At 36.9% G+C, this 51,933-nt stretch carries 49 protein-coding genes, 3 tRNA genes, 2 pseudogenes and 1 riboswitch; of the genes and pseudogenes, 40 read left to right on the top strand and 14 right to left on the bottom strand.

The features are described from left to right. From dnaN to htrA, 4 genes are all read right to left on the bottom strand, one after another. Nucleotides 1–922, bottom strand: a 922-nt coding sequence (gene dnaN, locus SK608_RS10270) for a DNA polymerase III subunit beta (protein WP_033678808.1), incomplete at its 3' end; no start/stop codon positions are given. Between the two features lie 158 nt (nucleotides 923–1,080). Next, nucleotides 1,081–2,442, bottom strand: coding sequence for a chromosomal replication initiator protein DnaA (gene dnaA, locus SK608_RS10265; protein ID WP_033678806.1), 1,362 nt, complete (start codon nucleotides 2,440–2,442; stop codon nucleotides 1,081–1,083). Nucleotides 2,443–2,654: 212 nt separating this feature from the next. Beyond that, the gene (locus SK608_RS10260) at nucleotides 2,655–3,413 is read right to left on the bottom strand and encodes a ParB/RepB/Spo0J family partition protein (RefSeq protein WP_033678804.1); all 759 of its coding nucleotides are present in this window, start codon (nucleotides 3,411–3,413) and stop codon (nucleotides 2,655–2,657) included. A gap of 57 nt (nucleotides 3,414–3,470) precedes the next feature. After that, on the bottom strand, nucleotides 3,471–4,652 hold the full coding sequence (htrA, locus tag SK608_RS10255; protein WP_033678802.1) for a serine protease HtrA: 1,182 nt from the start codon (nucleotides 4,650–4,652) through the stop codon (nucleotides 3,471–3,473). Nucleotides 4,653–4,835: 183 nt separating this feature from the next. On the opposite strand from htrA, the gene rlmH reads away from it, so the two are divergent. The 7 genes from rlmH to SK608_RS10220 all read left to right on the top strand — a co-directional run bounded on the left by rlmH (nucleotide 4,836) and on the right by SK608_RS10220 (nucleotide 8,006). Continuing rightward, nucleotides 4,836–5,315 (top strand): 23S rRNA (pseudouridine(1915)-N(3))-methyltransferase RlmH, encoded by a 480-nt coding sequence (gene rlmH, locus SK608_RS10250; RefSeq protein ID WP_033678800.1) that lies wholly within the window; start codon nucleotides 4,836–4,838, stop codon nucleotides 5,313–5,315. Between the two features lie 43 nt (nucleotides 5,316–5,358). Continuing rightward, a tRNA-Arg gene (locus tag SK608_RS10245) sits at nucleotides 5,359–5,432 on the top strand. Between the two features lie 162 nt (nucleotides 5,433–5,594). Next, complete coding sequence (comC, locus tag SK608_RS10240) at nucleotides 5,595–5,717, top strand: competence-stimulating peptide ComC (RefSeq protein ID WP_033678798.1); 123 nt, start codon at nucleotides 5,595–5,597, stop codon at nucleotides 5,715–5,717. 12 nt (nucleotides 5,718–5,729) lie between these two features. Continuing rightward, the gene (gene comD / locus SK608_RS10235; protein ID WP_033678797.1) at nucleotides 5,730–7,055 is read left to right on the top strand and encodes a competence system sensor histidine kinase ComD; all 1,326 of its coding nucleotides are present in this window, start codon (nucleotides 5,730–5,732) and stop codon (nucleotides 7,053–7,055) included. Further along, on the top strand, nucleotides 7,052–7,804 hold the full coding sequence (gene comE / locus SK608_RS10230) for a competence system response regulator transcription factor ComE (protein ID WP_000866057.1): 753 nt from the start codon (nucleotides 7,052–7,054) through the stop codon (nucleotides 7,802–7,804). Before comD ends, comE begins: the two co-directional genes overlap by 4 nt. Before the next feature lie 51 nt (nucleotides 7,805–7,855). Continuing rightward, a tRNA-Glu gene (locus SK608_RS10225) sits at nucleotides 7,856–7,927 on the top strand. A 5-nt stretch (nucleotides 7,928–7,932) separates the two neighbouring features. Then, a tRNA-Asn gene (locus SK608_RS10220) sits at nucleotides 7,933–8,006 on the top strand. A 40-nt stretch (nucleotides 8,007–8,046) separates the two neighbouring features. Here the strand turns inward: SK608_RS10220 and SK608_RS10215 are convergent. Next, nucleotides 8,047–8,589, bottom strand: coding sequence for a TetR/AcrR family transcriptional regulator (locus SK608_RS10215; RefSeq protein ID WP_000665087.1), 543 nt, complete (start codon nucleotides 8,587–8,589; stop codon nucleotides 8,047–8,049). A gap of 127 nt (nucleotides 8,590–8,716) precedes the next feature. Between SK608_RS10215 and SK608_RS10210 the strand changes: the two genes are divergently transcribed. Then, a complete protein-coding gene (locus SK608_RS10210) occupies nucleotides 8,717–11,359 on the top strand; it encodes a YhgE/Pip domain-containing protein (protein ID WP_033678795.1) in 2,643 nt (880 codons plus the stop codon). A gap of 29 nt (nucleotides 11,360–11,388) precedes the next feature. Here the strand turns inward: SK608_RS10210 and SK608_RS10205 are convergent, their stop codons facing one another. Then, nucleotides 11,389–13,932: a YfhO family protein gene (locus tag SK608_RS10205; RefSeq protein ID WP_033678794.1), complete on the bottom strand. Its 2,544-nt coding sequence runs from the start codon at nucleotides 13,930–13,932 to the stop codon at nucleotides 11,389–11,391. A gap of 61 nt (nucleotides 13,933–13,993) precedes the next feature. After that, on the bottom strand, nucleotides 13,994–15,616 hold the full coding sequence (locus SK608_RS10200; protein WP_000958772.1) for an ATP-binding cassette domain-containing protein: 1,623 nt from the start codon (nucleotides 15,614–15,616) through the stop codon (nucleotides 13,994–13,996). A 205-nt stretch (nucleotides 15,617–15,821) separates the two neighbouring features. Here SK608_RS10200 and trpS point away from each other — a divergent pair, with 205 nt between their 5' ends. Both trpS and guaB read left to right on the top strand, forming a co-directional pair. Continuing rightward, the gene (gene trpS, locus SK608_RS10195) at nucleotides 15,822–16,847 is read left to right on the top strand and encodes a tryptophan--tRNA ligase (RefSeq protein ID WP_033678793.1); all 1,026 of its coding nucleotides are present in this window, start codon (nucleotides 15,822–15,824) and stop codon (nucleotides 16,845–16,847) included. Nucleotides 16,848–16,998: 151 nt separating this feature from the next. Further along, entirely contained in the window at nucleotides 16,999–18,477 is a 1,479-nt protein-coding gene (gene guaB / locus SK608_RS10190; RefSeq protein WP_000073418.1) for an IMP dehydrogenase, read from the top strand. Nucleotides 18,478–18,528: 51 nt separating this feature from the next. Here guaB and recF read toward each other — a convergent pair whose 3' ends face one another. Beyond that, nucleotides 18,529–19,626, bottom strand: a complete 1,098-nt coding sequence (gene recF, locus SK608_RS10185) for a DNA replication/repair protein RecF (protein ID WP_033678791.1) — start codon at nucleotides 19,624–19,626, stop codon at nucleotides 18,529–18,531. 2 nt (nucleotides 19,627–19,628) lie between these two features. Next, on the bottom strand, nucleotides 19,629–19,997 hold the full coding sequence (yaaA, locus tag SK608_RS10180) for a S4 domain-containing protein YaaA (protein WP_033678789.1): 369 nt from the start codon (nucleotides 19,995–19,997) through the stop codon (nucleotides 19,629–19,631). 158 nt (nucleotides 19,998–20,155) lie between these two features. On the opposite strand from yaaA, the gene yfmF reads away from it, so the two are divergent. The 12 genes and pseudogenes from yfmF (at nucleotide 20,156) to tsf (ending at nucleotide 31,334) form a co-directional block, all read left to right on the top strand. Further along, a complete protein-coding gene (gene yfmF, locus SK608_RS10175; RefSeq protein WP_033678787.1) occupies nucleotides 20,156–21,406 on the top strand; it encodes an EF-P 5-aminopentanol modification-associated protein YfmF in 1,251 nt (416 codons plus the stop codon). Then, nucleotides 21,403–22,686, top strand: coding sequence for an EF-P 5-aminopentanol modification-associated protein YfmH (gene yfmH, locus SK608_RS10170; RefSeq protein ID WP_033678785.1), 1,284 nt, complete (start codon nucleotides 21,403–21,405; stop codon nucleotides 22,684–22,686). The genes yfmF and yfmH overlap by 4 nt, the downstream gene beginning before the upstream one ends. A gap of 41 nt (nucleotides 22,687–22,727) precedes the next feature. Beyond that, nucleotides 22,728–23,570: a cytoskeleton protein RodZ gene (gene rodZ / locus SK608_RS10165; protein ID WP_033678783.1), complete on the top strand. Its 843-nt coding sequence runs from the start codon at nucleotides 22,728–22,730 to the stop codon at nucleotides 23,568–23,570. A gap of 10 nt (nucleotides 23,571–23,580) precedes the next feature. Next, nucleotides 23,581–24,126 carry a CDP-diacylglycerol--glycerol-3-phosphate 3-phosphatidyltransferase gene (gene pgsA / locus SK608_RS10160; RefSeq protein WP_033678781.1) on the top strand — a complete coding sequence of 182 codons (546 nt, stop codon included), beginning with the start codon at nucleotides 23,581–23,583 and terminating at the stop codon, nucleotides 24,124–24,126. Continuing rightward, nucleotides 24,123–24,949: pseudogene (locus tag SK608_RS10155) on the top strand (energy-coupling factor ABC transporter ATP-binding protein). Before pgsA ends, SK608_RS10155 begins: the two are co-directional and overlap by 4 nt. Continuing rightward, nucleotides 24,934–25,773: an energy-coupling factor transporter ATPase gene (locus SK608_RS10150; protein ID WP_033678779.1), complete on the top strand. Its 840-nt coding sequence runs from the start codon at nucleotides 24,934–24,936 to the stop codon at nucleotides 25,771–25,773. Before SK608_RS10155 ends, SK608_RS10150 begins: the two are co-directional and overlap by 16 nt. Beyond that, nucleotides 25,766–26,560 carry an energy-coupling factor transporter transmembrane component T family protein gene (locus SK608_RS10145; protein ID WP_033678777.1) on the top strand — a complete coding sequence of 265 codons (795 nt, stop codon included), beginning with the start codon at nucleotides 25,766–25,768 and terminating at the stop codon, nucleotides 26,558–26,560. Before SK608_RS10150 ends, SK608_RS10145 begins: the two co-directional genes overlap by 8 nt. A gap of 58 nt (nucleotides 26,561–26,618) precedes the next feature. Beyond that, nucleotides 26,619–27,437 carry a rod shape-determining protein MreC gene (gene mreC / locus SK608_RS10140; RefSeq protein ID WP_033678775.1) on the top strand — a complete coding sequence of 273 codons (819 nt, stop codon included), beginning with the start codon at nucleotides 26,619–26,621 and terminating at the stop codon, nucleotides 27,435–27,437. Then, nucleotides 27,437–27,931, top strand: a complete 495-nt coding sequence (mreD, locus tag SK608_RS10135; protein ID WP_033678815.1) for a rod shape-determining protein MreD — start codon at nucleotides 27,437–27,439, stop codon at nucleotides 27,929–27,931. The genes mreC and mreD overlap by 1 nt, the downstream gene beginning before the upstream one ends. Before the next feature lie 93 nt (nucleotides 27,932–28,024). Beyond that, complete coding sequence (gene pcsB, locus SK608_RS10130) at nucleotides 28,025–29,212, top strand: peptidoglycan hydrolase PcsB (protein WP_033678773.1); 1,188 nt, start codon at nucleotides 28,025–28,027, stop codon at nucleotides 29,210–29,212. A 223-nt stretch (nucleotides 29,213–29,435) separates the two neighbouring features. Further along, nucleotides 29,436–30,215 carry a 30S ribosomal protein S2 gene (gene rpsB / locus SK608_RS10125; RefSeq protein ID WP_000268459.1) on the top strand — a complete coding sequence of 260 codons (780 nt, stop codon included), beginning with the start codon at nucleotides 29,436–29,438 and terminating at the stop codon, nucleotides 30,213–30,215. A 78-nt stretch (nucleotides 30,216–30,293) separates the two neighbouring features. After that, nucleotides 30,294–31,334 (top strand): translation elongation factor Ts, encoded by a 1,041-nt coding sequence (gene tsf / locus SK608_RS10120; protein ID WP_000808071.1) that lies wholly within the window; start codon nucleotides 30,294–30,296, stop codon nucleotides 31,332–31,334. A 120-nt stretch (nucleotides 31,335–31,454) separates the two neighbouring features. On the opposite strand, the gene cysK is transcribed toward tsf, so the two are convergent. The 3 genes from cysK to SK608_RS10105 form a co-directional block, all read right to left on the bottom strand. Next, nucleotides 31,455–32,381: a cysteine synthase A gene (gene cysK, locus SK608_RS10115; protein ID WP_033678771.1), complete on the bottom strand. Its 927-nt coding sequence runs from the start codon at nucleotides 32,379–32,381 to the stop codon at nucleotides 31,455–31,457. A gap of 96 nt (nucleotides 32,382–32,477) precedes the next feature. Beyond that, the gene (locus tag SK608_RS10110; RefSeq protein ID WP_033678769.1) at nucleotides 32,478–32,921 is read right to left on the bottom strand and encodes a PH domain-containing protein; all 444 of its coding nucleotides are present in this window, start codon (nucleotides 32,919–32,921) and stop codon (nucleotides 32,478–32,480) included. A gap of 15 nt (nucleotides 32,922–32,936) precedes the next feature. Beyond that, nucleotides 32,937–33,572 carry a YigZ family protein gene (locus SK608_RS10105; RefSeq protein WP_033678767.1) on the bottom strand — a complete coding sequence of 212 codons (636 nt, stop codon included), beginning with the start codon at nucleotides 33,570–33,572 and terminating at the stop codon, nucleotides 32,937–32,939. A gap of 56 nt (nucleotides 33,573–33,628) precedes the next feature. Here SK608_RS10105 and SK608_RS10100 point away from each other — a divergent pair, with 56 nt between their 5' ends. The 14 genes from SK608_RS10100 to SK608_RS10035 all read left to right on the top strand — a co-directional run bounded on the left by SK608_RS10100 (nucleotide 33,629) and on the right by SK608_RS10035 (nucleotide 47,686). After that, nucleotides 33,629–34,927 carry an ATP-dependent helicase ComFA gene (locus SK608_RS10100; RefSeq protein WP_033678765.1) on the top strand — a complete coding sequence of 433 codons (1,299 nt, stop codon included), beginning with the start codon at nucleotides 33,629–33,631 and terminating at the stop codon, nucleotides 34,925–34,927. Then, nucleotides 34,924–35,586 (top strand): ComF family protein, encoded by a 663-nt coding sequence (locus SK608_RS10095; RefSeq protein WP_033678763.1) that lies wholly within the window; start codon nucleotides 34,924–34,926, stop codon nucleotides 35,584–35,586. Before SK608_RS10100 ends, SK608_RS10095 begins: the two co-directional genes overlap by 4 nt. Nucleotides 35,587–35,665: 79 nt before the next feature. Next, nucleotides 35,666–36,214, top strand: a complete 549-nt coding sequence (gene hpf, locus SK608_RS10090; RefSeq protein ID WP_000599100.1) for a ribosome hibernation-promoting factor, HPF/YfiA family — start codon at nucleotides 35,666–35,668, stop codon at nucleotides 36,212–36,214. 135 nt (nucleotides 36,215–36,349) lie between these two features. Continuing rightward, nucleotides 36,350–38,323, top strand: coding sequence for a DHH family phosphoesterase (locus SK608_RS10085; protein ID WP_033678760.1), 1,974 nt, complete (start codon nucleotides 36,350–36,352; stop codon nucleotides 38,321–38,323). After that, a complete protein-coding gene (gene rplI / locus SK608_RS10080) occupies nucleotides 38,320–38,772 on the top strand; it encodes a 50S ribosomal protein L9 (protein WP_000864213.1) in 453 nt (150 codons plus the stop codon). Before SK608_RS10085 ends, rplI begins: the two co-directional genes overlap by 4 nt. Before the next feature lie 43 nt (nucleotides 38,773–38,815). Further along, nucleotides 38,816–40,168 carry a replicative DNA helicase gene (gene dnaB, locus SK608_RS10075; RefSeq protein WP_033678813.1) on the top strand — a complete coding sequence of 451 codons (1,353 nt, stop codon included), beginning with the start codon at nucleotides 38,816–38,818 and terminating at the stop codon, nucleotides 40,166–40,168. Between the two features lies 1 nt (nucleotide 40,169). Further along, entirely contained in the window at nucleotides 40,170–40,436 is a 267-nt protein-coding gene (locus SK608_RS10070; RefSeq protein WP_001278169.1) for a Veg family protein, read from the top strand. 88 nt (nucleotides 40,437–40,524) lie between these two features. Beyond that, nucleotides 40,525–41,637 (top strand): choline binding-anchored murein hydrolase CbpD, encoded by a 1,113-nt coding sequence (gene cbpD / locus SK608_RS10065; RefSeq protein WP_033678758.1) that lies wholly within the window; start codon nucleotides 40,525–40,527, stop codon nucleotides 41,635–41,637. An 82-nt stretch (nucleotides 41,638–41,719) separates the two neighbouring features. Further along, a riboswitch (TPP riboswitch) is annotated at nucleotides 41,720–41,822 on the top strand. A 68-nt stretch (nucleotides 41,823–41,890) separates the two neighbouring features. Then, nucleotides 41,891–42,181, top strand: a complete 291-nt coding sequence (locus tag SK608_RS10060; RefSeq protein ID WP_033678811.1) for a thiamine-binding protein — start codon at nucleotides 41,891–41,893, stop codon at nucleotides 42,179–42,181. Continuing rightward, nucleotides 42,144–42,902: an ABC transporter permease gene (locus SK608_RS10055; protein ID WP_161683551.1), complete on the top strand. Its 759-nt coding sequence runs from the start codon at nucleotides 42,144–42,146 to the stop codon at nucleotides 42,900–42,902. The genes SK608_RS10060 and SK608_RS10055 overlap by 38 nt, the downstream gene beginning before the upstream one ends. A 37-nt stretch (nucleotides 42,903–42,939) precedes the next feature. After that, on the top strand, nucleotides 42,940–43,947 hold the full coding sequence (locus SK608_RS10050) for an ABC transporter substrate-binding protein (RefSeq protein ID WP_033678757.1): 1,008 nt from the start codon (nucleotides 42,940–42,942) through the stop codon (nucleotides 43,945–43,947). Then, nucleotides 43,947–44,675, top strand: coding sequence for an ABC transporter ATP-binding protein (locus SK608_RS10045; protein WP_033678756.1), 729 nt, complete (start codon nucleotides 43,947–43,949; stop codon nucleotides 44,673–44,675). Before SK608_RS10050 ends, SK608_RS10045 begins: the two co-directional genes overlap by 1 nt. A 118-nt stretch (nucleotides 44,676–44,793) precedes the next feature. Continuing rightward, nucleotides 44,794–45,252, top strand: a complete 459-nt coding sequence (locus SK608_RS10040; protein ID WP_024057371.1) for a CtsR family transcriptional regulator — start codon at nucleotides 44,794–44,796, stop codon at nucleotides 45,250–45,252. Nucleotide 45,253: 1 nt separating this feature from the next. Then, complete coding sequence (locus SK608_RS10035) at nucleotides 45,254–47,686, top strand: ATP-dependent Clp protease ATP-binding subunit (RefSeq protein ID WP_033678752.1); 2,433 nt, start codon at nucleotides 45,254–45,256, stop codon at nucleotides 47,684–47,686. A 72-nt stretch (nucleotides 47,687–47,758) separates the two neighbouring features. Here SK608_RS10035 and SK608_RS10030 read toward each other — a convergent pair whose 3' ends face one another. Then, nucleotides 47,759–47,989: a hypothetical protein gene (locus tag SK608_RS10030; RefSeq protein ID WP_033678750.1), complete on the bottom strand. Its 231-nt coding sequence runs from the start codon at nucleotides 47,987–47,989 to the stop codon at nucleotides 47,759–47,761. A gap of 278 nt (nucleotides 47,990–48,267) precedes the next feature. On the opposite strand from SK608_RS10030, the gene SK608_RS10025 reads away from it, so the two are divergent. After that, entirely contained in the window at nucleotides 48,268–48,966 is a 699-nt protein-coding gene (locus SK608_RS10025; protein ID WP_033678748.1) for a hypothetical protein, read from the top strand. A 70-nt stretch (nucleotides 48,967–49,036) separates the two neighbouring features. On the opposite strand, the pseudogene SK608_RS10020 reads toward SK608_RS10025, so the two are convergent. Then, a pseudogene (locus SK608_RS10020) lies at nucleotides 49,037–49,264 on the bottom strand (tRNA dihydrouridine synthase DusB); the annotation flags it as partial. 129 nt (nucleotides 49,265–49,393) lie between these two features. On the opposite strand from SK608_RS10020, the gene SK608_RS11860 reads away from it, so the two are divergent. From SK608_RS11860 to SK608_RS10010, 3 genes are read left to right on the top strand one after another with little or no spacing between them, the layout of a single operon-like run. Beyond that, nucleotides 49,394–50,473: a hypothetical protein gene (locus tag SK608_RS11860; RefSeq protein ID WP_235202178.1), complete on the top strand. Its 1,080-nt coding sequence runs from the start codon at nucleotides 49,394–49,396 to the stop codon at nucleotides 50,471–50,473. Nucleotides 50,474–50,496: 23 nt separating this feature from the next. Continuing rightward, nucleotides 50,497–51,153 carry a sensor histidine kinase gene (locus SK608_RS11855; RefSeq protein ID WP_235202177.1) on the top strand — a complete coding sequence of 219 codons (657 nt, stop codon included), beginning with the start codon at nucleotides 50,497–50,499 and terminating at the stop codon, nucleotides 51,151–51,153. Then, complete coding sequence (locus tag SK608_RS10010; protein WP_033678744.1) at nucleotides 51,131–51,736, top strand: response regulator transcription factor; 606 nt, start codon at nucleotides 51,131–51,133, stop codon at nucleotides 51,734–51,736. Before SK608_RS11855 ends, SK608_RS10010 begins: the two co-directional genes overlap by 23 nt. The last annotated feature ends 197 nt before the right edge of the window (nucleotides 51,737–51,933 follow it).

Genomic DNA, 51,933 nt, shown 5'->3' with positions numbered 1-51,933 from the left:
CTTCTGGAGAGTGAACATGGGCGCTAACAATCCCATTTTTAATTTCAAGTTTCACAGTACCATTTTGAGTCGCACTTGATAAAAGACGAGCACGTTCCATTGACTGGCGTAAGTTTACCACATCAAAAGTAATTGTAGTGTTAAAGTCTGTTGGAATCAAACGATCTGTATCAGGATAGTTACCTTCTAACAAACGAGTATAGAAGCTAATATTTTCGCTTCTAAAGAGGATTTGGTTATTGGCAAAGAAAATCTCTACAGTTTCAATATCGTCTGTAAATACTGCTGAAAATTCGCGTAGAGAACGGCTAGGAATCACGACATCAAAATCATCACTATTTTTTTCAAGCGTTAATTTTTTCTGGCTTAGACGATGAGAGTCTGTTGCCACTGTTTTTAGCTCCTTGTGTTGACTCAATACAAAATGAACACCTGTCAAAATTGGACGACTCTCTTGTGTACTTGCAGCAAAAGCTGTTTCATTGATAATTTTCTTGAGTAATTTTGTTTCAAGAACCAAAGGAGTGCTTGCTGAAATTTCTTGGATTCGTGGATACTGTTCGCTATCTTTTCCTTTTAAGGTAATTTCTGATTTGCCGCTGGTTAAAACAATTTGATTTTGTTCAATTTCTTTAAAATCAAGAATCACATCAGGTAGACTAGATACCACATTGATAAAGAAAGAAGCTTCAAGAAGGATCGAACCTAAAGAAGTAATTAATAGACCAGCATCTTCATTTTTTTGAGAAATAAAATTTTCAATTGAAATTTGACCATTTGAACCAATTAAAGTAACACCTTCATTGGTCACGTCAATTTTGACAGTTGATAAAATAGGAATGGCATTTTTAGAACTAATAGCTCTTTTAGTTGTATTTAAGGCTTGTAGAAATAAATTTTTATTAATTGAAAAATGAATCATGGATTCTCCTTTATTTATTTTTAGTATTAGAAGGATAATAGTAATAATAGAGTCTGTGAAATCTGTGGAAAACAGACTTTAAACAAGTCATATCAAGTTTTTTGGCTTGTTTAAAAAATGTGGATAAAAAAGATAAAAAAGCGAAAGTTATCCACAAGTTATTTTATTTTCTTTTTGATTGATTCAATTTCTAAACGTAAATTATCGTCTTCATCAATCAAAGATTTAATTTTTGCATGGGCATGAATGACTGTTGTATGATCTTTTCCACCAAATTCCTTCCCAATTTTTGGAAGACTATTATCTGTTAGTTCTCTAGATAAATACATGGCTACTTGACGGGCCAAAACGATATTTTGAAGGCGTCTGCTTCCCTTCATTTCTTTGACGCTGACACCATAAAAGTTACCGACTTCATTTTGGATTTTATCAATTGGGATGACGAGCATTTGGCTAACATCTTGTTTGCGAGCTCTAATGGCTTCTGCAGCAATATCAATAGTGATATCCTTGATTTTTTTTACTCGGGCAATTAAAGTGATGTCGTTGATGGCTCCCTCAAGATCTCGAACATTTGAATCAAATTGCCCAGCTAGGTATTCTAGAGTATCACTTTGGAAATTGTAGCCTAAATGTTCTGTTTTACTTTGTAAAATGGCAATACGTGTTTCAAAGTCAGGGGGTGTGATAGTTTGTGTCAATCCCCAACTAAAGCGCGTGACAAGCCTCTCCTCGAGACCTTCTAGATGTTTTGGACTACGATCACTGGTTAGGACAATCTGTTTTTGCTTGTCATGAAGGGCATTAAAAGTATTGAAAAATTCTTCTTGAGTTGCAACTTTTTTTCCGCTGAGTGACTGGATATCATCGATTAACAAAAGATCAAGACTACGATAGGTTTTTTTAAATTTTTCCATTTCCCCAAGCCTTAAGTGATCAAGAAAGTCATTAATAAAGCTTTCAGCAGGTATGTATTTGACACGCGCATTTGGAATATTTTTTAGAATTTCATTTCCAATAGCGTTTAACAGGTGAGTCTTACCAAGACCAGGTCCTCCATAGATAAAAAGAGGGTTATAGGTCAGAGCTAAATCTTCAGAGACAGCCAAAGCGGCTGATACTGCCCAAACATTTCCATCTCCTTGAATAAAATTATCAAAGGTATACTTTTCTTTTAACCCAGTATCCGAATAAGGAATAGATGCTAACTTTGGACTATAGTCATAAAGAGTTGAATTTGTAGCTTCTTCAACTTGTGAGATAGTCGTATCTTGAGGTTTAGTGAAAATATAGTGGGGAGTTATTTCAGCATCATAAATTTCAAATCCAGCAACTACAATAATATCTTTTAGTTGTTTTTCCCAGACCATTTCCATTTCAGATCGTGGTAAAAATATAGTGGCAACATTGTCCTCTACCTTGATGAGTTCAGCTTGAATAGCATAGAAATCATACATGGATCGAGTCAGTCTTTCTTGAGCAAATTCTAATATACGATTCCAAAATTGTTTTTCTTTCAATCCTTTCTCCTCCTTTACTATTTAAAAGTTTAATACTAGACCTATTTTACCATAGAGAAAAAGAATTTTCCACAAGCTGTGAAAAATAATCCACAATGTGGCCAAGTTTTATCCACAGGTTGGGGATAAAAACAGAAGCTATTGATTTATTAAGCTTTTTATTGAAAAAAATAGTGGATAACCTTGTGAGATAAAAAAATAAAAGAACAGCCTTATTTCAGGCTGTTGATAATTCTACTGTATTCTTCTTGATTTGAAAAAGAAATAATGATTTTTCCATTATCTTTTTTAGACATTTTGATTTCTACATCTAATCCGAGTAGTTTTTTTAACTGTTCTTCTTCATTTTGTATGAAATGATCATTTTTTTGCAGTTTCTTTTGTTTTTTCTCTGTCAGAAGAGCTTCTAACTTCCTTACAGAAATGTCTTCTTCTATAATTCGTTGAAAGAAATAGTCTTGTTGTTCCTTATTCAACCCAACTAGAGAACGCGCATGAGCTTGTGATAGTTTGCCATTTTCTACTTCTGAGAGGATAGCATCTGGCAAGGAAAGCAAACGAATGGAGTTGCTGATATATGGACGAGACTTGCCCATTTTATCTGCAATTTCAGCATGGGTAAATCCTTTCTCTACAAGAGATTCATAGGCGCGTGCTTCTTCTATTGGATTTAAATTTTCTCTTTGCAAATTTTCAATGATGGACTGGACCATCATCTCTTGATCTGAAAGCTGTTTAACAACAGCTGGGATAGACGTTAGACCAGCTAAAAGTGAAGCCCGATAGCGTCTCTCTCCTGCAAGGATTTCATAACCAATAACAGGAGATTGACGAACAATAATCGGTTGAATGACCCCATTTTCTTTGATAGACTGTGCTAGTTCATCTAGTTTTTCTCCATCAAATTCTTTTCGAGGTTGATAGGGATTTTTTTGTATATCTGTGATAGAAATCATTTCAAATTTTTCCATGATTCTACACTAACACATCTTTTCTCTTATGTAAAGCTTTCTTTACATAGATGTCAATTAAGATTCTAAATCACCTGAACTCTTGTCAAGTTTAATAGATGTAGTTTCTTCTTTACCGTTACGATAGTAAGTTATTTTAATGGTATCTCCGATAGAATGATTGTAAAGAGCACTTTGTAAGTCTGTTGATGAAGCAATCTCTTTATCATCTACTTTTGTAATCACATCGTATTTTTCAAGGTGATCATTGGCAGGCATATTGCTCTGCACAGAACGAACAACTACACCAGATGTTACATTACTTGGAATATTCAGTCTTCTAATATCACTTGTATTAATATTTGAGAGATTGACCATTTGAATTCCCAAAGCTGGACGAGTCACTTTTCCGTTCTTTTCCAACTGTTCAATAATATTGATAGCATCATTTGCAGGGATTGCAAAACCAAGACCTTCTACAGATGTTCCTCCATTTGTGGCAATTTTACTTGAGGTAATTCCGATAACCTGCCCTTGAATATTGATCAGTGGGCCACCAGAGTTACCTGGGTTAATAGCAGTATCAGTTTGGATGGCTTTTGTAGAAATGGCTTGTCCATCTTCAGATTTTAAAGATACATTTCGATTGAGACTAGATACAATACCCTGAGTGACAGTATTAGCATATTCAGAACCTAATGGGCTACCGATGGCAATGGCAGTTTCTCCTACGGTTAACTTGCTAGAATCACCAAACTCAGCTACTGTTGTCACTTTTTCTGAAGATATTTTGACGACAGCAATATCAGAGAAAGTATCAGCTCCGACAATTTCTCCAGGTACTTTAGTTCCATCTGACAAACGAATATCTACTTTGCTGGCGCCATTTATAACGTGATTGTTGGTGACGATGTAAGCTTCTTTATTATTCTTTTTATAAATAACTCCAGATCCTTCACTAGAGATTTGCTGAGAATCTGTGTCAGTATCATCATTACCAAATACGCTATTTTGTCTGTTTGCTGAATAAGTAATAACTGAAACAACAGCATCTTTTACTTTGTTAACAGCCTGTGTTGTTGAATTTTCGTTCTTATAGGCAGTTTGTGTAATAGTACTATTGTTGTTAGAGCTACTTACACCACTTTTTTGAGTTAGTTGAGTTATTGAAAAACTACCCAAGGCTCCACTAATAAAGCTAATGACGATAACGATTAATAATTGAAACCATTTTTTGTAAAATGTTTTTAGATGTTTCATATTTGCCTCCATTTGTTTGAAATTACTGAAAGTATAAACTGACTAGCTTAATTATAACTTAAACACAAAAGTTTTTCACAAATTGTGGATAACTTTTAAAAATCTGTGATTTTCTAGGTGAAATTTAACCTTTTGTTTTGTGAATAAGATGTGAAAAAATAGAGAATATGTTAGAATAGAGTCATGAAAATTAAAGTTGTAACAGTTGGGAAACTGAAAGAAAAGTATTTAAAAGATGGTATTACAGAGTATTCAAAACGAATTTCTCGATTTGCTAAGCTTGAAATGATAGAGCTAGCAGATGAAAAAACACCAGATAAGGCCAGTGAGTCAGAAAATCAAAAGATTTTAGAAATAGAAGGTCAGAGAATTTTATCAAAAGTTGGTGACCGTGATTTCGTTATTGTGTTGGCTATCGAAGGGAGAACTTTCTCCTCAGAAGAATTTAGTAAGCAGTTAGAAGAAGCTCCTATAAAAGGATTTTCTACTCTTACCTTTATTATTGGAGGGAGTTTAGGATTATCATCAGCTGTAAAAAAGAGAGCTAATCTTTCTGTCAGTTTTGGTCGCTTAACCTTGCCCCATCAGTTAATGAGACTAGTTCTTGCTGAACAAATTTATCGCGCTTTTACGATTCAGCAAGGCTCCCCCTATCATAAATAGAAAATTGACTTTTAATTGAATTTTTGGTAGAATAATTGTGTTAGGTCTCATAGCTCAGCTGGATAGAGCATTCGCCTTCTAAGCGAACGGTCGCAGGTTCGAATCCTGCTGGGATCAATATAGTAACAAAGCTGGGAATTTTCCCGGCTTTTTTCTTAAAAAAGTACACTTGAGGAAAAAAAATGACAGTTGAGAGAATTTTATATAAAACGAAATTCCATTTTGTATAATAGTTTTTGTAAGTTAGCTTACAAGAAAAAACATTGAGGAGATTTTATTATGAAAAATACAGTTAAATTGGAACAGTTTGTAGCCTTGAAGGAAAAAGACTTGCAAAAGATTAAAGGTGGGGAAATAAGAAAAACAAGTAATAGTTTACTTAATTTCTTTAAAAGAAGATAAGGAAGTGTCAGAATGAATTTTTTCTTAGTAGTAGATTTTATATTATATTTTTTTATTATTAGTCATAGTTACCGTTTAATTTGTAAAGGTCAAATAAAAGCAAAGGAACTATATGTTTTTGGTATCTATACATTACTAGTAGAAGCAGTACTTGAACTTCCTTTTTACCTCCTATATTTAGATGGGTTAGGGATTGCAAGATTTTTATTTCCTTTGGGATTATATTTCTATTTTCGATGGATTAAACAGTATGAGAGGGATAGAGGACTATTCCTAAGTTTACTACTATCTCTTTTATATGAGAGCACTCATAACTTTCTGTCCGTAACTTTCTCCTCTATAACAGGAGACAATTTTGTTTTACAATATTATGGCTTATTCTTTTTCGCTGTAACGGTGTTGACTTATATCGTTATCGTAACAATCATTCGTTACTTCCATTTGGAACTGAACTATTTTGACAAAGATTACCTTTATCATTTCTTGAAAAAAGTATTTTTTGCTTTACTACTGCTCCATATTGTATCTTTCGTTTCAGATATGGTAAGTACGATTAAACATTTGAATAGTTTTGGAAGTATTTTATCATCTATTGTCTTTATTTCTCTACTTTTGACCTTTTTTGCAATGAATTCGCATAAAGAACAAATGGAGAAAGAGATTGCTTTGAAGCAGAAGAAATTTGAACAGAAACATTTACAGAATTATACAGATGAAATTGTTGGCTTGTATAATGAAATCCGTGGTTTTCGACATGATTATGCTGGGATGCTTGTCAGTATGCAGATGGCAATTGACAGTGGTGATTTACAGGAAATTGACAGAATTTACAATGAAGTTTTGGTCAAAGCAAATCATAAACTGCGTTCAGATAAGTATACTTACTTTGATTTGAACAATATAGAAGATTCAGCTTTACGAAGTTTGGTTGCACAGTCAATTGTCTATGCTCGAAATAATGGTGTAGAGTTTACACTGGAAGTAAAAGATACGATTACCAAGCTCCCAATTGAACTATTGGATTTGGTTCGTATCATGAGCGTTTTATTGAATAATGCTGTCGAAGGATCGGCTGATAGTTATAAAAAGCAGATGGAAGTAGCAGTTATTAAGATGGAAACTGAAACAGTTATTGTGATTCAGAATTCATGTAAAATGACGATGACTCCTTCAGGAGATCTATTTGCTTTAGGATTCTCCACTAAGGGAAGAAATCGCGGAGTCGGATTAAATAATGTGAAAGAACTACTAGATAAGTACAACAACATCATTTTAGAAACAGAGATGGAAGGCAGTACATTTAGACAAATTATTAGATTTAAGAGGGAATTTGAATGAAAGTTTTAATTTTAGAGGATGTTATTGAACATCAAGTGAGACTAGAAAGAATATTGGATGAAATTTCGATAGAATCGAATATTCCAATATCATACAAGACAACAGGAAAAGTCCGTGAATTTGAAGAATACATTGAAAATGATGAAGTAAATCAGCTTTATTTCCTAGATATCGATATTCATGGAATTGAGAAAAAAGGATTTGAGGTTGCTCAGCTCATTCGTCATTACAATCCCTACGCTATTATCGTCTTTATCACCAGTCGATCAGAGTTTGCGACTCTAACCTATAAATACCAGGTATCAGCCCTAGATTTTGTTGATAAGGATATCAATGATGAGATGTTTAAGAAGAGAATTGAGCAAAATATTTTCTACACGAAGAGTATGTTACTTGAAAATGAAGATGTTGTAGATTATTTTGATTACAATTACAAGGGAAATGATTTAAAAATTCCTTACCATGATATTTTGTATATTGAAACGACAGGTGTCTCTCATAAATTACGCATTATTGGTAAGAATTTTGCAAAAGAGTTCTATGGAACAATGACAGATATTCAGGAAAAGGACAAACATACTCAGCGATTTTATTCTCCTCATAAGTCATTTTTGGTAAATATAGGCAATATTAGAGAAATTGATCGAAAAAATCTAGAAATTGTTTTCTATGAAGACCATCGTTGTCCTATTTCAAGATTAAAAATTAGAAAATTAAAAGATATTCTAGAGAAAAAATCTCAAAAGTGATTGACAATTAGTAAGAAATTGATATAATGGTTATATCTGCTACAGATAGAAGGTCCGTTGGTCAAGGGGTTAAGACACCGCCTTTTCACGGCGGTAACACGGGTTCGAATCCCGTACGGACTATTTTATCCGCCATAGCTCAGTTGGTAGTAGCGCATGACTGTTAATCATGATGTCGTAGGTTCGAGTCCTACTGGCGGAGTATAGATAAAAGGGAACACAACTGTGTTCCTCTTTTTGTATCAATTTGTATCACCAAGCATCTTCATAAGGAAGTCTGTTATTTCTTGAGGACTTTCTTTTTTTCCATGTGCAATCCAAGTTTGACAGACACCAAAAAGTGCATGAGTTAGATAGATGCTACTATATTCTAATTCAGTGGTATTGAAATTCAGTTGCATAAATTGCTTTTGTAAATCTGTACTGAGCATGATATGAAGTTTATTTCTTAAGAAATTTTGGATTTCTTTGGTCCCATTTTCAGAAAGAAGGGCAGCCAGAAGTGGTTCTGACTCTAGATATTCAAAGACTTCTAAAATAGCATCTCTTTTGTGATGAGCATGTTTTTGAAAAATATATTCAAATGTATGAAATAGCTTGCTTTGATAGTGCTCAATCATATCATACTTATCCTTATAGTGAGTATAGAAGCTGGAACGACTAATTCCGGCTTTTTCTGCTAACTTGACAGTAGAAATTTGATCAAATGGCTGTTCAATCAGTAATTGTACCATAGCATTTTCAATAGTTCGCTTTGTTTTTAAGCGTTTGTTACTTTCTTTCATATTTCCTCCTTGTAAACAAATTAGACTATATGTCTAAAAATGGATTTTTTATCTTGTAATTTAGATTTTTTATTGTATAATCTATTATATCAAAATTTTAGACAATATGTTTAAAAAAGGAGAAACTATGTTTAAAGAATGGAAAGCAATTTTTAAAAAACCAACCTTTATTATTGTCATGATAGGGATTTCTCTTATTCCAGCTCTGTACAATATCATATTTTTGTCATCAATGTGGGATCCATATGGGCAATTGTCTGACTTACCTGTGGCAGTTGTCAATAATGATAAAGAGGCTTCCTATAATGGTAATACTATGGCAATAGGAAAAGACATGGTGTCCAATTTAAAAGAAAATAAAACCTTGGATTTTCATTTCGTGGATGAAGATGAAGGAAAGAAGGGATTGGAAGATGGCGATTACTATATGGTAGTGACTTTACCCAGTGATTTATCTGAAAAAGCAGCTTCTATTTTAACGGATCATCCAGAGCAAATGCAAATTGATTATCAGACTTCAAGTGGTCATAGCTTTATTGCCAGCAAGATGAGCGATTCTGCGATGACACAATTGAAGCAGAATGTTTCTACAAATGTAACTGAGACCTATACTAAAGCCTTATTTAACAAAATGATTGATTTAAAGGATGGTATGAGTCAAGCAGCTTCTGGTAGTGAAAAATTAACTGATGGAGCGAATCAGTTAGTGGCAGGAAGTCAAACATTAACTACCAACCTACACTCTTTAGCAGCTTCAAGTTTAACATTTTCAAATGGAACGGAGCAGTTTACTAGAGGATTATCCTCTTATGTTTCTGGTGTCGAACAACTTCATCTTGGCTTAGGGAATTTTAATAGTGGTTTAGTTACATATACTGGTGCAGTGAGTCAATTAGATAACGGATTAGGTCAATTATCTTCTAAAAGTCCTGAATTAGTAAGGGGAATCAATCAGTTATATACTGGTGTAGAGTCCTATACTGGCGGTGTTTCTCAGCTTAATGCTGGTCTTAATCAATTTTCATCTGGTGTTAGTGCTTATACAAATGGAGTGGGAAATCTTGCAACAGGTGCTAATCAGTTATCTAGTCAATCAGCTGCACTTCGAATGGAGGTGGGGAAATTAAGTGAAGGGATTCAACAACTTTCTAGCAAGTTAGATGCTTCGTCTGGGAAAAAAGATCAAATTAATCAATTATCTTCAGGTCTAAATCAGTTAAATCAAGCTATTCAAAATATTGATGTTGGAGATACAAAACAATTAGATTCTGTTTTATCAAGTATAGCATCTCTTTCTAATCAAATGTTAGCAAGTGCTCAGTCTGAAAAAGCAACTACATTAGCAAATATTCAATCGACAGCAGCTTATCAATCATTGACAAGTGAGCAACAAGCTGAGATAAGAGCTTCTGTATCTCAAAATTCGACTGATAGTATTCAATCGGCTCAGTCAATTGTAGCTTTAGTACAAGGTTTACAGGGAAGTTTAGAAAACTTACAAAATCAATCTTCAAATCTTTCGACATTAAAAAATCAAGCTAATCAAGTATTACCGCTTGCTTCTACCTCTTTGACAGGATTGTCAAGTGGATTAACAGAGATACAAGGAGCTGTTACTAGCAAATTAGTTCCTGCTAGTCAATCGATTGCATCAGGTGTAAATGCATATACTACAGGTGTTGATAAAGTTTCTCAAGGCGCAAGTCAACTAAGTGAAAAAAATACCACCTTGACAGGTAGTTTGAACCAATTAGTTTCAGGATCAACTACCTTGACACAAAAATCTTCTAACTTGACAGCAGGAGTTGGTCAATTAGTTGAAAAAACTCCAAAATTAGTGTCTAGTATTGAAAAATTATCAACTGGCTCCAATCAATTGAATCGAAAGAGTCAAGAATTGATAGCAGGAGTTGATAAATTGCAGTCAGGATCTAGCCAACTAGCTGACAAATCCAGTCAGTTAATTTCAGGTGCTTCTCAATTAGAAAGTGGAGCTAATAAATTGGCAGATGGAGCTGGGAAACTAGCAGAAGGTGGAACAAAGTTAACTTCTGGATTGGAAGATTTACAGTCAGGAGTTGCTTCTTTGGGACAAGGAATAGGTAATGCTAGTGATCAACTCAAGTCAGCATCAACAGAATCTAAAAATGCAGAGATTTTGTCAAATCCTCTCAGTCTCTCCAAAACTGACAATGACCAAGTTCCTGTAAATGGAATTGCAATGGCTCCTTATATGATATCAGTTGCTCTCTTTGTTGCAGCAATATCAACGAATATGATCTTTGCGAAGTTGCCTTCAGGACGTCATCCAGAGAGCCGTTGGGCTTGGTTGAAATCTCGAGCTGAAATAAATGGTATTATAGCTGTTTTAGCAGGAGTTTTGGTATATGGAGGAGTTCATCTTATTGGTTTAACTGCAAATCATGAGATGAGAACACTTATTCTCATTATCCTAACAAGTTTAGTATTTATGTCCATGGTGACCGCTTTAACAACATGGAATAGCCGTATAGGAGCTTTCTTTTCTCTTATTTTGCTTTTATTACAGTTAGCATCAAGTGCAGGTACTTATCCACTTGCCTTGACAAATGATTTCTTTAGAGCCATTAATCCTTGGTTACCAATGAGTTATTCAGTTTCGGGATTACGACAAACAATTTCTATGACAGGAAATATTCATCATCAAGTCATTTTCCTTGTTGTGATATTAGCCCTATTTACTGGTTTAGGTATGCTAGCCTATCAACCTAAGAAAATGGAAGAAGATTAAAAAAATCGACCGATTAACTGGTCGATTTTTTAGGTCTTAGATGACTTTCTTCTGTGATTATAAATTCCAAATAGTAAAAGTGAAGTAAAGGAACAGATTGATCCAGTAATAAAACCATTGGGAATGAAGGAAAGTGTAATAGTTCCTTTCCCCTTAGGAACATCAACTTTCATAAAGCCAGTTTGAGCTTGTTTAATTTCTATTTTCTTACCATCTTGGTAGGCAGACCAACCTTTGTCATAAGGAATGGTGAAGAAAATCGACGTATCTTGTTTGACATCATATGTAGCAAAAACCTTGTTTTTAGAAGTTGATACTGTTACAGGCTGTTCTTTAATTTTTTGAATTGCCTCGGTGAAAGTTTTGGTATCTAAACGATAGAAGGTAGGAGATTCAAATGATACTTGTGAATTTCCAGGAAAACTAACATTGATATTGAAAGTCTTTTTCTCTTTTGTATAGCCTAGATTAAAGAAGGAGAAGACATTATCAGTTGTAAAAGTCTTTTTTTCACCATTTACAAGGATGTCAACCTTCTTTTGTTTATCATTAGAAAAGTGAAGATTTGTGAAAGAAAGATAAACTTGGCTGTTTTCTGGTACTTCAATTTGATACTGGATTTCTGCATCCTCATTTGAAGAACTTGTAACACTAATCAAATCATCAGTATTTTCGGTTTTTTCATAAGGTATTGGAGAAAAATAATCAAAATCGACGTTAGCAAGTTGATTTAAAAATGAGGCCTGATTATCCAAGGTATGTTCATTGAACTTGACATCATTGTAAACAGATTGACTAGCAAAGGCAATCGGGAGAGAGAATTGATTTTCATATAGGGTAAGATTATCTTTTTGATATACATCTTGGAAACCATACTTATCAATAGGGGGTTCTGATATATTGTACTGGATGCCAAATAAACTATCAGCCAAAATACTATTATTAGCATAACGGAGATTTAGATTAGTCCCAGAGGATTTAAAACCAAGTTTATCCAAAGTAGAGCTTGCTGAACGATTTCGAACAGATGAAAATTGAGAGATTCCATTATAGTTGAATTTCATACTGTCATTTCCTGTCTGAGTTTGTAGTTTTTCAGTACGAGTAAATTGATTTCCAATATATGTTGAGAAAGATTCCATAGCTGGGATATCTCGATTATATGCATTTCGAGAAGCAAAACCCCATTCCTTAGCAATTCCGTCTATTTGAGATGAAGCATTTAAACTCATTTCAACCATTATAAATAAAGAGATTAGAATGGCAAATAGATTTACAGAGATAAATTTTTTGATAACTGCAAGGAGTAAAAGAGAATAGACAACTAAAAATTCAAGAGTAAGCAGAATATTCAAATCTGTTAAAAAAGAATAATGTGATTTTAGATAGATGGTAGCTAAAAATCCTGCTACTACAAGAAAAAGCGAAACTAAAAAATTCCAGATTTTAATTTCTTTCAGACGATTTAAGACTTCTGCTGCTGTGTAAATTAACAAGGTGGAGAAAATCCAAGCATAGCGATGTAAAAACATGTTTGGAGTATGCATGCCTTGCCAAAATAAATCAAGAGCTTCAATATAAAAGCTTGCAATTAGAAATGCAAAGAAGATTGCATAGATAAGTTTCACGTGAAACTTAATAGATTTCAGCGTAAAAAATAAAATGGTCAAAATAAAGGGAAGTAGTCCAACAAAAATCATTGGGATGGCCCCATACTTTGTTGTGTCAAAGGAACCAATGAATTGTTTAGCAAAGAGATCAAGATACCAGCTACTTTCAGTTTGAAACTTTGTAATTTCAGTTAATTTTTCCCCATGTGTCTGTAAATCAAATAGAGTAGGCAGAGTCAGAATCAAACTAGCCATACCAGCTAAAACGGAGGTGATTATGAAATCAAGAAAAGATGATTTTCGAGTTTTAAAGTCCCAAGAAATTTGACAGAGATACCAGAAAATAAGAAACAATACTGTCATATAGCCAAAATAATAATTTTGGATAAATAAGATTGACAGACTTGTAAAGTACAAAAGGAGTTTCTTTTCAGTTATAAGTAGGTGTAAACCAGTGATAATTAAAGGAATCAAGATAAAAACATCTATCCAGGTTTTTATCTCTAGTTGACTAACTGTGAAACTCATCAGAGCATAGGAAGTAGATAAAGCTAGTTTTAAAGATTTCGGAATATTTTTAAATAATTTATTTAAACTAAAGAAGGTTGACAGACCAATCAATCCAAATTTTAAGAGAGTTGTCAGATAGACAGCATCTGGCATATTAGTTAGATCAAAAAAGTAAACTAGTGGTGAAAGGAAACTACCCAAGTAATAACTAGATAGGGCATAGAAATTCAATCCGAGGCCACTTGTAAAGGTGTAAAACAGACTACCATTTCCATGTAGGATATTTCGTAAGGCTACATCAAAAATAACGTATTGATGAAAGCCATCTCCCAATAGAGGAGAGGTGTCACTATCCCAGTAGATACCTTGAGATAGATATACTCCTGTCATAATGATTACGGGAATGATAAAGGAAACAAAATAGGTCCAATATGTTTTAAAAAATAATTTCATGTTACCTCATAAAATGTTAGAAAACTCAGCTGGTTAACCCAACTGAGTTTTGAAGTTTTATTTAGTCTTTCCAAAGTTCTTTAACTTTTGCTTGTACTTCTGCATTTTCTAGGAATTCATCATAGGTTTCATCGATACGGTCAATGACGCCATTTTTAGACAAGACAATGATATGGTTAGCTAGAGTTTGAATAAACTCGTGGTCATGGCTGGCAAAGATGATTGATTCTTTAAAGTTTTTTAATCCATCATTCAAGCTTGAGATAGATTCCAAGTCCAAGTGATTGGTTGGATCATCAAGTACAAGGACATTTGATTTCAAGAGCATAAGTTTTGAAAGCATGACACGAACTTTTTCTCCTCCTGACAAGACATTTACAGGTTTGTTAACCTCATCTCCAGAGAAGAGCATACGGCCGAGGAAGCCACGTAGGAAAGTATTGTCATCTTCTTCTTTACTTGCGAATTGACGCAACCAGTCAAGGATTGACTCTCCTCCTGCAAAATCTGCTGAGTTATCTTTTGGCAGGTAAGATTGACTAGTGGTCACTCCCCACTTGACAGTTCCTTCATAGTCAATGTCTCCCATGATTGCACGAATTAATGCAGTCGTTTGGATGTCATTTTGTCCAATAAGCGCTGTCTTATCACCTGGACGCAAGATAAAGCTGATATTATCTAAAATAGTCTCACCATCAATCTTTACAGTTAGATTTTCTACTGTCAAGAGATCATTACCAATCTCACGTTCCGCTTTAAAGTTGATAAATGGATATTTACGACTAGATGGTACAATTTCTTCAAGTTCAATCTTATCAAGCATTTTCTTACGTGATGTTGCTTGTCTTGATTTGGAAGCATTAGCAGAGAAACGAGCAACGAATTCTTGCAATTGTTTAATTTTTTCTTCTGCTTTGGCATTACGGTCTGCTAGCAATTTAGCAGCGAGTTCAGAAGATTCCTTCCAGAAATCATAGTTTCCGACATAGAGTTTGATTTTTCCGAAGTCAAGGTCGGCCATGTGAGTACATACTTTGTTTAAGAAGTGACGGTCGTGGGATACTACGATAACGGTGTTATCAAAATCAATCAAGAAGTCTTCTAGCCATGTAATTGATTGGATATCCAAACCATTGGTAGGCTCGTCCAAGAGAAGAACATCAGGTTTACCAAAAAGTGCTTTGGCGAGGAGAACTTTTACTTTCTCACCGTTGGCCAATTCGCTCATGTTTTGATAGTGTAATTCTTCTGGAATGTTTAGGTTTTGAAGTAGTTGAGAGGCTTCACTTTCTGCTTCCCAGCCCCCAAGCTCGGCAAATTCTCCTTCGAGTTCGGCAGCACGCACTCCATCCTCATCTGAGAAATCTTCTTTCATGTAGATAGCATCTTTCTCCTTCATGATGCTATAAAGTTTTTCATTTCCCATGATAACAACATCAATGGCACGTTCATCTTCATAGTCAAAGTGATTTTGACGAAGAACAGAGAGACGTTCATCTGGACCAAGAGAGATGTGACCAGTAGTAGGTTCGATATCTCCAGCTAAAATTTTTAAAAAGGTTGATTTTCCGGCACCATTAGCACCGATTAATCCATAAGTATTTCCTTCTGTAAATTTGATATTGACATCATCAAAAAGTTTGCGATCACTAAAACGTAGTGAAACATCAGATACTGTAAGCAATATTTTTCTCCTATATGTGTAATATATTTATTCTACTAGAAAATACGGAAATATTCAAATTTTTATCTGTCAATTTTGTGTAAATTACATTTACAGCATACTTTACACAAATCCGTAAATAGCAAGGTTGATTTATTTTGATAAATTGCGGTTATTTCATTAAAAAAATGCTATAATTGAAGGGACCATATCGAAGGAGAATAAAATGACTAAACCCATTATTTTAACAGGAGACCGTCCAACAGGAAAATTGCATATTGGACATTATGTTGGAAGTCTCAAAAATCGAGTATTATTCCAGGAAGAGGATAAGTATGATATGTTTGTGTTCTTGGCTGACCAACAAGCCTTGACAGATCATGCCAAAGATCCTCAAACCATTGTAGAGTCTATCGGAAATGTGGCTTTGGATTATCTTGCAGTTGGATTGGATCCAAGTAAATCAACTATCTTTATTCAAAGCCAGATTCCAGAGTTGGCTGAGTTGTCTATGTATTATATGAATCTGGTTTCATTAGCACGTTTGGAGCGCAATCCAACTGTCAAGACAGAAATTGCTCAGAAAGGATTTGGAGAAAGCATTCCGACAGGATTCTTGGTCTATCCAATAGCTCAAGCAGCTGACATCACAGCTTTCAAGGCCAATTATGTTCCTGTTGGGACAGATCAGAAACCAATGATTGAGCAAACTCGTGAGATTGTTCGTTCTTTTAACAATGCATATAATTGTGATGTCTTGGTGGAACCGGAAGGTATTTATCCAGAAAATGAGAGAGCAGGGCGTTTACCTGGTTTAGATGGAAATGCTAAAATGTCTAAATCACTCAATAACGGTATTTATTTAGCTGATGATGCGGATACTTTGCGTAAAAAAGTGATGAGTATGTATACAGATCCAGATCATATCCGCGTTGAGGATCCAGGTAAAATTGAAGGAAATATGGTTTTCCATTATCTAGATGTTTTTGGTCGTCCAGAAGATACTCAAGAAATTGCTGACATGAAAGAACATTATCAACGAGGTGGTCTTGGTGATGTGAAGACCAAGCGTTATCTACTTGAAATATTAGAACGTGAACTTGGTCCTATTCGTGAGCGCCGTATTGAATTTGCTAAGGATATGGGAGAAGTTTATAATATGCTTCAAAAAGGTAGTGAAAGAGCGCGTGAAGTTGCAGGTCAAACCCTATCTGAGGTTAAAGGAGCAATGGGACTTCATTACTTTAACTAAGTTTATTTTACAAGAAACTATCATTTCTATCTCGAAGAAAAGATAGTTTTTTATTTACCCCTGTAACATTTGACAAATTTTTATAGAATGGTATGATAGATACAATATAAAAAGAGTCAAGCTCAAAAAGAAAGAAAAGAGGAAACTTCGAATGTCTAATTGGGACACTAAATTTTTGAAAAAAGGTTTTACCTTTGATGATGTATTGCTTATTCCAGCTGAAAGTCATGTGTTGCCTAACGATGCAGATTTAACAACTAAATTGGCAGATAATCTGACTTTAAATATCCCAATTATTACCGCTGCCATGGACACAGTTACAGAGAGTCAAATGGCTATTGCTATTGCTCGTGCAGGCGGTCTCGGAGTTATCCATAAAAACATGTCAATTGCTCAACAAGCAGACGAGGTTCGTAAGGTAAAACGTTCTGAAAATGGAGTTATTATTGATCCGTTCTTCTTGACACCTGAACATACAATTGCTGAAGCAGATGAGCTTATGGGTCGTTACCGCATCAGTGGTGTTCCAGTTGTTGAAACACTTGAAAATCGTAAATTGGTTGGTATTTTGACAAACCGAGATCTTCGTTTTATTTCAGATTATAACCAACCAATCTCAAACCATATGACTAGTGAAAATCTTGTTACTGCTCCTGTGGGTACAGATCTTGCAACAGCTGAGAGTATTCTTCAGGAACACCGTATTGAAAAGCTTCCTTTGGTAGATGAAGAAGGTCGCCTTTCTGGCTTGATTACTATCAAAGATATTGAAAAAGTTATTGAGTTTCCAAATGCCGCTAAAGATGAGTTTGGTCGTCTTCTAGTTGCAGGTGCAGTAGGTGTTACTTCAGATACATTTGAACGTGCAGAGGCTCTTTTTGAGGCAGGAGCGGATGCGATTGTTATTGATACTGCACATGGTCATTCTGCAGGTGTCTTGCGTAAAATTGCTGAGATTCGTGCTCACTTCCCAGATCGTACTTTGATTGCTGGAAATATTGCTACTGCTGAGGGAGCGCGTGCCCTTTATGAGGCAGGTGTAGACGTTGTCAAGGTTGGTATTGGACCAGGTTCTATCTGTACTACTCGTGTGATTGCTGGTGTTGGTGTTCCACAAGTAACAGCTATCTACGATGCTGCAGCTGTTGCGCGTGAATATGGTAAAACGATCATTGCTGACGGTGGAATCAAGTATTCTGGAGATATTGTAAAAGCCCTTGCTGCAGGTGGAAATGCAGTTATGCTTGGATCAATGTTTGCTGGAACTGATGAAGCTCCAGGCGAAACTGAAATCTTCCAAGGACGTAAGTTTAAGACTTACCGTGGTATGGGATCAATTGCTGCTATGAAGAAAGGTTCAAGCGATCGTTACTTCCAAGGTTCTGTCAATGAAGCAAACAAACTCGTTCCAGAAGGAATTGAAGGTCGTGTTGCTTATAAAGGTGCTGCAGCTGATATTGTCTTCCAAATGATTGGTGGTATTCGTTCTGGTATGGGTTACTGTGGTGCAGCTAACCTTAAAGAACTACACGATAATGCTCAATTTATTGAAATGTCTGGTGCTGGTTTGAAAGAGAGCCATCCTCATGATGTACAAATTACTAATGAGGCACCAAATTATTCTATGTAAAAAAACAATGAAAAGAACTCCAGTAAAAACAGGAGTTCTTTTACAAAGTTGTCAATTTTCATTTACAGTAACTTTACCATCCTGAATAGTGAAGATACTTAGATTTTCTGGCAGATTTTGAAGATGATCTAAGCTTGTTGTTGTGATAAAGGTTTGGATTGAATGAGAAATCGTTTCTAATAATTTTAACTGTCTAGTGTTGTCAAGTTCACTCATGACATCGTCAAGCAGTAATATTGGAGATTCTGTAGTAATACTTTCCATTAACTCGATTTCTGCTAATTTTATAGAAAGGACGAGACTACGATGTTGGCCTTGACTTCCGAAACTAGCATCCATCCCATTTATATAAAAAGAAATGTCGTCTCGATGAGGACCAACACCAGTATTCTTTTTAAATAAATCTCTGGATCTACTTTTTTCTAAAGCAATTTTGAAAGATTCGGATAAGTCTTCTTTGTCAGTTGGCTTTACAGAAGATTGATAGAATATTGACAACTCTTCAATCTGATTAGAGAGTTCAAAATGTTTCTTACGCCCAAATGATTCTAGTTTTTTTATGAAATCTAAGCGGTGATTCATTACACGACATCCATAATCAACTAGCTGATCATCCAACACTGAAAGGAAGGTTTCATCTATTTTTTGAGCTGATTTTAGGTAAGTGTTTCTTTGCTTTAGGATGTGGTTATAATTGGTTAAGTCAGATAAATAGATTGGCTTGATTTGTCCAAGTTCCATATCAATGAATTTTCGTCGAACCGAAGGTGCTCCTTTAATTAGTTGTAAATCTTCAGGAGCAAATAAGACAACATTCATGTGTCCTACATAATCTGAAAGGCGTGCCTGTTTTAAATGATTAACTTTTGTCACACGGCCTTTTTGTGTTAGTTCGATTTCGAGAGGAATGGATCCCGTTTGTTTCTGAACAAGACCTGAAAGATGAAGTTGTTCCTCGTCAAAATGAATGAGATTTTTATCTGTTCGAGTCCGATGACTACGTGTTAAGGCTAAAAAATAGATAGCCTCTAACATATTTGTTTTACCTTGCGCATTGCGTCCTAAAAAGACATTTAATTTAGGATTAAAGTCTATTTTCGTCTCTTTATAGTTACGAAAAGTCTTGAGAGATAGGTGTTGTAGCCACATGATTATCTACCAGGGAATCGCGGAGCTTGTTTGCTTTTTGGTGATGAAGCAGGTTTCGATTTGTCTTTTTTTACTCCCTTATTCATCTCTTTGACGAGTTTAGCGATTCGTTCTTTTTCAACTTTATAAGCTTGGTATTCATCTTGCTCCTCAGAAGTAGGTCGTGTCAACAAGATGTCAATATTCATGTCAGGGATGTCAATTTTATCGCCAATACGAAGTTTTTTACCGCGACGACTCTCTAATTCCCCATTAAAGTAAACAGAATGTTCAGAGAGAAATGATTTGATAGCTCCTCCGCTATGTGTAATTCCAAGTTCTTTGAGTAGTGCTTGGAGGGTAATAAATTCTTCAAATAATTTGTATTCCATAATTCACCTCAATCTTTGGTATTATACCATATTTTCCTAAAAATAGTGAGAGAAATAGGGAGAAATGTAAGCGATTTTTATTTCAAAAGTGTTACAGAGAACAAGAAAATTTCAGGTTTTCGTGATATAATAGAAGTCTGTATATAAGGAGGTAAATCATGGAGTTAGTGCATGGAATTTCAACACATTTTATCCAATCAAAAAAGTTTAAAACGAACAAAATCGCCGTGCGTTTTACCGCTCCATTATCCCTTGATACGATTGCAGGTCGCATGTTGAGTGCGAGTATGCTAGAGACTGCTAATCAGATGTACCCCACTTCTCAAGATTTGAGGAGACATTTAGCCAGTCTATACGGCACAGATATGTCAACTAATTGTTTCAGAAGAGGGCAAAGTCATATTGTAGAATTGACATTTACCTATGTTCGTGATGAGTTTTTAAGTAGGAAAAATGTTCTAACTTCTCAGGTTTTGGAACTTGTAAAAGAAACTCTTTTTTCACCCGTAGTATTTGATAATGGGTTTGATTCGGACTTATTTGAAATTGAGAAAAAACAATTGCTAGCAAGTTTAGCAACTGATATGGATGATTCTTTTTATTTTGCACATAAAGAATTAGATAAATTATTTTTTCATGATGAACGTCTCCAATTGGAATATAGTGATTTACGAAATCGTATTTTAGCTGAAACTCCACAAAGTTCTTATTCTTGTTTCCAAGAATTTTTGTCCAATGATCGAATAGATTTCTTTTTCCTAGGAGATTTTAATGAGGTTGAAATTCAAAATGTATTAGAATCGTTTGGCTTTAAAGCTCGAAAAGGAGATGTGAAGGTTCAGTATTGTCAACCTTATTCCAATATCCTTCAGGAAGGTATGGTTCGGAAAAATGTGGGACAATCCATTTTGGAATTAGGTTATCATTGCCCTTCTGAATATGGTGATGAGCAACATTTACCCATGATTGTAATGAATGGTTTACTTGGTGGATTTGCTCACTCTAAGCTCTTTACAAATGTCCGTGAAAATGCTGGATTAGCTTATACAATTTCAAGTCAACTCGATTTGTTTAGTGGATTCTTGAGGATGTATGCTGGTATCAATCGAGAAAATCGTAATCAGGCTCGTAAAATGATGAATAATCAACTGCTTGATTTAAAAAAAGGATATTTTACAGAGCTTGAGCTAGAGCAGACCAAGGAAATGATTCGTCGATCTCTGTTACTTTCTCAAGATAATCAAAGTTCATTGATTGAACGTGCTTATCAAAATGCCTTACTTGGAAAATCTTCAGCAGACTTTAAAAGTTGGATTGCAAAACTCGAGCAAGTTGACAAAGATGCTATTTGTAGAGCAGCTAATAATGTGAAACTACAGGCGATTTACTTTATGGAAGGAATAGAATGACAAAGGTTGTTTTTGAAGAAAAATACTATCCAGCTGTAAAAGAAATGGTTTATCGAACTCGTTTGGCCAATGGATTGACAGTTGCTCTTTTGCCTAAAAAGGAATTTAAAGAGGTTTACGGGAGTGTAACTGTACAGTTTGGTTCGGTAGATACGCTTGTCACAGAAGTTGACGGAGATGTAAAAGAATATCCTGGAGGAATTGCTCATTTTCTTGAACATAAATTATTTGAGAGAGAAGATGCTAGCGATTTGATGTCTGCTTTTACGAGTCTAGGTGCAGATAGTAATGCCTTTACAAGCTTTACAAAAACAAGTTATCTTTTTTCAGCAACGGATCATTTTTTAGAAAATTTAGAGTTACTTGATGAATTGGTAACATCAGCACATTTTTCTGAAGATTCCATTTTAAGAGAGCAGGATATTATTCAGCAAGAACGAGAAATGTATCAAGATGATCCAGATTCGTGTTTATTCTTTTCAACCTTAGCGAATTTGTATCCTGGTACACCTTTAGCAACGGATATAGTTGGAATCGAGGAGTCTATTTCCCAAATCAATCTAACTAAATTGCAAGAAAATTTTACAAAGTTTTACAAACCTGTAAACATGTATCTGTTTTTAGTTGGTGATTTTGATGTGGAGCAAGTACAGGACTATTTTGAAAGAAAAGAATTGAAAGATTTAGATGTTCAGGAAGTAGTAAGAGAAAAATTTGTTTTACAGTCTGTAAAGCAAACAGACAGTATGAGAATGGAAGTATCTTCTCCCAAACTAGCGATTGGGATTAGAGGTAATCGAGAAGTTGCTGAGGCGGATTGCTATCGACATCATGTTTTATTAAAATTATTGTTTGCAATGATGTTTGGTTGGACTTCGGATCGTTTTCAAAAGTTATATGAGTCAGGTAAAATAGATGCTTCCTTATCTCTTGAAATTGAAGTAACAAGTCGTTTTCATTTTGTTATGTTGACAATGGATACGAAAGAGCCAGTTGCTTTATCTCATCAATTTAGGAAGGCCATTCGTAATTTTACAAAGGATTTAGATATTACAGAGGATCATTTAGATATTATAAAAAGAGAGATGTTTGGAGAATTTTTCAGTAGCATGAACTCTCTTGAATTTATTGCAACGCAATATGATGCTTTTGAATATGGTGAGACAATTTTTGATTTACCAAAGATTTTACAGGAAATTACTTTAGAGGATGTCCTTGAAGCAGGGCATCACTTAATAGATGAAGGGGATATAGTTGATTTTACAATATTCCCATCGTAGTAACCTATCATAATAGACACTAGAAAGAAGGGATGACAAGTATGAGGAAAAAAACAATTGGTGAGGTTTTACGATTAGCTAGAATCAATCAGGGATTGAGTTTAGATGAATTGCAGAAAAAGACAGAAATCCAGTTAGATATGTTGGAAGCAATGGAAGCAGACGATTTCGATCAACTTCCAAGTCCTTTTTACACGCGTTCTTTCTTGAAAAAATATGCATGGGCTGTTGAGTTAGATGATCAAATTGTTTTGGATGCTTATGATTCTGGGAGTATGATTACTTATGAGGAAGTAGATGTTGATGAAGATGAGTTGACAGGTCGTAGACGTTCAAGTAAGAAAAAGAAGAAAAAAACATCCTTTTTACCTTTATTTTATTTTATCCTTTTTGCTTTATCGATTTTAATTTTTGTGACCTATTATGTTTGGAACTATATTCAAACTCAACCAGAGGGGCCTTCTCTTTCTAATTACAGTGTGATTCAATCAACAAGTTCAATAAGTTCAACTAGCTCTGTTCCCCACTCCTCAAGTAGTAGTTCATCTAGCAGTTCTTCTAGTATAGAATCAGCTATAAGTGTATCAGGCGAAGGAAGTCATGTAGAAATCGCTTATAAGACAAGTAAGGAAACAGTTAAATTGCAATTGGCAGTTTCAGATGTTACAAGTTGGGTCAGCGTTTCAGAAAGCGAACTTGAGGGCGGTGTAACCTTATCGCCAGAGAAGAAAAGTGCAGAAGCAACAGTTGCAACTAAAAGTCCTGTAACAATTACCTTAGGTGTTGTAAAAGGTGTTGCTTTGACAGTAGATAATCAGACTGTTGATTTATCGAAATTAACAGCTCAGACTGGACAAATCACTGTAACCTTTACTAAAAATTAAGGAAAAACGAATGAAAAAAGAACAAATTCCCAATCTCTTAACAATAGGTCGAATTCTCTTTATACCTATTTTTATCTTTATTTTAACGATAGGAAATTCGATAGAGAGTCATATAGTGGCAGCTATTATCTTTGCTGTTGCCAGTATTACCGACTATTTAGATGGATATTTAGCTCGTAAATGGAATGTGGTCAGTAATTTTGGTAAATTTGCAGATCCTATGGCGGATAAGTTACTAGTTATGTCGGCTTTTATTATGCTGATTGAGTTAGGTATGGCTCCGGCTTGGATTGTTGCAGTGATTATCTGTCGTGAGTTGGCTGTGACAGGTTTAAGGCTTTTATTGGTTGAAACTGGTGGAACGGTTTTAGCAGCGGCAATGCCTGGAAAAATTAAAACTTTTAGTCAGATGTTTGCGATTATTTTCTTGCTATTACATTGGACTTTGCTTGGTCAAGTTCTACTTTATGTAGCCTTGTTTTTCACTATCTACTCTGGCTATGACTATTTCAAGAGTAGTGCCTATGTATTTAAAGGGACATTTGGTTCGAAATGAAATCAGTAATTGATGTAAAAAATCTTTTTTTCGTTATAAGGAAAGTCAAGAATACTATGATGTGAAGGATATTACGTTTCACGTGAAACGTGGGGAATGGCTTTCGATTGTAGGGCATAATGGTAGTGGTAAATCAACGACGGTTCGTTTAATTGATGGCTTACTGGAAGCAGAATCCGGAGAGATTGTAATTGATGGTCAACGGCTGACTGAGGAAAATGTTTGGAATATACGTCGTCAAATCGGTATGGTTTTTCAAAATCCAGATAATCAATTCGTTGGAGCGACTGTTGAAGATGATGTTGCTTTTGGTTTGGAAAATCAGGGACTTTCTCGTCAAGAAATGAAAAAGAGAGTGGAGGAAGCTCTGGATTTGGTTGGCATGTTGGACTTTAAAAAGAGAGAGCCAGCGCGTCTATCAGGTGGCCAAAAGCAACGTGTGGCCATTGCAGGTGTTGTAGCCCTAAGACCAGCTATTTTAATCTTAGATGAAGCAACGAGTATGTTGGATCCTGAGGGGCGTAGAGAACTGATTGATACAGTAAAAGGAATTCGAAAAGACTATGATATGACCGTCATTTCCATTACACATGATTTGGAAGAAGTTGCCATGAGTGATCGTGTATTGGTCATGAAAAAAGGGTCAATTGAATCAACTAGTAGTCCAAGAGCTCTTTTCTCTCGAAATGATTTAGATCAAATTGGATTAGACAATCCTTTTGCCAATCAATTAAAACATTCTTTGAGCCAGAATGGCTATGATTTGCCTGAAAATTATTTGACAGAAAGTGAGCTAGAGGATAAGCTATGGGAATTGCTCTAGAAAATGTGAGTTTTACATATCAAGAAGGTACTCCCTTAGCTTCAACAGCTTTGACGGATGTTTCTTTGACGATTGAAGATGGTTCTTATACGGCTTTAATTGGGCATACAGGTAGTGGTAAATCAACTATTTTACAACTATTAAATGGTTTATTGGTGCCAAGTCAAGGGAGTGTGCGAGTTTTTGATACCTTAATCACCTCGACTTCTAAAAATAAAGATATTCGTCAAATTAGAAAACAGGTTGGCTTAGTATTTCAGTTTGCTGAAAATCAGATTTTTGAAGAAACGGTTTTGAAAGATGTTGCTTTTGGACCACAAAATTTTGGAGTTTCTGAAGAAGATGCTGTGAAGATTGCGCGTGAAAAACTGGCTCTGGTTGGAATTGATGAATCACTTTTTGATCGCAGTCCGTTTGAGCTATCAGGTGGACAAATGAGACGTGTCGCCATTGCAGGCATACTTGCCATGGAACCAGCCATATTAGTCTTAGATGAGCCCACAGCAGGCCTAGATCCCCTGGGAAGAAAAGAGCTGATGAATTTGTTCAAAAAACTCCACCAGTCAGGGATGACCATTATCTTGGTAACGCATTTGATGGATGACGTTGCTGAATATGCAAATCAAGTTTATGTGATGGAAAAGGGACGTTTAGTTAAGGGGGGTAAACCAAGTGATGTCTTTCAAGATGTTGTCTTTATGGAAGAAGTGCAGTTGGGAGTACCTAAAATTACGGCCTTTTGTAAACGATTGGCTGATAGAGGCGTGTCATTTAAACGATTACCGATTAAGATAGAGGAGTTCAAGGAGTCGCTAAATGGATAGTATGATTTTGGGGCGTTATATCCCAGGGGATTCGATAGTTCACCGATTGGATCCACGCAGCAAATTACTGGCTATGATGCTACTGATTTTAATCGTTTTTTGGGCTAATAATCCCTTGACGAATCTAATTCTTTTTATAGCGACAGGGATATTTATTGCCTTGTCCGGAGTATCTCTTTCATTTTTTATTCAGGGCTTGAAATCTATGTTTTTCTTGATTGCCTTCACAACTATTTTTCAACTGTTTTTCATTTCTAATGGGAATGTTTTATTTGAGTTTTCGTTTGTGAGAATTACGGATTATGCTTTGCAACAAGCTGGAATTATCTTTTGTCGCTTTGTATTAATTGTTTTCTTTTCAACTTTGTTAACCTTAACGACCATGCCCTTAAGTTTGGCCTCAGCTGTCGAAGCTTTGTTAGCGCCTTTAAAGCGTGTGAAAGTTCCAGTTCATGAAATTGGATTGATGCTGTCCATGAGTCTACGTTTTGTTCCGACCTTGATGGATGATACGACGCGGATTATGAATGCGCAGAAAGCACGTGGAGTGGATTTTGGTGAAGGAAGCATCGTTCAAAAAGTAAAGGCGATGATTCCCATTTTGATTCCTCTTTTTGCGACAAGTTTAAAACGTGCAGATTCCTTGGCTATCGCCATGGAAGCGCGTGGTTATCAGGGTGGAAAAGGCAGAAGTCAATACACACAATTGAAATGGACTCGAAAGGATACGCTGACCATTCTTGTTGTTCTCGTACTTGGTTGTTGTTTATTTTTCTTAAAATCTTAGTAGATTTCAGGAATCGATAAAAAGTTACTGTAACAGTTTTTGATATAAAGGTAGGGATATGAACCGTTTTAAAAAATCAAAATATGTCATTATTGTTTTTGTCACTGTTCTGCTTGTCTCAGCTCTCTTAGCGACGACTTATTCAAGTACAATTGTGACAAAATTAGGAGATGGGATCTCATTGGTTGATAGAGTTGTGCAAAAACCTTTTCAGTGGTTTGATTCTGTTAAATCAGATTTGGCACATTTGACACGAACATATAATGAAAATGAAAGTTTGAAGAAACAGATTTACCAATTAGAAGTTAAATCAAATGAGGCGGAAAGTTTAAAGACGGAAAATGAACAACTGCGGCAATTGCTTGGTATGAAGTCCAAGTTGCAAGCTACAAAGGCTTTGGCAGCAGATGTTATTATGCGTTCTCCGGTATCTTGGAAGCAGGAATTGACCTTAGATGTAGGTAAATCAAAAGGGGCTTCTGAGAACATGTTAGCTATTGCAAATGGTGGCTTGATTGGGAGTGTTTCAAAAGTAGAGGAGAACTCTACTATAGTCAACCTTCTGACAAATACGGAAAATGCTGATAAGATTTCTGTTAAAATTCAACACGGCACTACCACAATTTATGGAATTATTGTTGGCTACGACAAGGAAAATGAAGTTCTTAAAATTAGTCAATTAAATAGCAATAGCGATATTAGTACAGGTGATAAGGTGACAACGGGTGGATTAGGAAACTTTAACGTTGCGGATATTCCTGTTGGTGAAGTGGTTGCCACAACGCATAGTACAGACTATTTGACACGAGAAGTAACTGTTAAATTGAGTGCAGATACTCATAATGTGGATGTGATAGAATTAGTGGGGAATTCATGATGAGACAGTTGAAGCGGGTTGGAGTGTTTTTATTGCTTCCTTTCTTTGTTCTAATTGACGCCCATATTAGCCAGCTTCTGGGCTCATTTTTCCCCCATGTACATTTGGCTAGTCATTTTCTTTTTCTATTTCTATTATTTGAGACGATAGAAGTATCAGAGTATCTCTACCTAGTCTATTGTTTTGTGATAGGCTTGGTTTACGATGTTTACTTTTTCCATCTAATAGGGATTGCAACTCTCTTATTTATCTTATTGGGAGCCTTTCTTCACAAATTGAATAGTGTTATTTTATTGAATCGTTGGACAAGAATCTTGGCTATGATTGTTATGAGTTTTCTATTTGATATGGGAGCTTATCTCTTTGCATTAGCGGTAGGTTTAACTCTAGATAGTCTGCCGATTTTTATCGTTTATAGCCTAGTCCCATCCATGATTTTAAATCTTGTGTGGATGCTTATTTTTCAGTTTATTTTTGAAAGATATTATCTATAAGAAAGAAACAAAAATGTAACAAAGGCGTAATATTCATTAGGCCTTTTTTTGGTATACTAGTATTGTCTTTAAAAGAAGGAGTATCTACGTAATATGAAGAAAAAAATCTTAGCGTCACTTTTATTAAGTACAGTAATGGTTTCTCAAGTAGCTGTTTTAACAACTGCGCATGCAGAAACTACTGATGACAAAATTGCTGCTCAAGATAATAAAATTAGTAACTTAACAGCACAACAACAAGAAGCCCAAAAACAAGTTGACCAAATTCAGGAGCAAGTATCAGCTATTCAAGCTGAGCAATCTAACTTGCAAGCTGAAAATGATAGATTACAAGCAGAATCTAAAAAACTTGAGAATGAGATTACAGAACTTTCTAAAAATATTGTGTCTCGTAATGATTCTTTGGAAAAGCAAGCTCGTAGTGCTCAAACAAATGGAGCTGCAACTAGCTACATTAATACAATTGTAAACTCAAAATCAATTACAGAAGCTATTTCACGTGTTGCAGCAATGAATGAAATTGTATCTGCTAACAACAAAATGTTGGAACAACAGAAAGCAGATAAAAAAGCAATTTCTGAGAAGCAAGTGGCAAACAATGACGCAATTAATACAGTTATTGCAAATCAACAGAAGTTGTCTGATGATGCACAAGCTCTAACAACGAAACAAGCTGAGTTGAAGGCTGCAGAATTAAATCTTGCTGCTGAAAAAGCTACAGCAGAAGATGAAAAAGCAAGTTTGCTAGAGAAAAAAGCAGAGGCAGAAGCAGAAGCAAAAGCAGCAGCAGAGGCAGAAGCAGCTTATAAGGCAAAACAAGTAAGTCAACAACAAACAGTTGTTGCTTCTGGAAATACGACTTTTGCAGCACAGGTTCAAGCTGTAGCTTCTTCGGAATCAACAACATATACTCCTGTGGCAGTCAAACAACGCCCAACATACAGTACAAATGCTTCAAGTTATCCAATTGGAGAATGTACATGGGGAGTTAAAACATTAGCACCTTGGGCTGGAGACTATTGGGGTAATGGAGCACAGTGGGCTACAAGTGCAGCTGCTGCAGGCTTCCGTACAGGTTCAACACCTCAAGTTGGTGCGATTGCATGTTGGAATGATGGTGGCTATGGACACGTAGCGGTAGTCACTGCTGTAGAATCAACAACACGTATCCAAGTGTCAGAATCAAATTATGCTGGTAATCGCACGCTTGGAAATCATCGTGGGTGGTTCAATCCGACAACTACGTCTTCAGGTTTTGTAACATATATTTATGCAGATTAATTTACAGAGGGACTCGAATAGAGCCCTCTTTTCAGGTTTTACTGTGATAATCTCTATTAAAAATTATATCAAAATAGCTTGAAAATATTGAAAAAGTATGGTAAAATGAAAATTGTCGTGTGAACGATAATACTCATTCTTGATGAATTGTGAAGCAGTTGCCCTTGGGTCGTTTTGCGAGTTGAAGTCAAGAAGAGGAAAAAAACAAAAAGGAGAAATACTCATGGCAGTAATTTCAATGAAACAACTTCTTGAGGCTGGTGTACACTTTGGTCACCAAACTCGTCGCTGGAACCCTAAGATGGCTAAGTACATCTTTACTGAGCGTAATGGAATCCACGTTATCGACTTGCAACAAACAGTAAAATACGCTGACCAAGCATACGACTTCATGCGTGATGCAGCAGCTAACGATGCAGTTGTATTGTTCGTTGGTACTAAGAAACAAGCAGCTGATGCAGTTGCTGAAGAAGCAGTACGTTCAGGTCAATACTTCATCAACCACCGTTGGTTGGGTGGGACTCTTACAAACTGGGGAACAATCCAAAAACGTATCGCTCGTTTGAAAGAAATCAAACGTATGGAAGAAGATGGAACTTTCGAAGTTCTTCCTAAGAAAGAAGTTGCACTTCTTAACAAACAACGTGCACGTCTTGAAAAATTCTTGGGTGGTATCGAAGATATGCCTCGTATCCCAGATGTTATGTACGTAGTTGACCCACATAAAGAGCAAATCGCTGTTAAAGAAGCTAAGAAATTGGGAATCCCAGTTGTAGCGATGGTTGACACAAACACTGATCCAGATGATATCGATGTAATCATCCCAGCTAACGATGATGCTATCCGCGCTGTTAAATTGATCACAGCTAAATTGGCTGACGCTATCATCGAAGGACGTCAAGGTGAAGATGCAGCAGCAGTTGAAGCAGAATTTGCAGCTTCTGAAGCTCAAGCAGATTCAATCGAAGAAATCGTTGAAGTTGTAGAAGGCGACAACGCTTAATTCATATAAATAGTAATTACCTAGGAGGGCGGGGCTTAGCCCGGCTCTCCTATTTTTAAAAAATATAGGAGAATCAAAATGGCAGAAATTACAGCTAAACTTGTAAAAGAGTTGCGTGAAAAATCTGGTGCCGGTGTTATGGACGCTAAAAAAGCGCTTGTAGAAACAGACGGTGACATCGAAAAAGCGATTGAATTGCTTCGTGAAAAAGGTATGGCTAAGGCAGCTAAGAAGGCTGACCGTGTTGCTGCAGAAGGTTTGACTGGTGTTTACGTTAACGGTAATGTTGCAGCAGTTATTGAAGTAAACGCTGAAACTGACTTCGTTGCGAAAAATGCTCAATTCGTTGAATTGGTAAATACTACAGCTAAAGTCATTGCAGAAGGAAAACCTGCTAACAACGAAGAAGCTCTTGCTTTGACAATGCCTTCAGGTGAAACTCTTGAAGCTGCATACGTATCTGCAACAGCAACTATCGGAGAAAAAATCTCATTCCGTCGCTTTGCTTTGATTGAAAAAACAGATGCACAACACTTTGGAGCTTACCAACACAATGGTGGACGTATCGGTGTTATTTCAGTTGTTGAAGGTGGAGACGAAGCTCTTGCTAAACAATTGTCAATGCATATCGCAGCGATGAAACCAACAGTTCTTTCTTACAAAGAATTGGATGAGCAATTCGTCAAAGATGAATTGGCACAATTGAACCACGTTATCGACCAAGATAACGAAAGCCGTGCAATGGTTAACAAACCAGCTCTTCCACACTTGAAGTATGGATCAAAATCTCAATTGACTGATGAAGTGATTGCTCAAGCTGAAGCTGACATCAAAGCTGAGTTGGCTGCAGAAGGCAAACCAGAAAAAATCTGGGACAAAATTATCCCAGGTAAAATGGATCGCTTCATGCTTGACAACACTAAAGTTGACCAAGCTTACACACTTCTTGCACAAGTTTACATCATGGATGATAGCAAGACAGTTGAAGCATATCTTGAATCAGTTAACGCTTCAGTAGTTGAGTTCGCTCGCTTTGAAGTTGGTGAAGGTATCGAAAAAGCTGCAAACGACTTCGAAGCTGAAGTTGCAGCTACAATGGCAGCAGCCTTGAATAACTAATTATAGAAAGGAAGTAAATTTGCTTCCTTTTTCTATGCAGTCGATCCTTATAGGGAGAACTTCCTATTTTCAAGGTAAAAATAAAAAGCCCTATAATAAGGGCCAATTGTATTTAGGAGACTAAACTTCAAATTCATAGAGTGCTGTAGAGAGATAACGTTCACCGTTATCTGGTGCTAGAGCAAGGACTTTTTTACCTGAACCTAATTTTTTGGCAATCTCGATGGCTCCGTAGATAGCTGCAGCTGAAGAAATCCCTACAAGGAAACCTTCTTTTCCACCAATTTCACGGCCGAGTGCTAGAGCATCGTCTGACGTTACACGAACGATACCATCATAAGCCTTTGTATCCAGTGTATCAGGAATAAATCCAGCTGATATACCTTGAATTTTGTGTGGTCCAGGTTTTTCACCAGATAGAATAGCAGATTCGTCTGCCTCTACTGCAAAAACTTGAATGTTAGAATTTGCTGATTTGAGTGCATGAGAAACACCAGAAATCGTTCCACCGGTGCCCACTCCAGCAACAAAGGCATCTAGTCCATCTTTACCGAAAGCAGCTAGTATTTCAGCTCCTGTTGTTCTTTCGTGTACTTCTGGATTTGCTGGGTTGTCAAATTGAAGAGGAAGGAAACCATCACGTTCAGCAGCGATTTCTTGAGCCTTAGCAATAGCACCTTTCATTCCCTCGCTACCAGGAGTTAGGACGAGTTCAGCACCATAGGCTTGGATAATCTTACGTCGTTCCACGCTCATAGTTTCAGGCATAACGATAACAACTTTATACCCTTTAGCAGCCCCTACCCATGAAAGTCCAATACCAGTGTTTCCACTTGTTGCTTCAACAATAGTAGAACCAGGTTTCAGAATACCGTCTTGTTCAGCTTTTTCAATCATGCTAAGAGCAATACGGTCTTTTACAGAAGAACCAGGGTTAAATGCTTCAAGTTTTACATAGACATCTGCAGCACCTTCTGGCACAATGTTGTTGAGTTTAACAATCGGAGTTTGACCGATTAGTTCAGTAATGTTGTTATAAATAGACATATGAATACCTCTTTGTATAAGATATCTTTAGTATAACGCTATCTATACCATTTGTAAAATATAGAAATCCTATCGAAGTGATAGGATTTTTTTATATCATAGGTCAAAGCTATTAATTTTCAAGCGATTGTGGTAGGCTAATTCTAGTAAATATGTATAAAGTGGAACGATATCCGTTTTCTTAGGAAATTCAAATTTATGAGAACTAAAATGTTCATTATGTGCTTTTAGAAAGACATTTTCTAAATAAGTAATAGTAATTTCACTATCATCTATACCTGCTCCTGCAGTTTCCATTTCAACATTAATAATGTTCATCAAAAAGATTGATTTAATGGACATCTTACGACCAGTAGCGCCTTGTTTATCTGTAAAGATAATACGGATATTTGTAAATATAATTGAGTCGCGAATCAGTTTATATCCACTTTGAATTTCTTCATTTTCTAGTAGATATTGTCCATATTCTTTGATAAGAGTTTCTTTGTTTTGCTCGCTAAAGTTACCAGCGAGTCCTTGAATGAATTTTCCAAATGCCATATTTTTCTCCTTTGTTTACACTAAGTTTACAGGAACTTCAACTTCGCGTAAACCTTGATCAGTTAAAGTGACTTTTCCATTAAAAAATTCCACAAGTGAAGTTTTAATAGTTTCTTTTTCTTCTTTATCAACATAAATCAGCGTATCGACTTTATCTGTAAAGTTTGTATCCAGCTCCATGAGATTATGTTCTTTAAGGAAGTTATTATATTCTTGGTACTGAGCGTAAGACATTTGAATAGCAATGCCCGCCTGTTCCTTTATTTCAATGATGCCAATTTCTTTGACAGCTAAGGCAACACTGCCGGCGTAAGCACGAATCAGTCCTCCAGCGCCTAGTTTAATGCCACCAAAGTAGCGTGTCACTACCACACAGACATTGGTGAGGTTGTGATTTTCTAGTACTCCTAGCATGGGAACGCCAGCAGTACCACTGGGCTCACCATCATCACTTGTACGTTTAATTTCACTACGTTCCCCAATAATAAATGCAGAGCAGTTATGCGTCGCTTTGTAGTGTTCTTTTTTGATGGTGGTAATGAAGTCACGAGCCTCTTCTTCGCTATAAATACGGTTGGCATGACAGATAAAGCGGGATTTTTTGATTTCTTCTTGGACTTGTCCGTCCTCTTTAATTGTTCTAAATTCCATGATTTAATTGTACTAAAAAATCATCTAAAGTGCTAGGCTTTTACGAATAAAGAAGTATGAAAGTAAATCCAAACTATCTCGGTCGTTTGTTTACTGAGAATGAATTAACAGAAGAGGAGCGTCAGTTGGCGGAGAAGCTTCCCGCAATGAGAAAGGAGAAGGGGAAACTTTTCTGTCAACGTTGTAATAGTATTATTCTAGAGGAATGGTATTTGCCCATCGGTACTTATTATTGTCGAGAGTGCTTGCTGATGAAGCGAGTCAGGAGTGACCAAGCTTTATACTATTTTCCGCAGGAGGATTTTCCGAAGCAAGATGTTCTTAAATGGCGTGGTCAATTAACTCCTTTTCAAGAGAAGGTGTCAGAGGGACTGATTCAAGCAGTAGACAAGCAGGAGCCAACTTTAGTTCATGCGGTGACAGGGGCTGGAAAGACAGAAATGATTTATCAAGTTGTGGCTAAGGTGATTAATAGGGGTGGTGGAGTGTGTTTGGCCAGTCCTCGCATAGATGTTTGTTTGGAGCTGTACAAGCGCCTGCAAGATGATTTTGCTTGCGAGATATCTTTACTACACGGAGAATCAGAGCCGTATTTTCGAACACCACTAGTTGTTGCGACGACCCATCAGTTATTAAAATTTTATCAAGCTTTTGATTTACTGATAGTGGATGAAGTAGACGCCTTTCCTTATGTTGACAATCCAACGCTTTACCACGCTGTCAAGAATAGTGTAAAGGAGAATGGCTTGAGAATCTTTTTAACAGCGACTTCTACCGATGAGTTAGATAGGAAGGTTCGCATAGGAGAACTAAAACGATTGAGCTTGCCAAGACGATTTCATGGAAATCCGTTGATTATTCCTAAACCTGTCTGGTTATCGGATTTTAATCACTGTTTAGAGAAAAGTCGGTTGTCACCAAAGTTAAAGTCTTATATTGAGAAGCAGAGAAAGACAGTTTATCCTTTACTCATTTTTGCTTCAGAAATTAAGAAAGGGGAGCAGCTAAAAGAAATCTTACAGGAGCAATTTCCAAATGAGAAAATTGGTTTTGTGTCTTCTGTAACAGAAGATCGATTAGAGCAAGTACAAGCTTTTCGAGATGGAGAACTGACAATACTTATCAGTACGACGATATTGGAGCGTGGAGTTACCTTCCCTTGTGTGGACGTTTTCGTAGTAGAGGCCAATCATCGCCTTTTTACCAAGTCTAGTTTGATTCAGATTGGTGGACGAGTTGGACGAAGCATGGATAGACCGACAGGAGATTTGCTTTTCTTCCATGATGGGTTAAATGCTTCAATCAAAAAGGCAATTAGGGAAATTCAACAGATGAATAAGGAGGCAGGTCTATGAAGTGTTTGTTATGTGGGCAGGTTATAAAGACTGTTTTAACTTTTAGTAGCCTCTTACTTCTAAGGAATGATGTCTCCTGTCTTTGTTTAGATTGTGATTCTACTTTTGAGAGAATTGAAGAAGAGCACTGTCCAAACTGTATGAAAATAGGATTGTCAACAAAGTGTCAAGATTGTCAATTTTGGTGTAAAGAAGGAGTTGAGGTTAGTCATAGAGCGATTTTTACTTACAATCAAGCTATGAAGGATTTTTTCAGTCGGTATAAGTTTGATGGAGACTTTCTTTTAAGAAAAGTGTTCGCTTCATTTTTAAGTGAGGAGTTAAAAATGTACAAAGAGTATCAATTTGTTGTAATTCCCCTAAGTCCTGATAGATATGCTGATAGAGGATTTAATCAGGTTGAAGGTTTAGTTGAAGCAGCAGACTTTGCGTATCTGGATTTATTAGAAAAGAGAGAAGAGCGAGCTAGTTCTTCTAAAAGTCGCTCAGAGCGTTTGGAGACAGAATCTCCTTTCTTTATTAAAAGTGGAGTCACTATTCCTAAAAAAATCCTACTTATAGATGATATTTATACTACTGGAACAACTATAAATCGTGTGAAGAGATTGCTGGAAGAAGCGGGTGCTGAGGATGTGAAAACATTTTCCCTTGTAAGATGAGGAAAAAATTTGCAAAAATAAAATGAAAGCGTTATAATGAAATCAGAAAAACAAAAATGTTTAGAAAGAAGGTACTCATATGATTAAATATAGTATCCGTGGTGAAAACCTAGAAGTAACAGAAGCAATTCGTGATTATGTAGTTTCTAAACTCGAAAAGATCGAAAAGTATTTTCAAGCTGAACAAGAGTTGGATGCTCGAGTTAACTTGAAGGTGTATCGTGAAAAAACGGCTAAAGTGGAGGTAACGATTCCGCTTGGATCAATTACTCTTCGTGCAGAAGATGTGTCTCAAGATATGTATGGTTCAATTGACCTTGTAACCGATAAAATTGAACGTCAGATTCGTAAAAATAAAACAAAAATCGAGCGTAAAAATAAAAACAAGGTAGCAACTAGTCAATTATTTACAGATGCTTTGGTGGAAGATCCAAATGTTGTCCAGTCTAGAGTTGTTCGTTCAAAACAAATTGATTTAAAACCAATGGATTTGGAAGAAGCTATTCTACAGATGGATTTGTTGGGACATGATTTCTTTATCTATGTGGATGTTGAAGATCAAACAACTAATGTGATTTATCGTCGTGAGGATGGCGAAATTGGTTTGTTAGAAGTTAAAGAATCTTAATTTCAATGTGTGTAAAGGAAGGTTTACTGAATTGTAAACCTCCTTTTTCTTATAATTGATAGAATTACTGATTACACTTTTAAAAAGTCGCTTTTTGGTGGTTATTATGGTATAATGGGTGCCAAGAGGTTTGGAATGAAAAAATTTTATGTAAGTCCTATTTTCCCCTTAATATTAGGAATAGTGGCGTTCGGAGTGCTATCTGTGCAACTTGTTTTTGTAACGAATACACTGGTAACGCTATTTCTTTTGCTACTTATTTTGGGTTCATATATTTTACTATTCATCCATCAGAGAGACTATTACTCAAGGAGTGAAGTAGAACAAATCCAGTATGTAAACCACCAAGCTGAAGAAAGTTTGACAACCTTGTTAGAACAGATGCCTGTCGGAGTTATTAAATTAGACTTATCGTCAGGTGAAGTTGAATGGTTCAATCCTTACGCTGAATTGATTTTAACTAATGAAGTGGGCGAGATTGATGTGGCATTAATTCAAACAATTATCAAGGCATCGGTAGGAAATCCAGGTTCTTATGCTACCTTAGGTGAGACTCGCTATTCGGTTCATATGGACAAGGTGTCTGGAGTTCTTTACTTCTTTGATGTGTCTGGAGAATACGAAGCGACTGTTGAGTTAGTGACGAGTCGACCTGTGATTGGGATTGTTTCTGTTGACAACTATGATGATTTAGAAGATGAAACATCGGAGTCTGATATCAGTCATATCAATAGTTTTGTAGCCAATTTTGTTTCAGAATTTGCTGGTAAACATGCCATGTTCTCCCGTCGAGTAAGTATGGATCGCTTTTATCTATTTACGGACTACACGGTGCTTGAGGGATTGATGAACGATAAATTTTCTGTTATTGATTCTTTCAGAGAAGAGTCGAAACAGAGACAGTTGCCTTTGACCTTAAGTATGGGATTTTCTTATGGTGATGGAAATCATGATGAGATAGGGAAAGTTGCATTGCTCAACTTGAACTTGGCTGAAGTGCGTGGTGGCGACCAGGTGGTTGTCAAGGAGAATGACGAAACGAAAAATCCAGTTTATTTTGGTGGTGGGTCTGCTGCCTCAATCAAACGTACACGGACTCGTACGCGTGCTATGATGACGGCTATTTCAGATAAGATTCGTAGTGTGGATCAGGTTTTTGTAGTTGGTCACAAAAATCTGGATATGGATGCTTTGGGTTCTGCTGTAGGTATGCAGTTATTTGCCAGCAATGTGACTCAAAATAGCTATGCTCTTTACGATGAAGAACAAATGTCGCCGGATATAGAACGAGCTGTTTCATTCTTAGAAAAAGAAGGAGTTACAAAGTTGTTGTCTGTTAAGGATGCAATGGGGATGGTGACCAATCGTTCTTTGTTGATTCTTGTAGACCATTCAAAGACAGCTCTAACTTTATCAAAAGATTTTTATGATTTATTTACCCAAACCATCGTCATTGACCACCATCGAAGGGATCAGGATTTTCCAGATAATGCGGTTATTACTTATATCGAAAGTGGTGCAAGTAGTGCCAGTGAGTTGGTAACGGAATTGATTCAGTTCCAGAATTCTAAGAAAAATCGTTTGAGTCGTATGCAGGCCAGTGTTTTGATGGCTGGTATGATGTTGGATACTAAGAATTTTACCTCACGAGTGACTAGTCGGACATTTGATGTTGCTAGCTATCTCAGAACGAGAGGAAGTGATAGTATTGCTATCCAAGAAATTGCTGCGACAGATTTTGAAGAATATCGTGAGGTCAATGAACTGATTTTACAGGGGCGTAAATTAGGTTCAGATGTATTGATAGCAGAGGCTACGGACTCGAAATGCTATGATACAGTTGTTATTAGTAAGGCAGCAGATGCCATGTTAGCTATGTCAGGTATTGAAGCGAGTTTTGTTCTTGCAAAGAATACACAAGGATTTATATCTATCTCAGCTCGAAGTCGTAGTAAATTGAATGTGCAACGGATTATGGAAGAGCTGGGAGGTGGAGGCCACTTTAATTTAGCAGCAGCTCAAATTAAGGATTTAACCTTGTCAGAAGCAGGTGAAAAACTGACAGAAATTGTATTAAATGAAATAAAGGAAAAGGAGAAAGAAGAATGAAAGTAATCTTTTTAGCAGATGTCAAAGGAAAAGGTAAAAAAGGCGAAATTAAGGAAGTACCAACAGGGTATGCGCAAAACTTTCTTATCAAAAAGAACCTAGCTAAAGAAGCAACTGCTCAAGCGGTGGGTGAACTTCGTGGTAAACAAAAATCGGAAGAAAAAGCTCATGCTGAGATGATTGCAGAAGCAAAAGCAATTAAAGCCCAACTAGAAGCAGAGGAAACTATTGTAGAATTTGTTGAAAAAGTTGGTCCAGATGGTCGTACTTTTGGTTCTATTACCAATAAGAAGATTGCAGAAGAATTGCAAAAGCAATTTGGAATTAAGATTGATAAACGTCATATCCAAGTACAAGCTCCGATTCGAGCAGTTGGTTTGATTGATGTACCAGTGAAAATCTATCAAGATATCACAAGTGTGATCAATCTTCGTGTGAAAGAAGGGTAAATTTACACTTTCTTGACAAGATTGTAAAATGAAGGGAAATCTGATGGCAGAAGTAGAAGAGTTACGAGTACAACCTCAAGATATCTTAGCTGAGCAATCCGTTTTAGGGGCTATCTTTATTGACGAGAGTAAGCTTGTTTTTGTGCGAGAATATATTGAGTCTCGGGACTTTTTTAAGTATGCCCATCGTTTGATTTTCCAAGCTATGGTTGACTTATCCGATCGTGGCGATGCCATAGATGCCACAACGGTTCGTACTATTCTTGATAATCAAGGCGATTTGCAGAATATTGGTGGCTTGTCTTACCTGGTTGAGATTGTCAATTCTGTGCCAACTTCTGCTAATGCGGAGTATTATGCTAAAATTGTTGCAGAAAAGGCTATGTTACGGCGATTAATTTTCAAGTTGACAGAGTCTGTCAATCAAGCTTACGAGGCTTCGCAACCAGCTGATGAAATCATTGCTCAGGCAGAAAAAGGGTTAATTGATGTCAGCGAAAATGCAAATCGAAGTGGCTTTAAGAATATTCGAGATGTATTGAATGTCAACTTTGGAAATCTGGAGACTCGCTCGCAACAAACGACTGATATTACAGGGATTGCGACAGGTTATCGTGATTTGGATCATATGACGACTGGTCTTCACGAGGAGGAGTTGATTATCTTAGCAGCTCGTCCGGCGGTTGGTAAGACAGCCTTTGCCTTGAATATCGCTCAGAACATTGGGACTAAGTTGGACAAAACAGTTGCTATTTTTTCACTCGAAATGGGTGCGGAAAGTCTAGTCGATCGTATGTTGGCGGCAGAAGGTTTGGTGGAATCCCATTCTATCCGTACAGGTCAATTGACCGATGAGGAGTGGCAAAAGTATACCATTGCTCAAGGGAATCTAGCTAATGCAAGTATTTATATTGATGATACGCCAGGAATTCGGATTACAGAGATTCGTTCTCGTTCACGTAAATTGGCTCAAGAAACTGGAAATCTTGGTTTGATTTTGATAGACTATTTGCAGCTTATCACGGGAACTGGTCGAGAAAATCGTCAACAAGAGGTTTCAGAAATTTCACGTCAGTTGAAAATTTTAGCTAAGGAACTGAAAGTTCCAGTAATCGCTCTAAGTCAGCTTTCTCGTGGTGTAGAACAACGTCAGGATAAAAGACCGGTCTTGTCTGATATTCGTGAATCTGGGTCTATTGAGCAGGACGCTGATATCGTGGCCTTTCTGTATCGCGACGACTACTATGAGCGTGGTGGTGAAGAAGAGGAAGGCATACCGAATAATAAGGTAGAGGTTATTATCGAGAAAAACCGTAGTGGAGCTCGTGGAACGGTGGAATTGATTTTCCAAAAAGAATACAATAAATTTTCAAGTATCTCAAAGAGGGAGGCATAAGATGTCAGATGCATTTACAGATGTAGCCAAGATGAAAAAAATCAAAGAAGAAATCAAGGCACATGAGGGACAAGTCGTAGAAATGACTTTGGAGAATGGTCGTAAGCGCCAAAAAAATAGATTGGGTAAGTTAATTGAAGTTTATCCATCCCTATTTATCGTTGAATTTGGAAACGTTGAAGGAGATAAACAAGCCAATGTTTACGTTGAATCCTTTACTTACTCAGATATCCTTACAGAAAAGAATTTGATTCATTATCTTGACTAAAGTGAGAAATTTTCTCACTTTTTCTTTTTTCTCCGAATAGTTTAAGTGAAGGTAATCTTCGATTTATATTATTTTTCAAGGAGGAAGAATGAAAGTTTTACCATTCAAAGTAACAGAGACAGGATTTTCTTTTAGAAAATCAGTTAAAAAGGTTGTTCCTTTTTTAGTAGTAGGATTGATGCTAGCAGCGGGTGATAGTGTCTATGCCTATTCCGGAGGAAATGGATCGATTGCGCGTGGGGATGATTATCCTGCTTACTATAAAAATGGGAGTCAGGCAATTGATAAGTGGCGCATGTACTCTCGTCAGTGTACTTCATTTGCAGCCTTTCGCTTGAGTAGTGTCAATGGTTTTGAGATTCCAGGAGCTTATGGAAATGCGAATGAATGGGGCTATCGTGCTCGTCGTGAAGGCTATCGTGTAGATAGTGTACCAACGATTGGATCTATTGCTTGGTCTACTGCAGGAGGATATGGTCATGTTGCTTGGGTTTCAAATGTAATGGGGGATAATATAGAAATTGAGGAATACAACTATGGTTATACAGGATCCTATAATAAACGAATTATAAAAGCAAATACGATGACAGGATTTATTCATTTTAAAGATTTGGATGGGGGTAATGTAGTAAGTAGTGGCAACGTATTCAATAGTCAACCTTCTTCGACAGGAGGAACTCATTATTTTAAGAATAAGGCAGCTATAAAAAATCAACCTTTAGTTAGTGCAACTTCAATTGCATATTATTCTCCAGGTGAGAGTGTTCATTATGATCAGGTACTTGAAAAAGATGGGTACAAGTGGTTGAGTTATATATCTTATAGTGGAAGTCGTCGTTATATTCAGTTAGAGGAGGTTGCGTCATCGCAGAATCAAACAGAAGGTAGTTCCAATGATGTTCTGACTGTTGGTTGGAAGAAAATAAATGGTAGTTGGTATCATTTCAAATCAAATGGTTCTAAATCAACAGGATGGTTGAAAGACGGTTCTAGCTGGTATTATTTGAAATCATCTGGTGAAATGCAGACAGGATGGTTAAAGGAGAATGGCTCGTGGTATTATCTGGATAGTTCAGGAGCAATGAAAACAGGATGGTATCAAGTCTCTGGTAAGTGGTATTATTCTTACTCTTCAGGCGCCTTAGCTGTGAATACGACGGTGGATGGTTACAGAGTGAATAGTAATGGAGAACGAGTATAGAAAATGGGAGTAGGAAAAATTTCCTGCTCTTTTCTGTAAGCAGTTTCCTTGACATTTTTTTTATTTTGCGCTATCATATGTCCATATAATATATGGGAGTCTGTGTACAGTCTGAGAGGAAGTGTTAAACTTCGACCGCACCTGATCTGGGTAATGCCAGCGTAGGGAACGATACTTAGTCTATTCTGCACCTTTTCCATATATGGGAAAGGTTTTTCTTTTTGTCAAAGGAAAACGAGAAGAGGAGGTTGTTATGAAAGCAAGCATTGCCTTGCAAGTTTTACCCCTATCACAGGGGATTAATCGGATAGCTGTTATTGATCAGGTCATTGCTTATCTGCAAGCTCAAGAAGTGACTATGGTGGTGACACCATTTGAAACGGTCTTGGAAGGGGAGTTTGATGAGCTTATGCGCATTCTCAAAGAAGCGCTGGAAGTGGCAGGGCAGGAGGCAGATAATGTCTTTGCCAATGTCAAAATAAATGTAGGAGAGATTTTAAGTATTGATGAGAAACTTGAAAAGTATACTGAGACGACACATTAGTCTATTGGGTTTTCTCGGAGTCTTGTCAATTTGGCAGTTAGCAGGTTTTCTTAAACTTCTCCCCAAGTTTATCCTGCCGACACCTCTTGAAATTCTCCAGGCCTTTGTTCGTGATAGAGAATTTCTCTGGCACCATAGCTGGGCCACCTTGAGAGTGGCTTTGCTAGGTCTAATTTTGGGAGTCTTGATTGCCTGTCTCATGGCTGTACTCATGGACAGTTTGACTTGGCTCAATGACTTGATTTACCCTATGATGGTGGTTGTTCAGACTATCCCGACTATTGCCATAGCTCCTATCCTGGTCTTGTGGCTCGGTTATGGGATTTTGCCCAAGATTGTTTTGATTATCTTGACGACAACCTTTCCTATCATCGTCAGCATTTTGGACGGTTTTAGGCATTGTGACAAGGATATGCTGACCTTGTTTAGTCTGATGCGGGCCAAGCCTTGGCAAATCCTGTGGCATTTTAAAATTCCAGTCAGCCTGCCTTACTTTTATGCAGGTCTGAGAGTCAGTGTCTCCTACGCCTTTATCACAACAGTGGTATCTGAGTGGTTGGGAGGCTTTGAAGGACTAGGTGTCTACATGATTCAGTCCAAGAAACTGTTTCAGTATGATACCATGTTTGCTATTATTATTCTGGTATCGATTATAAGCCTTTTGGGTATGAAGTTGGTCGATATTAGTGAAAAATATGTTATTAAATGGAAACGTTCGTAAAATTAGAATGTTTCAAAAAAGAAAAGAGGAAATCAAAATGAAAAAAACATGGAAAGTGTTTTTAACGCTTGTGACAGCTCTTGTAGCTGTTGTGCTTGTAGCTTGTGGTCAAGGAACTGCTTCTAAGGACAACAAAGAGGCAGAACTCAAGAAAATTGACTTTATCCTAGACTGGACACCAAATACTAACCACACAGGGCTTTATGTTGCCAAGGAAAAAGGTTATTTCAAAGAAGCTGGAGTGGATGTTGATTTGAAATTGCCACCAGAAGAAAGTTCTTCTGACTTGGTTATCAATGGTAAGGCACCATTTGCAGTGTATTTCCAAGACTACATGGCTAAAAAATTGGAAAAAGGTGCAGGAATTACTGCCGTTGCAGCTATTGTTGAACACAATACATCAGGAATCATCTCTCGTAAATCTGATAATGTAGCTAGTCCGAAGGACTTGGTTGGTAAGAAATACGGGACTTGGAATGACCCAACTGAACTTGCTATGTTGAAAACCTTGGTAGAATCACAAGGTGGGGACTTTGAGAAGGTTGAAAAAGTACCAAATAACGACTCAAACTCTATCACACCGATTGCTAATGGAGTATTTGATACTGCATGGATCTACTACGGATGGGATGGTATCCTTGCAAAATCTCAAGGTGTAGATGCTAACTTCTTGTACTTGAAAGACTATGTCAAGGAGTTTGACTACTACTCACCAGTTATCATCGCAAACAACGACTACCTTAAAGACAATAAAGAAGAAGCTCGTAAAGTCATCCAAGCTATCAAAAAAGGCTACCAATATGCTATGGAGCATCCAGAAGAAGCAGCTGATATCCTCATCAAGAATGCACCTGAACTTCAGGAAAAACGTGACTTTGTCATCGAATCTCAAAAATACTTGTCAAAAGAATACGCAAGCGACAAGGAAAAATGGGGTCAATTTGATGCAGCTCGCTGGAATGCCTTCTACAAATGGGATAAAGAAAATGGTATTCTTAAAGAAGATTTGACAGACAAAGGCTTCACCAACGAGTTTGTGAAATAATGACAGAAATAAGACTAGAACACGTCAGTTATGCCTATGGTCAAGATAGGATTTTAGAGGACATTAACCTGCAGGTGATTTCAGGTGAAGTGGTTTCTATCTTAGGTCCAAGTGGTGTTGGGAAGACCACCCTCTTTAACTTAATTGCTGGGATTTTAGAAGTCCAGTCAGGGCGAATTGTTCTGGACGGTGAGGAGAATCCCAAGGGGCGGGTGAGTTATATGTTGCAAAAGGATCTGCTCTTGGAGCACAAGACCGTTCTTGGTAATATCATTTTACCCCTCTTGATTCAAAAAGTGGATAAGGCTGAAGCTATTGCTCGCGCAGATGAAATTCTTGCGACCTTCCAGTTGACAGCTGTACGGGACAAGTATCCTCATGAACTTAGTGGCGGGATGCGCCAGCGTGTAGCCTTGCTTCGAACTTACCTTTTCGGGCACAAGCTCTTTCTCTTAGACGAGGCCTTTAGCGCCTTGGATGAGATGACCAAGATGGAACTCCACGCTTGGTACCTTGAGATTCACAAGCAGTTGCAACTGACAACATTGATTATTACTCATAGTATTGAGGAGGCCCTTAATCTCAGCGACCGCATCTATATCTTGAAAAATCGCCCTGGGCAGATTGTTTCAGAAATTAAACTAGATTGGTCTGGAGATGAGGACAAGGAAGTCCAAAAGATTGCCTATAAACGTCAAATCTTGGCAGAATTAGGCTTAGATAAGTAGAAAAATAGGGAGTTGGTGAAGATTATCCTTTACTAGCGCCCTTTTTCTTTTAAAAATAAGAAAATTTCGGTATAATAGTCAAAGATAGTCAAGGTTCAAAGAGAGAGGTGGGTTTGTAATGAGATTTAAAAATACATCGGATCATATTGAGGCCTACATCAAGGCGATTTTAGATCAATCTGGTATTGTGGAGTTGCAACGTAGTCAGTTGGCAGATACCTTTCAGGTTGTTCCCAGTCAGATTAACTATGTGATCAAGACACGCTTTACGGAAAGTAGAGGCTACTTGGTTGAAAGTAAGCGTGGTGGCGGAGGTTATATTCGTATAGGACGGATTGAGTTTTCTAGTCATCATGAAATGCTCCGCGATTTGCTTTACTCGATTGGTGAGCGGGTCAGTCAAGAAATTTATGAGGATATTCTACAGCTTTTGGTTGAGCAGGAATTGATGACCAAACAGGAGATGAATTTGCTAGTATCAGTAGCTTTGGATCGCGTTTTAGGAGAAGAAGCTCCAGTTGTTCGTGCTAATATGCTACGACAGGTCATACAAGAGGTAGATAGAAAAGGGAAGTAAGATGAACTATTCAAAAGCATTGAATGAATGTATCGAAAGTGCCTACATGGTGGCTGGCCATTTTGGAGCTCGTTACCTAGAGTCTTGGCACTTGTTGATTGCCATGTCCAATCACAGTTATAGTGTGGCAGGGGCAACTTTAAATGATTATCCATATGAGATGGACCGTTTAGAAGAAGTCGCTTTGGAACTGACTGAAACGGACTATAGCCAGGATGAAACCTTTACGGAATTGCCGTTCTCCCATCGTTTGCAGGTTCTTTTTGACGAAGCAGAGTATGTAGCGTCAGTGGTCCATGCTAAGGTGCTAGGGACGGAGCACGTCCTCTATGCGATCTTGCATGATGGCAATGCCTTGGCTACTCGTATCTTGGAGAGAGCTGGTTTTTCTTATGAAGATAAGAAAGATCAGGTCAAGATTGCTGCCCTACGTCGAAATCTAGAAGAACGTGCAGGCTGGACTCGTGAAGACCTCAAGGCTCTACGCCAACGCCATCGTACAGTGGCTGACAAGCAAAATTCTATGGCTAATATGATGGGGATGCCCCAGACTCCGAGTGGTGGTCTCGAGGACTATACGCATGATTTGACAGAGCAAGCGCGTTCTGGCAAGTTAGAACCAGTCATCGGTCGGGATAAGGAAATCTCGCGTATGATTCAAATTTTGAGCCGTAAAACCAAGAATAATCCTGTTTTGGTTGGGGATGCTGGTGTCGGGAAAACAGCCTTGGCGCTTGGGCTCGCTCAGCGTATTGCTAGTGGAGATGTACCTGCGGAAATGGCTAAGATGCGCGTGTTAGAGCTTGATTTGATGAATGTCGTTGCAGGTACACGTTTCCGTGGTGACTTTGAAGAACGCATGAACAATATCATCAAGGATATTGAAGAAGATGGCCAAGTAATTCTATTTATCGACGAACTCCACACCATCATGGGTTCTGGGAGCGGGATTGATTCGACCCTAGATGCGGCTAATATCTTGAAGCCAGCCTTGGCGCGTGGAACTTTGAGAACGGTTGGTGCCACCACTCAGGAAGAATACCAAAAACATATCGAAAAAGATGCAGCCCTTTCTCGTCGTTTCGCCAAAGTGACGATTGAAGAGCCAAGTGTGGCAGACAGCATGACCATTTTGCAAGGCTTGAAGGCGACTTATGAGAAACATCACCGGGTGCAAATCACAGATGAAGCGGTTGAAACAGCCGTCAAGATGGCTCATCGTTACTTGACTAGTCGTCACTTGCCAGACTCTGCTATCGATCTCTTGGATGAGGCAGCAGCAACAGTGCAAAATAAGGCAAAGCATGTAAAAGCAGACGATTCAGGTTTGAGTCCAGCTGACAAGGCCTTGATGGATGGCAAGTGGAAACAGGCAGCTCAGCTAATTGAAAAAGAAGAGGAAGTGCCTGTCTACAAAGACTTGGTGACAGAGTCTGATATTTTGACCACCTTGAGTCGCTTATCAGGTATTCCAGTTCAAAAACTGACGCAAACAGATGCTAAGAAATACCTAAATCTTGAAGCTGAACTACACAAACGTGTCATCGGTCAAGATCAAGCTGTTTCAAGCATTAGCCGTGCCATTCGCCGCAATCAGTCAGGGATTCGCAGTCATAAGCGCCCGATTGGTTCCTTTATGTTCCTAGGGCCTACAGGTGTCGGTAAGACCGAATTGGCCAAGGCTCTGGCAGAAGTTCTTTTTGACGACGAATCAGCTCTTATCCGCTTTGATATGAGTGAGTATATGGAGAAATTCGCAGCTAGCCGACTCAATGGAGCTCCTCCGGGCTATGTGGGATATGAAGAAGGTGGGGAATTGACTGAGAAGGTTCGCAACAAACCATACTCCGTTCTCCTCTTTGACGAGGTAGAGAAGGCCCACCCAGATATCTTTAATGTTCTCTTGCAGGTTCTGGATGACGGTGTCTTGACCGATAGCAAGGGGCGCAAGGTTGACTTTTCAAATACCATTATCATCATGACGTCAAACCTTGGTGCGACAGCCCTTCGGGATGACAAGACTGTCGGATTTGGGGCTAAGGACATTCGTTTTGACCAGGAAAATATGGAAAAACGCATGTTTGAAGAGCTGAAAAAAGCTTATAGACCTGAGTTTATCAACCGTATTGATGAAAAGGTGGTCTTCCATAGCCTGTCTAGCGACCATATGCAGGAAGTAGTGAAAATTATGGTCAAACCTTTAGTGGCAAGTTTGGCTGAAAAAGGTATTGACTTGAAATTACAAACTTCCGCACTGAAATTGTTGGCAAATCAAGGATATGACCCAGAGATGGGAGCTCGTCCACTTCGCAGAACCCTGCAAACAGAAGTGGAAGATAAGTTAGCAGAACTTCTTCTCAAGGGAGAATTAGTGGCAGGCAGCACACTTAAGATTGGTGTCAAAGCAGGCCAGTTAAAATTTGATATTGCATAAAAACGAGGTCGGGACAAAGTTCCCGACCTCTTTGTTTGCCTTTATTAGTTTGCTTTGCTGTTGCGATTGCTTTTATGAATGGCTATTTTTCTTAGAATTGCTCAACAGGTGAGTAAAGAAGGCTTTGTATCGATACTTGAGATAGTTCTCATGTAAAAATAACAAGGCGATATAGACAATCAAAAAGATTGTAGTCATATAGAAGACATCAAATGCAGTTCGCGCATAGTGAGTGGCTGACTGATAAGAGCCAATAGCTCCTAAAATCAACCAAGGAAGATACTTGTAATACTTATTTAGCATAAGAGTGCACCTCCTATATTCTATTTCGATGGTATTATATCCCTTTGCACTTAAAGGTGCGAGCGATTACACAAAAATAAATTCAAATTTTTAATAGGAAAATCTCCTGCTTTTCTATTTTATTACGAATAGAAGAGTAGGAGGAGTAAATGTATCTAAAGTATTTAAGATTTTTAAAATAGTTTAGATAAATTGTTGACATATTTAAATCTGAATGTTACGATTATGTTACAAAAAGATTTCTTTATATTTCTAAAATATTACAAAGGAGTAGAAAAATGAAAAAGAAAACCTATATCAAATTGATGGCGGCAATTGTATTGGCTTCTACCCTATTATTAGGAGCTTGTGGAAATAAAAAGGAAACAACTCAAGCAAGCAGTTCTGCTAAGACAAGCCAATCATCAAGTTCTAAAGTAGCTTCTGCTAGCAAAGAAAGCAAGACTCAGAAGTACTCAAATTCAGCTTCATCTGAAAAGACCAAGGCATCTACCGACCAGTCTTCAGCAAGTGCAACACCATCACAAGCGGCACCTGCACCAGAGCAAAGACAGGGTCAAGAAGTGTCTAATCAACAGGCGGCTAGTCAACAAACTCCTGCTCAGGCTCCTTCAACTCAACAGGCTCCTCAAGCCCAGTCTAACCAATCAAGCTATGATCCTACAACTGACCGCAAACTTCAAGACAAGCAAGCAGAGCAAAATAAACGCTACAAGGGTGTTTTAACCATGGTAGATGGTGATTTCTCAGCTGTAGCGGGCAATTGGAAGGGAGCAAATGGCGAAACCATCACAGTTTCATCAGGTGGTCAATTTACAGTAGAATCTGTTGATGGAAAGAAAGAAAACTACTCTATCAAAGGCTATTCTTATACTCTTGATGATGGTAAGTATAGTGCCAAAATTGGTGGAGGAAAAGTCATCCAAATTACAACAGGAGCGGATGGTAAGGTTTCCAGTGTTGCTTTGAATCAATAATAACCTTCAGTATTTGAACTTTTACAGTCAAAAACCCGTAACCTTTAAGAGAGTTACGGGTTTTAAACTGTTAAGCCTTATCTAATTGCAATAGGACTTCAATCTCTACTAGGGTGCTAGCTTGTGAAATGACTCCACGGAGTTTGGCAGCGCCAGATGTTCCACGGAGGTAGTGAGAAGCGAGGCTACGGAATTCACGAACTGCTACGTTTTCTCCTTTGAGGTTAATCAAGCGTTTCAAGTGTTCGTAGGCGATTTTCATCTTATCTTCAAAAGTCAAATCAGGTAGGATTTTACCTACTAGAAGATTGTATCAGTTATATCTCGAAAGAAAAAAGAATAAATTTAACTATAAAACCTGTCTTATTGAATGAAAAAATGGTAGAATAAACATCAATATCAAGTGAAATGTGGAGTGTTGCAAACAATGAAGTCAAAAATGTTTCGATTTTATTTTGTTTTGTTATTTATTTTCTTTTTTTATTTTTCATTTTCAATATTTAACCGAACGTACAGTGGAATCACCGTAGATAAACATGATAATGAGTGGATAGTTAGACAAGTCCATAATCTGGGAAGCTTTGCAAATCATCAAGAGATAATAGGGTCATCAATTATACAAATAGACGGTCAGAGTCCAGATAGTAATTTCTTATTGTCTCGATTTTTAATTGTTGAACCGCTTCATTCTGTGACAGTGTTAGATAGAGGAATTTCAAAGAATTTAATAATAGAATCTGGGAAATCAAGTCAAATTATCTTTCTTGTTTTATCAATCATTGCTTTTCTGATTCTACTGTTATTTCGCTTATACATAAAAGGTAGAAGTAGAGGAAAAACTGGAAAACGATATTTTTATTTTATTATTTATACTAGTCTGATGTTATTATCGATTATTCCATCAAGTATAGGAGATGTATTTGGTCGTAGTCTATTAATTTCATACTTGACTTTATTTCCATTATTCATGGATATTTTCATTAGAGTGTTAGTCCTGAAGATAAAAGGTTCAACCATTTCTAACTTTTCTCGTATTATACTGGGCTATTCACTCATCACTCAACTTTTGTTTGTTTATAATCTTATACAGCCCATTGATTTTTTGACCATCTTTTTTTCTAGGGGGGTATTTTATTTAGTATTTTTCTTTTTAGTTATCCTACTGTTAAAGATGCTTATAAATTACTCTCAGATAAGAGAAATGTTGGCAATTCATACCTTATTTTTAGCAGTTCTTGCCTTATTTCCTCTATTTTTTGGATATATTTTTCCGATTGGTAAGGAAGTTTCGTTTATTTATAGTATTCCTCTATTGTTGCTTATTTTGTTCTCTATTGTAAATAACTTGATACTAGAGCGAATGATATATGTTGCTTGGAAGTGGAACCCATTCATATATAACTTGATATTTGCCGTTTTTTTTACTAGTCTAATTATTCTTTTTAGTCTGTTATTAAGAGAATTTTCTCCAATTTTTTCGTTCTTTACACTTTTCTTTTTTCGCTAGCTTTGTTACCTGAAATAAGGAAAATGATGTTGATTAGCCATAAGATGGAGGGAATCTTTAGTAGTTTTCATACTTTTGTAGCTACTGAATTGGAGAGGGAAGAAATTGCAACGTTTATACATGATACTACAATTCAGAAGGTTATTTATTATAAAAAGCAGTTAGAAATTAGTGAACAAATTAATAGGATAGCTTTATTAGAGATGTTGGATGATATTGTCTTTGAATTAAGAGATTTATGTTCCAATATCTATCCTTTAATGGTGCATGAATTAGGCCTGAAAGAATCTATTACTAGCATATTAAACCAATTCATGAAGATGGAAACTGTTTCGATTATGACAACTTTTTCAATAGATGAAGAAAAAGTTAATGATAAAGTGGGCACGTTTGTATTAAGGACAGTTAAAGAACTAGTAAATAATAGTATTCTTCATGGGAATGCTAGAGAAATTACTGTAGATTTATCTACAAAAGAAAAGATTTTATCAATTGAAGTTATAGATGATGGTATTTTTAAGGGAAACTATCAGTCTAATGAACATCATTTTGGTTTAAATAGAATTGTAGAGAAGGTTCATTTATTGGGGGGAACTGTTCAGATAAATATAGAACCTACAAGTGTGAGGATACGAATACCTATAGAAGGGAAGAAAAATGATTCGTTTGGTTTTGATTGATGATCACAGTTTAGTATTACAAGGATTGGAGAACTATTTTTTAAAGGAAGATGATTTTAAAATTGTTGGTTCCTATACAGAAGTAGCAGATTTACTTCTTTGTCTTAAGCATGAAAAGATAGATGTGCTAGTTATGGATTTTATGCTGAAAGGAGTAACGGCATTTGATGTTATTAGTCAAATAAATAGATTTCTGAATACAGTTCCCAAGATAGTTCTTTTGTCAGGGTTTTATGACACTTTGTTACATAAGAGAGCGATGGACTTTGGGATTCAAGCTTTTTTACCCAAAGAAAGTTCTTATTTGGATGTTAAAAGTGCAATTTATGCTGTTTATAAGGGCAATCATGTTATCCCAGATGGTTTGTTAGAAAAGCAAGAAAATAATCTATTGACTGACACGGAGTTAAGTGTATTGGAACTGATTGTAAAAGAATATTCTAATGAAAAGATAGCAAATAGTTTATTTGTCAGCAGGAGAACGGTGGATACCCATGTTTCAAATATTTGTTCAAAGTTGGGAGTGACGAGTAGAGTTGGAGCTGTACGTGAGGCTATTCGATTAAATCTAGTATCTTTATAATTTATCCTAAAAAGGCAAGAAGGTTTTCGTAAATTACGGATTCTTTCTTGTCTTTTTTTGTTTAAGATAGAGTCAGTTTAAAAGATTGGAGAAGGATATGCTAACAGTAGATTATTTACTTGGAGATAATAGAAATCGCTATTTTGGTAGAGGACATAAGAGAACGACTTATGAAGTTAAGTTGAAAAATATTTTAG

The sequence above is a fragment of the Streptococcus mitis subsp. hohhotensis genome (assembly GCF_000722775.1).
GTDB lineage: Bacteria > Bacillota > Bacilli > Lactobacillales > Streptococcaceae > Streptococcus > Streptococcus carlssonii.
Note: the sequence above shows the minus strand (reverse complement) of the source record. Positions and strands in the feature narration are given on the sequence as shown.

What these genes read in the sequence shown, in the direction of transcription:
- SK608_RS10260 (WP_033678804.1), bottom strand. Translation starts at nt 3,413, where the DNA reads ATGGAAAAATTTGAAATGATTTCTATCACAGATATACAAAAAAATCCC.
- htrA (WP_033678802.1), bottom strand. Translation starts at nt 4,652, where the DNA reads ATGAAACATCTAAAAACATTTTACAAAAAATGGTTTCAATTATTAATC.
- rlmH (WP_033678800.1), top strand. Translation starts at nt 4,836, where the DNA reads ATGAAAATTAAAGTTGTAACAGTTGGGAAACTGAAAGAAAAGTATTTA.
- comC (WP_033678798.1), top strand. Translation starts at nt 5,595, where the DNA reads ATGAAAAATACAGTTAAATTGGAACAGTTTGTAGCCTTGAAGGAAAAA.
- comD (WP_033678797.1), top strand. Translation starts at nt 5,730, where the DNA reads ATGAATTTTTTCTTAGTAGTAGATTTTATATTATATTTTTTTATTATT.
- comE (WP_000866057.1), top strand. Translation starts at nt 7,052, where the DNA reads ATGAAAGTTTTAATTTTAGAGGATGTTATTGAACATCAAGTGAGACTA.
- SK608_RS10215 (WP_000665087.1), bottom strand. Translation starts at nt 8,589, where the DNA reads ATGAAAGAAAGTAACAAACGCTTAAAAACAAAGCGAACTATTGAAAAT.
- SK608_RS10210 (WP_033678795.1), top strand. Translation starts at nt 8,717, where the DNA reads ATGTTTAAAGAATGGAAAGCAATTTTTAAAAAACCAACCTTTATTATT.
- SK608_RS10205 (WP_033678794.1), bottom strand. Translation starts at nt 13,932, where the DNA reads ATGAAATTATTTTTTAAAACATATTGGACCTATTTTGTTTCCTTTATC.
- trpS (WP_033678793.1), top strand. Translation starts at nt 15,822, where the DNA reads ATGACTAAACCCATTATTTTAACAGGAGACCGTCCAACAGGAAAATTG.
- guaB (WP_000073418.1), top strand. Translation starts at nt 16,999, where the DNA reads ATGTCTAATTGGGACACTAAATTTTTGAAAAAAGGTTTTACCTTTGAT.
- recF (WP_033678791.1), bottom strand. Translation starts at nt 19,626, where the DNA reads ATGTGGCTACAACACCTATCTCTCAAGACTTTTCGTAACTATAAAGAG.
- yaaA (WP_033678789.1), bottom strand. Translation starts at nt 19,997, where the DNA reads ATGGAATACAAATTATTTGAAGAATTTATTACCCTCCAAGCACTACTC.
- yfmF (WP_033678787.1), top strand. Translation starts at nt 20,156, where the DNA reads ATGGAGTTAGTGCATGGAATTTCAACACATTTTATCCAATCAAAAAAG.
- yfmH (WP_033678785.1), top strand. Translation starts at nt 21,403, where the DNA reads ATGACAAAGGTTGTTTTTGAAGAAAAATACTATCCAGCTGTAAAAGAA.
- rodZ (WP_033678783.1), top strand. Translation starts at nt 22,728, where the DNA reads ATGAGGAAAAAAACAATTGGTGAGGTTTTACGATTAGCTAGAATCAAT.
- pgsA (WP_033678781.1), top strand. Translation starts at nt 23,581, where the DNA reads ATGAAAAAAGAACAAATTCCCAATCTCTTAACAATAGGTCGAATTCTC.
- SK608_RS10150 (WP_033678779.1), top strand. Translation starts at nt 24,934, where the DNA reads ATGGGAATTGCTCTAGAAAATGTGAGTTTTACATATCAAGAAGGTACT.
- SK608_RS10145 (WP_033678777.1), top strand. Translation starts at nt 25,766, where the DNA reads ATGGATAGTATGATTTTGGGGCGTTATATCCCAGGGGATTCGATAGTT.
- mreC (WP_033678775.1), top strand. Translation starts at nt 26,619, where the DNA reads ATGAACCGTTTTAAAAAATCAAAATATGTCATTATTGTTTTTGTCACT.
- mreD (WP_033678815.1), top strand. Translation starts at nt 27,437, where the DNA reads ATGAGACAGTTGAAGCGGGTTGGAGTGTTTTTATTGCTTCCTTTCTTT.
- pcsB (WP_033678773.1), top strand. Translation starts at nt 28,025, where the DNA reads ATGAAGAAAAAAATCTTAGCGTCACTTTTATTAAGTACAGTAATGGTT.
- rpsB (WP_000268459.1), top strand. Translation starts at nt 29,436, where the DNA reads ATGGCAGTAATTTCAATGAAACAACTTCTTGAGGCTGGTGTACACTTT.
- tsf (WP_000808071.1), top strand. Translation starts at nt 30,294, where the DNA reads ATGGCAGAAATTACAGCTAAACTTGTAAAAGAGTTGCGTGAAAAATCT.
- cysK (WP_033678771.1), bottom strand. Translation starts at nt 32,381, where the DNA reads ATGTCTATTTATAACAACATTACTGAACTAATCGGTCAAACTCCGATT.
- SK608_RS10110 (WP_033678769.1), bottom strand. Translation starts at nt 32,921, where the DNA reads ATGGCATTTGGAAAATTCATTCAAGGACTCGCTGGTAACTTTAGCGAG.
- SK608_RS10105 (WP_033678767.1), bottom strand. Translation starts at nt 33,572, where the DNA reads ATGGAATTTAGAACAATTAAAGAGGACGGACAAGTCCAAGAAGAAATC.
- SK608_RS10100 (WP_033678765.1), top strand. Translation starts at nt 33,629, where the DNA reads ATGAAAGTAAATCCAAACTATCTCGGTCGTTTGTTTACTGAGAATGAA.
- SK608_RS10095 (WP_033678763.1), top strand. Translation starts at nt 34,924, where the DNA reads ATGAAGTGTTTGTTATGTGGGCAGGTTATAAAGACTGTTTTAACTTTT.
- hpf (WP_000599100.1), top strand. Translation starts at nt 35,666, where the DNA reads ATGATTAAATATAGTATCCGTGGTGAAAACCTAGAAGTAACAGAAGCA.
- SK608_RS10085 (WP_033678760.1), top strand. Translation starts at nt 36,350, where the DNA reads ATGAAAAAATTTTATGTAAGTCCTATTTTCCCCTTAATATTAGGAATA.
- rplI (WP_000864213.1), top strand. Translation starts at nt 38,320, where the DNA reads ATGAAAGTAATCTTTTTAGCAGATGTCAAAGGAAAAGGTAAAAAAGGC.
- dnaB (WP_033678813.1), top strand. Translation starts at nt 38,816, where the DNA reads ATGGCAGAAGTAGAAGAGTTACGAGTACAACCTCAAGATATCTTAGCT.
- SK608_RS10070 (WP_001278169.1), top strand. Translation starts at nt 40,170, where the DNA reads ATGTCAGATGCATTTACAGATGTAGCCAAGATGAAAAAAATCAAAGAA.
- cbpD (WP_033678758.1), top strand. Translation starts at nt 40,525, where the DNA reads ATGAAAGTTTTACCATTCAAAGTAACAGAGACAGGATTTTCTTTTAGA.
- SK608_RS10060 (WP_033678811.1), top strand. Translation starts at nt 41,891, where the DNA reads ATGAAAGCAAGCATTGCCTTGCAAGTTTTACCCCTATCACAGGGGATT.
- SK608_RS10055 (WP_161683551.1), top strand. Translation starts at nt 42,144, where the DNA reads ATGAGAAACTTGAAAAGTATACTGAGACGACACATTAGTCTATTGGGT.
- SK608_RS10050 (WP_033678757.1), top strand. Translation starts at nt 42,940, where the DNA reads ATGAAAAAAACATGGAAAGTGTTTTTAACGCTTGTGACAGCTCTTGTA.
- SK608_RS10045 (WP_033678756.1), top strand. Translation starts at nt 43,947, where the DNA reads ATGACAGAAATAAGACTAGAACACGTCAGTTATGCCTATGGTCAAGAT.
- SK608_RS10040 (WP_024057371.1), top strand. Translation starts at nt 44,794, where the DNA reads ATGAGATTTAAAAATACATCGGATCATATTGAGGCCTACATCAAGGCG.
- SK608_RS10035 (WP_033678752.1), top strand. Translation starts at nt 45,254, where the DNA reads ATGAACTATTCAAAAGCATTGAATGAATGTATCGAAAGTGCCTACATG.
- SK608_RS10030 (WP_033678750.1), bottom strand. Translation starts at nt 47,989, where the DNA reads ATGCTAAATAAGTATTACAAGTATCTTCCTTGGTTGATTTTAGGAGCT.
- SK608_RS10025 (WP_033678748.1), top strand. Translation starts at nt 48,268, where the DNA reads ATGAAAAAGAAAACCTATATCAAATTGATGGCGGCAATTGTATTGGCT.
- SK608_RS11860 (WP_235202178.1), top strand. Translation starts at nt 49,394, where the DNA reads ATGAAGTCAAAAATGTTTCGATTTTATTTTGTTTTGTTATTTATTTTC.
- SK608_RS11855 (WP_235202177.1), top strand. Translation starts at nt 50,497, where the DNA reads ATGATGTTGATTAGCCATAAGATGGAGGGAATCTTTAGTAGTTTTCAT.
- SK608_RS10010 (WP_033678744.1), top strand. Translation starts at nt 51,131, where the DNA reads ATGATTCGTTTGGTTTTGATTGATGATCACAGTTTAGTATTACAAGGA.